This is a genomic window from Blautia sp. LMAG:36 (genome assembly GCF_008680535.1).
Classification (GTDB): Bacteria; Bacillota; Clostridia; order Lachnospirales; family Lachnospiraceae; genus Blautia_A; species Blautia_A fusiformis.
The window spans coordinates 300,001-357,671 of the sequence record NZ_NALB01000004.1; the positions used below are offsets into that span (position 1 = coordinate 300,001).

Genomic DNA, 57,671 nt, shown 5'->3' on the forward strand with positions numbered 1-57,671 from the left:
TAGCGAGATAGAGGTGGGAATCCTCTAGGCTGAATATCCAAGGTTTCCAGGGTAAAGCTGATCTGCCCTGGGTGAGTCGGGACCTAAGGTGAGGGCGAGAGCCGTAGCCGATGGACAACAGGTTGATATTCCTGTACTGCAGTATGACAGAACTGTGGGGACACGTAAGGAGAGCGGGAGCCGGGAATGGAAAGCCCGGTACAAGCGAGGTACCAGTATGGTAGGAAAATCCGCCATGCAATGGGAAGACGTGATGTGGAGCGAAGATTAGTAGCGAAGCCCGTGAGCCATGCGTCAAGAAAAGCCGCTATCGTTCATATTGTACCCGTACCGTAAACCGACACAGGTGGATGAGGAGAGAATCCTAAGGCCGGCGGAAGAAGTATTGCCAAGGAACTCGGCAAAATGGCCCCGTAACTTAGGGAGAAGGGGTGCCTGCGAGAGCAGGCCGCAGAGAATAGGCTCAAGCAACTGTTTAGCAAAAACACAGGTCTATGCGAAACCGAAAGGTGAGGTATATGGGCTGACGCCTGCCCGGTGCTGGAAGGTTAAGAGGAGAGGTTAGACGTAAGTCGAAGCTTTGAATTTAAGCCCCAGTAAACGGCGGCCGTAACTATAACGGTCCTAAGGTAGCGAAATTCCTTGTCGGGTAAGTTCCGACCCGCACGAAAGGCGTAATGATTTGAGCGCTGTCTCGGCAATACATCCGGTGAAATTGAAGTGCCAGTGAAGATGCTGGCTACCCGCGCCAGGACGGAAAGACCCCATGGAGCTTTACTCCAGTTTGGCACTGGGGTCCGGTGTTGCATGTACAGGATAGGTGGGAGGCTGAGAAACGGTAACGTCAGTTGCCGCGGAGCCGCTGTTGGGATACCACCCTTGTGATATTGGGCTTCTAACCAGCCGCCGTAATCCGGCGGTGGGACAATGCCAGGCGGGGAGTTTGACTGGGGCGGTCGCCTCCGAAAGGGTATCGGAGGCGCCCAAAGGTTCCCTCAGAATGGACGGAAACCATTCGAAGAGTGCAAAGGCAGAAGGGAGCTTGACTGCGACACCGACGGGTGGAGCAGGTACGAAAGTAGGGCTTAGTGATCCGGTGGTATTAAGTGGGAATGCCATCGCTCAACGGATAAAAGCTACCCTGGGGATAACAGGCTTATCACTCCCAAGAGTTCACATCGACGGAGTGGTTTGGCACCTCGATGTCGGCTCATCGCATCCTGGGGCTGTAGTAGGTCCCAAGGGTTGGGCTGTTCGCCCATTAAAGCGGTACGCGAGCTGGGTTCAGAACGTCGTGAGACAGTTCGGTCCCTATCCGGCGTGGGCGTAGGATATCTGAGAGGAGCTGTCCTTAGTACGAGAGGACCGGGATGGACGGACCGCTGGTGGACCGGTTGGCTTGCCAAAGCCATGGCCGGGTAGCCAAGTCCGGAAGGGATAAACGCTGAAGGCATCTAAGCGTGAAGCCCCCCTCAAGATGAGATATCCCATTCTTATGAAGTAAACCCCCTTGAAGACGACGAGGTAGATAGGGCAGAGGTGGAAGTGTGGCAACACATGGAGCTGACTGTTACTAATCGGGTGAGGGCTTGACCAAGAAACGCAGGTTAAGAATTGATTCAAAGAGTTTGATTAACGATCAACAAGCATGTATGTAGTTTTTAAGGTACAAACCTTAAAATGGCCCAGTGGCTCAGTTGGTTAGAGCGCCGCCCTGTCACGGCGGAGGTCGAGAGTTCGAGTCTCTTCTGGGTCGTTACAGCTTAGCTGTAATGAATTAAATATGGGATCTTAGCTCAGCTGGGAGAGCATCTGCCTTACAAGCAGAGGGTCATAGGTTCGAGCCCTATAGGTCCCATAGATTATGGATGGATTCCCGAGTGGCCAAAGGGGGCAGACTGTAAATCTGTTGGCACCGCCTTCGAAGGTTCGAATCCTTCTCCATCCACTTAAATGCCGATGTGGCTCAATTGGCAGAGCAGCTGATTTGTAATCAGCAGGTTATCGGTTCGAGTCCGATCATCGGCTTTTAACATTTAATAACGCGGGGTGGAGCAGTCTGGAAGCTCGTCGGGCTCATAACCCGAAGGTCATAGGTTCAAATCCTGTCCCCGCTACTTATGCCCAGATAGCTCAGTTGGTAGAGCAGAGGACTGAAAATCCTCGTGTCGCTGGTTCGATTCCGGCTCTGGGCATGTTTTAATGTAAAACATACAAACGGCTGGTTAGAAAAAGCCTGAGTATTAATTAATTTAATATGGGGTATTAGCTCAGTCGGTAGAGCACTTGACTTTTAATCAAGTTGTCCGGGGTTCGAATCCCCGATGCCTCACTACTTTTTAAGAGCACTGTCGAACTGACAGTGCTTTTTTCGTGCCCGGAAAAGCCTTGTTTTATGCGGGTTTCCGGGCTTTTTTATTTTTTTTATAAGTGTGTTCAAAAGTGAATTTTTTTGGCGATTTACTGTTACACTTGTGTTACACTCCCTTAGGCGAGTGCTTTTTCTACCTTTTTCCGCCTCAGTATTCCGGTCAAAACAGTAGTTTTTCAGGGGTGTCCGCTCATCTGAGTGTCCGACCAGCTCTCTTACTGTATTGATATTAACATGAGCATCCAACAGGGTTGATATGTAAGTTTTTCTTACCTTATGAGAACTTTTTACTGTTGTGCCATATTCCTTACGATACTTGCGGAAACGGTATGCAACGGCATACTGGGGAAGTGGTTTCCCATCCATTGAGAAAATATATCCGGTACTGTCTGCCCCGGTTTCTTTCTGCCTTGACCGGGCTGTTTCGATGATCTCCTTAGCCTTTTGGGTCAATATCACCTGCCTGTCACCACAATCCGTTTTGGCGTGTTCAATGATCTTTTTTGTGTCTTTGTTGTACATGCGCTGGATATGGATATAATCCGGGCTTTCAATGTCCTCATACCGGACGGCACACAGCTCACCGATACGCAATCCTGTCTGGAACAGGAATGGAATTGCCAGCGGTGCAAGATCATACGTGCAGTTGTGGCTGTAGTAGTCTTTCCATGCCAGTTCGGTTATTGCGTTTTCCTCGGCTGTCTGATAGACCTGCGTTGCATCGGGTTTCTTTTTAACCTTCCGAAACATTCGCTTGCCGTCGATTTTTACATACTTGAATGGATTTTCCAAGATAAGGTTTAAGTCCGCCGCATAGTCCAATGCCTGCCGCATAATCACGGTGCTGTTGTAGTATTGCGGTAGCACCTATTACAAGAGCTTTATATGATGGCAGTCCATATTCCTATACATTTTCGAAGAAAAGAGATAAAAGCCGTTCCTATATTCAGAACGGAATCGTTCACAATTATAAAGAGGTCAAAGAATATTATAATGCGATTAAAGCATTGTATGATGAGTATGTAGAAGCAAAAGAAAATATATCTGATATGTGGGAAAATGTTAAATAAAAAGTATCCCTTTACTAGATTGTTAATCTGGTAGAGGGGCATTATACTTTCTTCTTATATAAAATGATGTCCTGCACTTCACAGTCGAGTATTTCACAAAGTGCGTTGATTGTATGTGTGGAAATATTGGAATTGCTTCGCATCCGGGACAGTTGGCCAGCAGAGATGCCGTATTTATGTATCAGCTGATACTGGCTGATGCCTTTTGATTTTAATGTGTTCCAGAAAGGGTCGTAAGTTATCATACAAGATTGTTCCTCCTACTTGCATGATACCCGTTAACGGCTTATAATCATATTAGCCATAAATGGCTATTTCTTGCTGTTATTCATAACGATTTTTTTTGCTTATGGATTGACACAAGCTATGAAGAAAGTAAAATAGAAGGGAAAAGGAGGGATTTCTTTTATGAAGAAAAGAGTGAAAAAGATTTTGGCTTTTATATTAGCCGTGGGAATTGTTGCTCCCAGTCAGGCTGGAATTGTTGAGCCTGTGAGCATGGTTTCCACTGTAGAAGCGGCAACGAACACACTGACATTGAATGTGTCCAATAAAAATATTTATGTTGGTGCATCTGCAAAGCTGAATGTTAAAGCTACAAAGGGGGCAAAACTGTCTTACAAGACATCCAATAAAAAAATCGTTACCGTAGACAGTAAAGGTAACATCAAAGGCAGAAAAGCCGGGACAGCAAAAATCACTGTGACCGCTTCAAAAGCAAAACGCAAATCTGTCAAAAAAGTTATTACCGTAAAAGTAGTAAAACAAAATCAAAAAATCACAGCTTCGAATGTGTCTGTTTATTACAAAAAGGGACGTTCTCTTGGAGCAAAGGCAAAGACAGGGTTGACTTACAAATCTTCCAACAGCAATGTTGTAAGTGTCAATTCAAAAGGCTACATTTTAGGAAAGAAAGTGGGAACGGCTAAGATCTATATTACAGCCAAAGAATCCAGTGTATACAAAAAAACAACCAAAACGGTTGTTGTAAAAGTCATAAAACAGGCAAGTACTCCGGTTGTGAAACCAACGGCTACTCCGAAGCCGACAGCAAAACCGACCGCAACGCCAAAGCCAACGACTGCTCCGAAGCCGACAGCAACGCCAAAGCCAACGACTGCTCCGAAGCCGACAGCTACACCAATGCCGACTGCAATGCCAAAGCCAACGACTGCTCCGAAGCCAACGGCGACACCGAAGCCGACAGCAACACCGAAGCCAACTGAGACTCCTAAACCTACGGAAGCCCCGAAACCAACGGCAACACCGAAACCGACTGCAACACCTACACCGATTCCAGTTGTAGAACCTAGTGGTGCTCAGAAGGCTGAGATTGATGCTCTGTGTAGTAGGGATTACAAGTTACCGTATACTTATGTAAGTAAGGATATGTGTAGTGCTTCTTCATTCAAATTCACATCCGATAAGTCACTTGCTAAGAAGGGTGGATATTGCTATGTAGAGTCTGCTGATCTTTCTCTCGTAGAGGTATACCCACCTGCTGATAATGATTCTGTTTTATGGATGGACGTGGCTAGGGCTGATGACGGAAATGTTGGAAAGAAAGTTAAGGTTACGTTCTCCAAGGGTAGTTATTCTAAATCTTGCTATATTGAGATTGTAGGGTTAGATGCCGATTGGGATACTGTACCGGAGGAGGATGTTGCTAAGGCTATTGTAGACCGTTCTGACCTTGCTGATGAGGTAGTTCGTCTTATTAACGAGTACCGTGTATCTAAAGGTTTAAATGCTTTACAGTATGAGGAACGTACCAGACTGCGTGAGGCTTCTGTTGTTGCTGGATGTTCTATTTTGAATGCCTGTAAGAATGATTGTCCTAATGTTGTAAATGTTTTAGCTTCTCATGGTATGGCTGAGATAGGGTGGGGTAGTACCGGACCTTGTTATAATCCAAAAAAAGTAGTAGATGCCTGGAAAAATTCAGCTCTTCATAATGCCAATATCTTAAATAAAAAACTTAAAACTATAGGTTGTGCATATTTTATAGGAGGGTATAATTACCCAGTAACTGATAGGGTATATGATTATACATCTGTTAAGGTATCTTTATCTAGTGCTACCATGGAAAAGCTGAATTCTTATTCAGACGATTTATCTGATGAGTGTATTATAACAAATATCGAAGGTCTTGTTAATACAAAAGATGAATTACACAAATATGCTTCATGGTTCTATCATCCTAAGGGAACCTCTACATTTGCTCAGTCTTTAGTATCTAATGATTTCAGTGATAGTCCAGTAGTTGATTTTTCTGACAGTATGTCGGATTCAACTGAAGATTTTTCATCCGACCAGCCTGAATCAGTTCAGAGTGATTTAGAAATTTCTGAGGTAGAAGGTGGTAGTACGGATGTTGATTTTGGCGATACTTCTTCTGATCCTTCGAAGCAAGCAACAGAATAACCCATTAATTCATTCCCGGCATCGTTTAAAGGTGTCGGGAAGTTTTTATGTTATATTTTGGCCTGAGTATTATACACAATATCCCCCAGCCGTCAAACCTGCTTCGCACCGCTGGGCGGCTTCGGGCTTGACTGCCGGTGGACATTGTGTTTTGTGTAGTCAACCAAAATCAAACATAAATATAAACAACAGAGTGTTTCTGGATTTAATAAAAAATTTTTTCATTGTGCTTGTAATATTATGAAATTTCCTGTAAAATATTTCTTGCAAATAGGATTGTATATTTTCGTGCTGATTTTATGTGTTACACTTTTTGTTACACTTATATAAGCGACACGGAAAACTCCTTTCTTTTAAGGTTTTTCAGGTGAGTGGTCGGGTTCGAATCCCCGATGCCTCACTTTTTAAGTGGATCAGATAAATTCCCATTTATTGCTCAAGGCAGTAGGTGGGAATTTTGTTTTATATCTGTGCGAGTATAGTATAAAGGAAGACGGTTACGTTGTGATTCAGCGTAACCGCCTTTTTATATCATAGAAAATTACGTACTGACGAACGAATCAGCAGAGCCATCGAGTAGGATTTCAATGGTAGGAGTATGTCAATGCGATAAAAAAATATTATGGACATTTTCGACAAAAAATGTTCACTTTGCGACAAATTTGACAAAGTTCAAGAGATAAAAATGTTATATAATTAGAGCATAGCTGTACAGTATTAAGACTTTATCATAAGAATGAGCAGGAAATCTGTTATGAGCAGGATTACTAGGAAGACAATAGAGATGGTCATAGAATAGATATTCTGGATCTGGTTTGGATTCTGCGGATCACATTTAATCTGAACATGCTTTCCGGGGGCTTTGCCGAGGCGTAAAAACTCGATTCGGTCAGCTGTGTAGTTTTGTTCCTTGTAGGTGTAAGAGTACTTCACATAGTTATGATAATTGGAACTATGAGGCTTGTTAGGATTATTTGAGCGGCTGACAGATGATATAACAGCATCTACAGGTACGTAATCATGATATTTTATGGCGGAACAGATAGTTATTGCCAGAAAAAAAACAGTTCCGATTACGCAGCAGCCCAGAATAACCGGTAAAATTTGGCGTGCTTTTGGATTTACGGTGACATTCATGATTTTTCTCCTTTCTTGGTTGATAGTCTGATAATTTACGGGGGATTAATTATAAATGATTTCGAATGATCTCGAAAATTTATAATTGGTGAACATTATAGCATAGTACAGCAGAAGGGAAAAGTGCTTATGAAGAGAAAAAGTGCATCAAAAAAATTGCTGCCGCTGATGCTGATCCTGATGTTGATCTTAGGAATCAGCATGCCAGCAAATGCAGCTGCAAATCCCAGACTGAACAGTACAAAAAAGGTTTTGTACGTGGGAAAAACATCACAGTTAAAGGTTGTAAACTGGAAGAAAGCCGTGAAATGGTCTTCTTCCAATAATAAAGTTGTAAAGGTTTCGTCAAAGGGAAAGATAACGGCTGTGAAGACCGGAACCGCAACAGTAAAGGCCAGAATTGCCAAAAAGACATTAACCTGTAAGGTTACAGTAAAAAGCCCGGGAATGTCAGTGAAAAAAGCCGTATTGTATGTAAAGGGAAAAAGTCTGCAGTTAAAAGTAAACGGTGTTTCGGGAAAGACGGTATGGAGTTCTGCCAATAAAAAAATCGTTAAAGTCAGCTCTAAGGGAAAAATAACAGCAGTAAAAACCGGAACAACAGTGGTTAAGGCTAAAATAGGAAAAAAAGTGTATACCTGTAAGGTTACGGTAAAAAATCCTTATCTGTCTGCAAAGAGCTTAAAATTTGTATGGGGAACAGCGAATACGTCCAGGAAGCTTTCGATAAAGGGTGATGTGATCAAAGCTGCCTCAAGTTCAAATACAAAGGTTGCCAAGGTAAAAAAAGATGGTACGGTTTCTGTAACAGGAACAGGAACATGTACAGTAACCTTTAAAGATTCCAAGAAGAGAACATATCGATGTAAGATAACAGTTGTGAAACCAACACTGAAAAATCAAAAAGCTACTCTGGAAGAAGGGGAAAGTATCCAGCTTGGTTTTAAGGAAAAAGGTGTTAAAGTAAGCTGGTCATCTGCTGATCAGAAAATTGCAACAGTAACAAAAACAGGTGTTGTCCAGGCAGTCGGAGAGGGAAATACATCGATCGTTGCCAAAGTAAAAGGAATAAAAATCTTTGCAAGGATTTTTGTTACGAAAAAATACGTGCAGGATTCCGGACATGAATACACCAGAGGTGAATGGGTAAAACTTCTTCTGGATAAAGTTGGCTGCAAGTATGAAGAGCAGTTTGACAGCAAAAATTATTATTATGCTGATACCAGAGAAAATGAAAATGGAATCGCAGCAGAAATTGCAAAAACTATGGGAATCATTCCCGATGAAACCGATGAGCAGGATGTTCCATATTTTTATCCTGACGAATATGCAACAAGAGAGTTTGCCGCATATACAGCAGTAATGCTTATGGGATATGAAACTACGGATGAAGAACCGACATGTGCAGATGCGGCTCAGATCAGGTATAAAAATGTTGTAGCTATTGCACTGAAAAAGAATATGCTGTCTCTGAATGGAGATACCTTTGAACCGGAGAAGGCAATTAACGGAAATGATGCAGCTCAGATCTTAAAAGCTATCGACCAGATCACTGAGGACTCAGTAATCGATGAGAATTATGACAGCAAGGTTACCTATGCAACAAATGTAGTTGAAGTCAAAGATACTTCCAAAAATATATACAATGTTGTCCAGAACAGTGACGGAACTTATACGATCACAGTAAAAGATGGAAATGCTTATAAAAATCTGGAAACCGGAAAGGTTGTACTGTTTTCTGCAAAGGAAATGGGAACAGATACAGATATTGCATTAAAAGTCCAGAATATCACAAAGGACGGACAGGGACGTCTGATCATTAAGGCCGGCAAACCGGATGATATTTCAGAGGTTTACAAATCAATTGATTTTGAAGGTGCAGGAATTGCAGATCCGGAAAATATGCAGGTAACTGCAGAGGGCGTTCAATATGAGTATATTCCGGAAAATTCAAGTGAGGTGCCGGCAGGAGGACTTACTCTCGGCGGAAGTATTCCGGTTCCAGGTAAATTGAAATTTGATCTTAATCATAAATTTAATGATAAGGTGAAGCTGTCCGGTTCTGTTGCTGTTACGATTCCGGATGTAAGCTGTAAGCTGGATGCCGGATTTAGCTGGGGAAAGATAGAGGTAAGGCATTTTATTGCGTCAGTTACAGGAAAAGCTGATTTCGAAGGCGGACTTTATATAAGTGGCGTGAATTCAGAGCAGCAGATCAAACATGCAAGTGGAACTATGGAAACAGTCAGCGATGTACTTGAACTGGGACGAGTTCCTATAAAGCTTGGTACAACTGGTCTTTCTGCAGATCTGGTGGTTTCTCTGTTTTATGATGTGTCCGGGCAGTTTGTTGTGAAATATTCCGTTGAAGCAACCGGCGGATATGAATTCAAAGATGGAAATGGAAGATTTATCCATGATTTCAGTCAGACTTTGACACCGGTCACAATAGAAGGATCTGCGAAATGCGGTCTTCAGTTTGGATTAAATCTGACTGCATTGGAGACATGGGATCTGGCGGGAATTGATATTAAGGTAGGACCTGCGGCAAAGGCAAGCGTATCCTATACAGTTCGTGAAGCCGGAAATGTGCTTTGTTCTGATGTAAGAACCTATATTTACGCAGCGGGTGAGTTGAATCCGGATACGGTGGTCGGAAAGTTCCTGAAAACGGTATGGCATTATACGTTGTCCAAGGATTTTCTGTCTGATGATGACGATAATCCACTGAAACTGAAGGTTCATTTTGAAAATGGAACACTGGTAGATAAATGTACAGTCGGAGCCGGAAGCATTGAGGGAAGCGTTTTGGATTCAAACAGTAAAGCTCCTGTAAAAAATGCCAGCGTGGAAGCATATTCCGGAACAGTCAAGGTTGAAAAAACTTTCACGAAAGAAGATGGAACTTATTCATTTAATGATCTTGATGAAGGAATCTACAAAATTGTTGTCACAGCAACCGGTTACCAGAAATATGAAAGCAGTTCCATGGGAGTATCAGCGAACCAGATCACATACGCAGAATCTTTCCTGATGGTATCCAGAGCAGAAGCCGGAGATGGTGAGCTGAGTGGAAGATTTATTCATTCCATGACCGGTGGAAATATAGAAAATGTAACTTATGAATTACGTAAGGGCTGGGATAATGTGATCGGAGAGACTGTAAAAGAAGGCGTATCAGCAGATGGAACCTATACGTTGACTGTGCCAGCCGGAAATTATACGCTGAATGCAAGCAATGAAGATTTTGTTTCTGCTCATATCAATGTTGTAGTTCAGGCAAATGCATGCAGTGAACGTGATGTAACAATGTCACCGACCAATATCAGTGCAGGAGATGAAGGTCTTCTTCAGATCGTGCTTACATGGGGAGAAACTCCGCGAGACCTGGATTCTCATCTGCTGGGACCTGCTGATGAAAACGGAGATGACTACTTCCATGTATACTACAGGGATAAAAATGCATATTCAGAGGATGGAGATGTAATAGCAAATCTGGATTTGGATGATACAAGCAGCTATGGACCGGAAACAACAACCATATACAAAGGCTTCACCGGAAGAAAATATAGCTTTTATGTATACGATTATACAAACGGTGAAGATGATGCGAGTACAGAATTATCTGCTTCGTCAGCCAAAGTAACCGTTTACCGGGGTGGAAAACAGATCTACCAGGCAAATGTACCGGTTAACAGGGAAGGATACCTGTGGCATGTATTTGACTATGATGTGCAGTCAAACAAGCTTATGCCAGTCAATACCTTTGTATATGATTATGAAGTGCCGGAAGCAAATGCAATGGAAGATAATTCAGGCATTATTTCAGAAACAGAAGCCCTTGAGATCATCAGAAACAGTGAAAAGAAAGTTGAAGAAGAGAGCAGCGAGGAACTCAATATGAGTTCTGAAGAAGGAAAGACGGACGATAATACTGAGGAAGAGATATTTGATGATTCCAGTGAAGAGCCGGAGATATCAGAAAGTGGTGATACGGCTGAAGTAATTGAGTTTCCGAAGGACTCTGAAACGGAAGAAGAAAATGACGGAACAGAAATAACAGAAGAGGATAGTGAGCGTGCGGAGGAGCTGCCGGTGGAAGATATTTATGAGGGATCAGAGGAGTTAGGTCTGGCAGGATAAAAATGTACTGTGATCGAACAGATCTCGCTGTTTGTGGCAGTACGCATATTCGGGCCCCATATGCCGGCACCGGAGGTAACGATGTTGTGCATAGTCCCCTTTTTCAGGTAACCGCAGGAATTTTCCCAGACCAGGCCGGTGATGATGTTCAGAGGGAACAGCTGGCCGTCATGAGTATGGCCGCAGAGATCAAGGTCTGCGCCTGCGGCTGCCACTTCATCCAGCTGACCGGGCTGATGATCCATAAAAATAATCGGGAGTGTTTTGTCAAGGCAGGCTGTAAGCTGGTCAGGATCCTTACGGGTGTTGGACATTTTTCGGCAGCGTGAAGGATCCTTACGGCCTGTCAGATAAAACCGTTTATCTATGAGGACGGTTTCGTCATCGAGAAGCCGGATGTTGGCAGATTCCAGAAAATTCCGCATTCTGGGATCATCATAATCTTTTTTTGCATTGCGGAAGGTAAAACCGGCCAGAATCGGTTCGCTGAGATCATGGTTGCCCCAACAGGCATAAACGCCGTATCTGGATTTCAGCGAACGGAGAATGGCCGCTGTTTTTTTCGGGTTTTTGATCCCTTCATATTCGTTATCAAAAATATCGCCGGCAATACAGATCAGATCCGGATCTTCGGCGTTGATCTTTTTTACAAGAAGCCTGGCATGTTTTTCTCCGATACTGTAACCGAAATGAATGTCTGCGAGCAGGACGATCTTCAGGGAGTCCATTCCCTTCACCTGCTTGTCTATTTTCACATCATAAGTTTTTGTCTTAATATTCCACTGATTAAAAATCCCATAGAGACTGACACCAATGATCAGAAGGGTGCAGACAGCGCCTGTGACTACGAAGGCTTTCCGGGAATACATCCAGGCCGGATGAAGCGTATGCTTCAGGATCAGTCTGCAGAGATCTGTAGTTACGATTACGATCAGGATGTAAAGAAATGTTCCCTGAAAATAATTTGCCGTATTTTTCAGGAAGCGATGGAGCGCAGGGGGCTTCCGGATGAGAAAACAGGTCAGAAGAGAAGTGGACAGAAAAATATAAACACCTGCAAAGCATGCCCGGAACGCAAAGGTCTGGAAAAAATGAGTGCAGGCACCCATCCACAAAATCATCCAACGGACGATATAAATATTAATGAGAATATATAATGGTGCGAGAAAGATGGCAAGCATGGTGTGTGATACCTCCATTCGTGGCAAGCAATAAGCGGTGAGCAGGACTGATCGCTGCAGATACTTTTTGGATTGATACATAGCATTTCCATAAATTACTGCAGCATGTTCGGAATAACTTTTTTTGATGCATTGATTCATAGAACTGCTATAGTATACAGCAAATAATAATTTTTGGCAAAAGAACATATATTAGGAAAAAGAACGCTTATGGTGCTTTTTATGAAAAAATATGCGCTTCTTCGATATTGTCTGGTGTTTTTAGCAATTGTTCTTCCTTATTTTTCGGCGGCAACCATTAATGGACCGGAGAGGGTTCTGGCAGAGAGGGTGCCGGATATGGAAGAATATCTCCCGGTCATTGTTTTTTCGCAGATTTCCCCGGATATGAAAAAAGAAACCATAAAAGCGCAGACTGTGATCGCACGGTCGAATATTCAAAGGTGGCTGGGCGAGGGGAAAAATCTGGCAGAGATCCTGAGGGAAAACGGAAGTACAGAGGAAGTCTGGAGATATTTTTTTGCAGAAAAAAGGCAGATCTATGAGCAGGCAGTAAAAGAGACGGATGGACAGGTACTTACATATGAAGGAAAAGTGAGGCTGACTCCCTGGCATAAGAGAAGCGCAGGGAAAACCCGCAGCGGGGAAGAAGCTTTTCATGATGAGGCGTATACATATCTGAAATCGGCAGATAGCAGTGCGGACAAAAAATCTCCGGATCGTATAAAAATCGTGGAAATTCCTGCGGGGCAGCTTTCCGGGGAGCTGAAGATCAAAAAACGGGACAGTGCCGGTTATGTGACAGAGCTTACGATTGGGGAAACACTCCTGGAGGGAGAAAGCTTTGCAGCGGGAATGGGACTGGAATCCGCGAATTTCAGTTTGAAGAAAAAGGATGATATTTATTATCTGCGAGTGCGTGGCAGCGGTCATGGTGTGGGATTTTCCCAGTTTGGTGGAAATGAGATGGCAAAAAACGGAAGCAGTGCGGAGGAAATCCTGGAAAAATATTTTCCGGAGATGGAGCTGAAAGCTGAGGATTAAAGAAAGTCAGGCATCCGAAGCAACGTCTGATAAAAAAATATTCAAAAAATGAATAGACAGCCATATTCTGGACACTCTATAGATATAGAAATGGTGACCGAAACGGCAGCTTTACTGCTTTTTCTGTTACTGAAAATGAACATATCAGACAGAGGTGGAAAGAATATGAAAAGTAAAATTGTGAGAGGTATTATCAACGGAGGTGTTCTGGCAGCAGTGGCGGCACTTGGGATTACTGTTTATCAGCTTGGAACAAAGCCCATCGCAGAAAATCCCCAGGAGGAAAATTCTGTACAGGTAGAAGAGACCGGGCTGGAAGAGGAGCTTTCGGACGGGGAAAACGCAGAGGATGCGGCAGCTGCCGGAGATGGCTGGCAGGATGTAGCACAGGATGAGATCTCTGATGGAGAAACCGGAGATGAAGCAGGTCTGTCAGGAGCTTCAGAAGCCGGAGCAGATGGAGTGACAGGAAGCATCCGTGAGACTGCAGGAAGTGGTACAGCCGAAAATGCAGCGGCAGATGCAGATAATGGAAGTGGTACGGATGATAGGAGCGTGTCTGCGGCGGCAGGTGCAGACAGAAGCCGCACAGATGGCACTGGAAATACAGCAGATAATGCCGGAAATACATCGGCAGAGGGAGCGGTGAATAACGGAGCTGGAGCTTCCACAGATACCGCAGAGACCTCAGCTGTCGGAATTGCGGCACAGGCTTTGGATTTTACGGAGGATTCTATTATGGAATGGCCGGTCAGAGGAACGGTTCTTGTGGATTACAATATGGATGAAACCGTATATTATCCGACTTTGGATCAGTATCGTGTGAGCTCTGCCATTGCTTTGCAGGCAGTGGAGGATGCGCCGGTGTATGCGGCGGCAGATGGTCAGGTGCTTTCTGTTGTACAGGATGCCTGTACGGGAACGACTGTGACTATGGAGCTGGGAAATGGTTATCAGGCAGTATATGGGCAGCTGAAGGACCTTACTGTGGCAGAAGGTGACACAGTAAAGGAGGGCGAAGTGATCGGAAATATCAGCGCACCTACCAAATATTATTCTGTAGAAGGCCCGAATCTTTATTTTGCAATGAAAAAGGATGGCGTGCCGGTAGATCCGTTTGAATATCTGGAATGACAGGGAAAACCGAAAAACAGATATGCCGGGGAGATTTTTAGAAACAGAGTATGGAGGATACGGGATGGGAGATATATGCATCCCGTATCCTCTGCGTTGTGAAGCGTATTAGTGAGAACGGAGTGAGCAGTAATAAAAATTTCCATTTACATAGGAAAAGAATCTTTTTTACCGGAAAGAAACCGTGTATAATTTATATTATAAATATGCATACAAGGACAGATATAACAGGACAAAAGAAGAGGTACATAAGTTATGAACATTAATGAAATAGCCAGGCTTGCCGGAGTTTCCAGAGCTACGGTATCCAGATATCTGAATAATGGATATGTCAGCAGTGAAAAAAAGGAAGTCATCCGCAGGGTGATCCAGGAGACAGGATATCAGCCATCCTCCCAGGCACAGACACTGCGGACCAAAAAAACCAGTCTCATCGGTGTCATCCTTCCAAAGATCAATTCAGATACCATAAGCCGTGAGGTGACAGGGATCAGTGATATTCTTACACGGAGAGGATATCAGCTTATTCTGGCCAATACCAATAATGATATGGAAGAAGAGCTGAAATACCTTTCTCTGTTTAAAGAACGTCAGGTGGACGGAGTGGTTTTTATTGCTACCATGTTTACCAGAAAGCATAAACAGATGCTGAAGGATTATAAGGTACCGATCGTGATCCTGGGACAGCATCTGGACGGATATCCATGTATTTATCAGGATGATCATAAAGCAGCTTTTCAGGTCACGGAGAAGCTGGCGGAGAAGGGGAAAAAGTTTGCCTATATCGGCGTTACAGATAAGGACGAGGCAGTTGGTGCCTGCAGGAAAAAGGGTTTTATGGATGCTATCCATAAAGCTAAGCTGGAGGTCGTGCCGGAGAGGATGAAGATCGGAAGCTTTACCATGGATTCCGGGTATGAGATGGCGAAGGAGCTTTTTGAGGAGGAGCCTTCCATAGATTCTCTTGTGTGTGCTACGGATACTATGGCGGTGGGAGCCATGACTTATTTGAAGGAGATCGGGCTTCGCATTCCCGAGGATGTTCAGATCGCAGGGATTGGGGATGGAGTTCCGGGTAAGATCGTGGAACCGAAGCTGACAACGGTACATTTTTATTATAAGACCAGCGGAATGGAGGCAGCAGCCATGCTGGCTGATCTTATTGAGAACGATACCGGGATCAGCAAGGAAATAAAAATGGGATGTGAGCTTGTGGAACGGGAATCTCACAGGTAACAGAGAATATCCTCGCAGACAGAGGAAGAAATTATAAGTTATTGTGGAACAGGAGCAGATCTTTTGGGAGAAAAAGACCTGCTTCTTTTTTGTGTGGTGCTGTGTTATGGCTGAGCAAACACAGAAAAATGCCAGATTTTTTCTGCGATACCTTGACTGGTTTGTCTGTTTTGCATCTGTTCTTATGGAATATGTACAATTTTGACCGAAGAAATTTGTGCGATGTTGCGGATTTACAAATAATAATGCAGTAGTTATAATACAAGTAAGATATGAGAACGATTCCACATAAGAACACAAGCAACGACATAAAACAAACCATTGAAAAGTGCTAAAATCATCAAAAAACTTAAAAAAATGGAAAGATTACCGTTCCTTGTATGAATGGATGTGTGAAATCAATCTCATAAATAAATGAAAAACAATGGATCAGAGATAATAAATCCCGGAAAGCTGAAGAAAGAACAGACAGATCTGATCCGAAGAAAGGGAAAGCAGAAAGAGATGACTGTCCGGGAACAGTAGCAGAAAAGGAGGAAGGACATGGATTACAGAAAGACAGCACAGGAAATCTATGATCATGTAGGAAAGAAAGAAAACATCATTTCCGCGGCGCACTGTGCAACAAGGCTTCGTCTGGTCATTGCGGATAATGACAAGGCGGATAAGGAATATGTAGAGAACATCGACGGTGTGAAGGGCGTGTTTTTCGCACAGGGACAGATGCAGATCATCCTGGGAACAGGAGTTGTAAACAAGGTTTATGATGAATTTATCCAGATCGCCGGAATATCAGAGAGTAGTAAGGATGAGCTTAAGAAGGTGGCAGCATCCAAGGCTAATCCAATACAGAGACTGATCAAGACACTGGGAGATATTTTTGTCCCGATCATCCCAGCTATCGTAGCCAGCGGATTTTTGATGGGAATCATGGAAGCCCTGAACTTCATGGTAAACAACGGCTTCCTGAATATTAACACCAATGGTTCCATTTATGTATTTGCACAGCTTTTCAGTAACACAGCGTATACATTTCTGCCGATCCTCATCGCTTACAGCGGTGCGAAAGTATTCGGCGCCAACCCCTACCTGGGCGCGGTTATCGGTATGATCATGATTCATCCGAATCTGCAGAACGCTTGGACCGTCGCAACAGAAGGCGTACAGGCAACACAGAAAGTATGGTTTGGACTTTACTCCATTGACATGGTCGGATATCAGGGACATGTAATCCCGGTTATCATTGCAGTATGGGTACTGGCACAGATCGAGAAGAGACTTCATAAAGTTGTACCGGCAATGTTCGACCTTTTTGTAACACCACTTGTCAGTGTTTTTGTAACTGGTTATCTTACACTTTCCATTATCGGACCGATCTTCGTAGCTGTTGAGAACGGACTTCTGGATGGAATCCAGTGGCTCATCGCTCTGCCGTTTGGAATCGGAAGCTTTATCATGGGTGCTTTTTATGCACCGACAGTTGTTGCAGGTGTTCATCACATGTACACCATCATTGACCTTGGACAGATCGCCAAATTCGGCGTTACTTACTGGCTGCCACTTGCATCCGCAGCCAACGTTGCACAGGGTGGTGCAGCTCTTGCTGTAGGCCTGAAATCCAGAAATCAGAAGATCAAATCCATGGCTGTTCCTTCTGCCTTAAGCGCATGCATGGGAATCACAGAGCCGGCAATCTTCGGTGTAAATCTTCGCTTTGGAAAGCCGTTTATCATGGGCTGCCTGGGTGGTGCATGCGGAGCACTTTTTGCCTCCATCACCAGTCTTGGTGCTACAGGAACAGGCGTTACCGGTATCTTCGGAATCCTGCTGTGCCTGAATAATCCAGTTGGTTATATCCTGATGTTTGCCATCGCATTTGGTGTGGCTTTTGTGCTTACCTGGATGTTCGGATATAAGGATGAGGTACAGGAAACAGCTGAAAAAAATATTGAAGCAGAGAAAAAATCAGATGCTCCGGCAGAAATTGCCCAGGAGAAAACTTCAGAGACAGGTGCACAGACCCTCTACAGCCCGCTTGAGGGAACTGCGATCCCGCTTTCAGAAGTAAAGGATGCAACCTTTGCATCTGAAGTCCTTGGAAGGGGCATGGCAGTGATTCCGTCCAAAGGTGAAGTAAAAGCACCCTGTGACGCTACGGTTTCTACAATTTTTGACACAAAGCATGCCATCGGGCTTGCAACAGAAAGTGGTCTGGAGCTGCTGATCCATATCGGCGTTGACACCGTTGAACTTGGCGGTAAATTCTACACCGCTCATGTAAAGGACGGTGACGTGGTCAAAAAAGGCCAGACACTGATCACCTTTGATATGGATGCTATTAAGGCAGCCGGCTATGATGTGACCACACCGCTGATCGTAACCAATACCGATGATTATGAAGAAGTAAAAATGCTTGCAGAAGGAATAGTAAATAATGGTTCTGAAGTACTGGAGGTAAAATAAAATGAGTTCTCTGACCAAGGTCCTTGCAGAGGAAGTGCGAAAAATCGAGGAAACGGTAGCAGTTGCCAGGACGATGCAGACAAACCGTCTGACCCATCATCTGATGCCGCCTGTGGGATGGCTCAATGACCCGAACGGATTATGCTGGTACAAGGGAAGATATCATGTGTTTTTCCAGTATTCTCCGTTTGAGGCCAACGGTGGACTGAAATTCTGGGGGCATTACTCCAGTGAAGATATGATCAGCTGGAGATATGAAGGGGTTCCGCTTCTGCCGGACAGCATTTATGACTGTCATGGTGTTTACTCAGGCTCTGCCATTGCGGAGAAAGATAAGCTTCATCTTTTCTACACAGGAAACATCAAGATGGATGGAGATTATGATTATATCAATAACGGAAGACAGTCCAGCACTCTTCATGTGGAGAGTGCGGACGGCCTTCATTTCGGAACAAAGGAGGTTGCAGTTTCCTGTGAGGATTATCCGGAGAATTACACCTGCCACATCCGTGACCCGAAGGTCTGGAAGGAGGGGGAAGAGTACCGGATGATCCTTGGCGGCCGTCAGAAAAGCGACCAGGGCGCCGTACTTTTTTACAGATCCGAAGATCTGAAGAACTGGAAATTTGACAGTGAGCTTACTACGGAGAAGACATTCGGATACATGTGGGAGTGCCCGGATTTTTTCACTCTTGAGGGACAGGAGGTGCTTTCTGTATCTCCCCAGGGACTGACCAGAGAAGAGTTCCGTTTTCAGAACATCTATCAGTCCGGATACTTTATCCTGAAGGATGGAAAGCCGGAGGAAAAAGCTTTCCGGGAATGGGACCACGGCTTTGATTTCTATGCACCCCAGACATTTCAGGATGGAAAGGGCAGACGGATCCTGATCGGCTGGATGGGAATGCCGGATGCAGATGAGGAGTATGTGAATCCTACAGCAGAGAGCGAAGGCTGGCAGCATTGCCTGACTGTTCCAAGGGAAGTTACGTATAAAAACGGAATGCTTTATCAGTATCCAGCGGAAGAACTGAACGGGCTGAGAAGGGCTGGCGTTTCTGTCAGCGGTTCCAGTGCGGAGATTCCGGTGAATGGACCGTTTGATCTGGATGTTCAGGTAAAAGGTGAGCAGGGTAAAGTGAGCCTTGGGGAAAATCTCTTCCTGGAATATCAGGACGGAGATATGATCTTAACTCTCTCCGAGAAGGCCGGTGCCGGACGTAAAGTACGTAAAGCGCATGTTCCGTCCGGTAGGATCGAAAGCATCAGAGTTCTTGCGGATACTACAGCTGTGGAAATCTATGTGAATGGCGGAGAGGTTGTTTTCTCTTCCAGATATTATCCGGAAACGCAGGAGCAGGCTGTGAAGGTGGAGGCTGTGGAGTGTGATGGGAAGATTTATGTGCTGAAGAATTATGTGATGGAGTAGGCAGAGCTTATTAATCGTGAAATACAGCAAGATCAGAATACAAATACCTATAGAGCAGCTATGCAGTGAATTTCATATTCACAGAAATAAGAAATGACCGTATAATAAAGCAGGTGGGAAAATCCGCAGCCGGAATCCCAGCCTGCTTTATCTTTGTTATAAGTGAAATACATGAATTGTGCCGGCTGCTTGAGTATAGAAGGATGGCTGCTGAAGAAATGCTGGTGGCTGTCTTTACATAGAAGGAAGGATATCAGCTGCCGGGATATCGGTCTTACAGGATGACAACGATCTGCGAGGATACTACCGGAAATATACTGGTGTACTGGCATTACATTGCCGAAATTTTTTACAGAAGAGGAAACGGACATGAACTATACATACATCGTACAGTGTGCGGATGGCACGCTCTACACCGGCTGGACAAACTGCCTTGTCAGGCGGATGAAAGCCCATAATGAAGGCAAAGCAGGCGCCAAATATACCCGGGCCAAAAGGCCGGTGAAGCTGGTGTATTACGAAGGCTTTGCCACAAAGGAGGAGGCCATGAGCCGGGAGTACCGGATCAAGCAGCTGACCAGGGAGAAGAAGCTGGAGCTGATGAAGTTTTGAAACTGTCGGAAATCTTTTCAATTCCGGATGCAGACTCGTCACTGGAGCTGAAGGCAGTCATGCTGAATATCAATAAGAGTAGTTCAATAAGAGCGAAAAGTTCTGCACGATACCAATACCAGAGCTTTTCGCTCTTTTTTTGTATACACGGCAGGCGGACAGCTGCAACGGAGGCAGAAAAAGACGCTTTATGATAATAAAAATCAAGTATTTGGAATTGTGCGAATATTGTGAACATGGTAGAATAAACACAAAAATCAAAGAACTCAGTCAGCTGAGAAGAGGAAAGGAAAGAGGATGAAAAAGACAAAAGATTTTTGTCTCTGGCTTATGTGCTGTTTTCTGTTTCTGGGGTTATTTTGCGGAACAGAGGTTTTTGCAGCAGTTCAGGAGGGTAAGCCAGGAGAAACATTTTCCGGGGAATATGCAGTTATCATTAACACAGATACCACAAATCCCGGAAATACGGGAACCTTGCAGTTTGACGGGACATCGGCACAGGCGGCGGACTCTGAAGCAGAAGATTATGCAGTCGTGCAGGGTGGAAGCAATGCATCGGCGCAGGCGGCAACAGAGGGAACTGCGGGAGAGGCAGCAGATGTGGGGCAGGTACAGAGTTTGGAGGATGATCAGCTGCAGGCATACATGCAGGATGACCAACCGATGCTGACTGCTGTACAGGCTGCGGCGACCACCTATCAGGTAGGTGAAAAAAAGTACATCTATAGAACTAACGGCCATGATACATATGGAAAAACATATGTATGCATCGGAGTTGGGGAACACTGCTATGTGTGGATGGATGAGACCCTGAAGGCAGATTACGATACCGCAGGGAAAACATCTCTGATTGCTGCGGATATGGCAGCTGTCTACGATGGTCAGCCTTACCGTATCCTTAACCAGCTCTGTGCAGGTGATTTTCCGGCACAGGATGGCTCAGGCAAGCTGTCGATCCTGCTGGAGTCTTTAAGCAGCGCCAGCGGTATGTATATGTATGATGAGGGGATCACAGCGATCCATATCAACACACCGTCAGCATCCTCTTATGTTTCGGGGGAGATGTCAAAGCGAAATGGCCTTCTTGTTCATGAGGGACAGCATGCAATCCTCTGGCTGAAAACCGGATTTATGAGTACCGGCAGATATTCGTGGCTGAATGAGGGTCTTGCAGTGGCCGTCATGGACTATCTCTGGGGAGGAACGGACAGCAGCGGCTGGCTGAATGGTATTGGAAGTAATACGGCTATCCGTTCAGGAGCTTCGCTGATCTACGAGAATTACCGGGATGACAATGCACAGGACTATGGAATGCCGTATCTTTTTGTAAGATATGTTATCGACCGGATGGCAGGAAGCTATCAGCCTATGAAGGTGCTTCCAAAGTTTTATACGATCGATGCTTCTTCTCTCAGCTGTGAGCAATATCTGGAGAAAGTAACCGGAGTTTCTTTTAAGGAGCTTATGGCGGATTTTTATACGGCAGTTGCAGCCGGTGAGAGCTCCGGTAAATACAGCTTTTACGGGGATACCATTGCTGCGGCAAAGGCAGCGACATTTCCGGTTTATGCAGGGGACAGCAATGAAAACCATACATTGCCGGCAGCATCGGACGTTTCAGAGACACCGGATGATCCGGAAACACAAGATACATCAGAAATACCGGAAGAAACAGAGCTTCCAGAAAATGAAGAAGCGGACATTCCGCAGGAAATGCTCCCGGATGATCAGGAAGACCAGCCGGAAGCAGCATTTGAGGAGAACGCAGCATCGGAAGATATGGAAACAGAAACCGATCCGGCAGAAGAAAAGAGCGGTTTTTGTGGAGCGGAGGAGAATACTGTATCCTGGAGCCTTGATGAAAACGGAGTTCTCGAGATCGCAGGACAGGGAGCCATGAATGAATGGCAAAATGAGGAAGAAGTCCCCTGGAACGGATACCGTGACCAGATAACAGAGGTCCGGATCGAGGAAGGCGTTACCAGCATCGGAGCCTATGCATTTGCAGACTGCGAAAAGCTTGTAAAGCTTGATATTGCGGACAGTGTTCAGACTATAGGTGCATTTGCATATTTTAACTGCAGTGGTCTTTCCACACTGACCATCGGCTGAGATCATCGGGATCACAGGCTGGATCAGGCATAATAAGAAGCCCCGGAACACGAGGCAGCTTCAGAGAAGTTATAACTTCGACTTCCTGAGGTCTGTCCGTGTTCCGGGGCTTTAAGTTTTTAAGGTATCCGAAAGGTGAGATTGTTATCTAGCTGATCACAGAGTAACTCAGTGGATCGCCATACCGGCTACAAAGAAATACATTACAACAAAATGGCACACACTTCCCAGCATCACAAAGACATGAAATACTTCGTGGGAGCCGAAATTCTTATGCTTCGCATTGAAGATCGGAAGCTTCAGCGCATAGATCACACCGCCGATGGTATAGATGATACCGCCGGCAAGGAGCCATCCGAAGCCTGCACGGGGCAGATTGTGGAAGATCGGAACAAAAGCAAGTACACACAGCCAGCCCATTCCAATGTAGATCACAGAGGAAAGCCATTTCGGGCAGTTGATCCAGCAGCCCTTGAGGATCATTCCGATGATGGCAACGGTCCATACGAGAGCACAGAGGATATAGCCGGTGCGTCCGTGGAGAACGATCAGGCATACAGGAGTGTAGCTGCCGGCGATCATCACGAAGATCATCATGTGATCCATTTTTTTTAGACGGCGGTTTACCTTGGCTGTGGAGTTTACGGAATGGTAAAGTGTGCTTGCCAGGTAAAGAAGGATCATGGTAAGGATAAAAACACTTACTGCAAAAACATGGAGAACATCTGCGCTTCTGGCCGCTTTCACGATCAGCGGAGTGGCTCCGACCACGGCAAGAAGCATGCCGATTCCGTGGGTTATGGCGCTTCCCGGATCTTTTAATTTAAATTTCATATAAAAACACCTCCTGCAAAAAAAATCTGCTGTTTATATCATGTGGACAACTTCAAGATCGGTTCATCAATGACGGATCATTGCGACAGTTTACGATGTAGTAATGTAGAAACTGATAAAATAACATGTAGTATTTAAAACTACATATCAAGTATACGAATACTATACCACTATTATTCAAAAATGCAACCCCTATTTTCGAAAAAAATTTTATCAGGATTTAACAAAGCCTTGTTATGGAATAAACATTTGATCAGTATACTTGTATGCAAACCGCGAAGATAGGGCATTCATGAACATGCAGTCAGGCAAAATCTGAATGCTCGCTTGATACGATACGGATAATTACAGATAAAGTCGGCCGAAAAAGAAAAATATATGGCGACGCAGGAGGAAAAAATGGCAGATACAATATACATGAACAGGGAATTATCCTGGCTGAAGTTTAATGAAAGGGTACTTGAGGAGGCTGAGAATCCGGAAAATCCGCTGTGTGAACGTCTCACATTTGCTTCCATCTATCAGAGCAACCTGGATGAATTTTATATGGTACGTGTGGGATCTCTGGTGGATCAGATGCTTCTGGCAAAGGATATCCGTGAAAATAAAACCAATATGACGCCGGAGGAACAGCTGGATGCGATTCTTGCCAGAACAAAAAAACTGAACCGGAAAAGAGATGTGGTTTATGAAGAAATCATGGAAAATCTGGAACAATATGGCATACATATGCTGAATTTCCATAAGATCGAAAAAGAGGATCGCAATTATCTGGAACGCTATTTTGAAGCAGAGGTTGCTCCGGTTATTTCTCCGTCTATCGTCGGAAAAAGACAGCCGTTTCCATTTCTCCGGAATAAGGAGATCTATGCGGTAGTAGTTCTGGAAACAAAAAAAGGAAAAGAAAAGCTGGGTATCATTCCGTGCAGCAGTGCAGGTATCCAGCGTCTGATCCCGGTTCCGGGAAAAACCGGTACCTACATGCTGTCTGAAGAGCTGATCCTTCACTTTGTTTCAAAAATCTTCAAGGGCTATCACATCAAGGCAAAATCCCTGCTTCGTATCACCAGAAATGCGGATATTGACGCAGATGCTCTTTATGATGAAGATCTGGATTACCGTGAGTTTATGGTAGAGCTGATCAAGGCAAGAAAGAAACTGGCGCCGATCCGTCTGGAGCTGTCAAGAGAAATGGACGGAGATGTTGTTGAAACACTTTGCGAGTATCTGGAAGTGGACAAGAATTATGTGTTCCGGGGAGATATACCGCTGGATCTTTCTTTTGTATTCCAGATCCAGGACGGCCTGAGAAAAAGAACAGAGCTTTTTTATGAAAAAAGAATTCCTCAGAAATCGCCTCTGTTTAACAGTCACGAACCGATCCTTGACCAGATCGCGAAAAAGGACCGTTTTCTTTCCTATCCATATGAAAGCATCAAGCCGTTTCTTACAATGCTCCATGAGGCTGCCAATGATGAGGATGTAGTTTCCATTAAGATGACACTCTACCGTGTGGCAAAACAGAGTAAGGTTGTGGAGGCTCTGATCGAAGCAGCAGAAAACGGAAAGGAAGTTTTCGTTCTGGTGGAGCTGAAGGCGCGTTTTGATGAGGAAAACAATATTGGATGGTCCCGGCTCCTGGAGGATGCGGGCTGTCACGTGATCTACGGTCTGGATGGTTATAAGGTACATTCCAAGCTTTGCCAGATCATGAAGAAAAAAGATGGAAATGTGGAATATTATACACAGATCGGAACGGGAAACTACAATGAAAAAACAGCTCGTCTGTATACAGATCTTTCTCTGATGACTGCGGACCCGAAGATCGGTATGGAGGCGGCCAGAGTGTTCCAGGCACTGGCAATGGGAGAAACCGTTGAAGATATGGAGTATCTTCTTGTGGCACCAAGATGTCTTCAGAACAAAGTGCTTGCCATGATCGATGAGGAGATCGAGCATGCGAAGGCCGGAGAACCGGCATATATTGGCTTGAAAATGAATTCTCTGACAGATAAACGTATTATGAGCAAGCTTGTAGAAGCATCCTGTGCAGGAGTACACATTGATATGGTGATCCGTGGTATCTGCTGTCTGATCCCGGGAGTGAAGGGACAGACAGAAAATATCCACATTATCAGTATTGTAGGACGTTTTCTGGAACATTCCCGCATTTATATTTTCGGAACACAGGAGAGAGCAAGGATCTATATTTCCTCTGCGGACTTTATGACAAGAAATACTCTTCGTCGTGTAGAAGTTGCGGCACCTATCGAGGATCCGGATATCCGTATGCAGATCCAGGAAATGTTTGTGACAATGCTCAGTGATAATCGAAAAGCAAGGAGCATGAACAATAAGGGAATTTATAAGATCGAACCATCCGATAATGCTCCGCTTAATTCTCAGGAAGTATTTCTGCAGCAGGCATACGACAATGCGGCTCCTGCGACAGATAAATAAGAGATTTTTATGCATATTTCTCCCAGTTTTTCGCATAATAACCATATGAAAAACAAATAGTTAACATAACATTGACGTACAATGAACAGAAAATACAGGAGGAATTCAGGAAGATGAAAGCAACGGGAATTGTTCGCAGGATCGATGATCTGGGCAGGGTTGTGATTCCAAAAGAGATACGAAAGACACTGCGGATCAAGGAAGGAACGCCACTGGAGATTTTTACAGACAGGGAAGGACAGATCATCCTGAAAAAATATTCGCCCATTGGAGAGCTGAATACGTTTGCTGCGGAATATGCGGAAGCGCTGGTACAGACTACCGGACTGACTGCCTGTATTACAGATCGTGATCAGGTCGTGGCGGCATGCGGCAGCGGAAGCCGGGAACTGGAAGGAAAAGAGATCAGTTCTGATCTGGATGCAGTCATTGCCGGCAGGAAAGGCAGAATGGTCAGTCAGGACAGCAGGGAAAATATATCACTCATTTCCGACGCTATGGATTCATTTTGCCAGAAAATGATACAGCCGATCCTGTGTGCGAGTGACGCCATTGGAGCAGTGATCCTTCTGACTAAAAGTGAAAAAACAGCACTGGGAGACACAGAACGTGCCCTTGTCCGCACAGCAGCCGGTTTTCTTGGCAGACAGATGGAGCAGTAAACGTGCATCAGATGTACAGAAAAATGTGTGAAGATCAAGATATAAACATCAGATGCAGATGCCAGGAGGCAGCAGATCAGGGAGGGTGCGGGCACCGGGAAGGAAAACTGTGGTATTCTTCCAGAGTCAGATTTGTGATGGTGAGCCAGGAAGCCAGAGGTTTGGTCACATAGCGGATGTGCCAGGGCTCGTAAGGGAAGCCGGTGATCTCCTCTCTGTTTTTGGGATACCGGAGGATGAAACCATAGAGCGGAGCGTTCTTTTTCAGCCAGCGGCCTTCTCCTGTTGCGGAAAACCTTTCGGAGAGCTCCATATGGATGGAAGGACAGGAGACATCCAGAGCAAGTCCGCTCTGATGCTCGCTCGTACCTGGCCTGGCAACAAAAGGGCTTTCCGTAAAGAGCTCCTTCTGTCGCTGGTAGGAACGATATCCGGAAACTGCCCACAGGTTCAGACCACATCTGTGACAGGCATGAAAAAGCTGAGAAGCCGCTTTTGCAGCCTGGTATTCCAGAAGCCGCTTCGAATCTCCCGGCGCTGCTTCAAATGGAAGTCCGATATCGATGAGATGCTCCGGCACAAAGGCTTCCGGCAGAGGATGCTCCCTGCTGATCAGCCGGGTATAAAATTCTCTGTGCAATAAAAAACCCCCTTTCCTTATCCATAAGCTTATGATAAGAAAAGGGGGTTTATGAATGCTTATTTCTGTTTATCAGAGCTCTTTTTCGCTCATTTCTTCCAAAAGAGCCTTCTTCATGTCATAGAGGGGCTGGGAGAGATCTACATAAACCTTCTGCGGATTAACGAAACGTCTGGATTCATCCCACAGTGTATTCTGCTCCTGTTTGCAATAGTCACGGAGCTCCATAACAGATGGAGACTTGTAAACGCTCTTACCACCTTTGATCACAGGAACAAGGAGCTCGCGGAGCTCGTAGGTTCCTCCAAGAACCTTGGTCTTTTTCCAGGTGTCAACCGGATCGAAGATCACCATAGTTTCTTCCGGATCGAATTTCTCATCTGCAAGGCAGATCAGATCGGCCTTGATCTTGCCGGTCTTCTTGCTGTAGATACGGTATACAGTCTTGTTGCCCGGGTTGGTAACTTTTTCTGTGTTTTCGGAAAGCTTGATCTTCGGCTGGAAGGTATCGCTGTCAGCGTCTTTTACAGCGGCAAGCTTGTATACGCCGCCGAATGCCGGATTGTTATCGGCTGTGATCAGCTTGGTTCCAACACCCCAGGAATTGATCTTGGCATCCTGGGCCTTCAGGCTCTCGATAAGATATTCATCAAGATCGCTGGAGGCGGAGATGGTAGCATCATCGAAACCGGCAGCAGCCAGCATCTTGTAAGCTTTTTTGGAAAGGTATGCAAGGTCACCGCTGTCGATACGGATTCCGTAGTTCTTCAGCTGGATACCTTCCTCACGCATCTCCTCAAATACACGGATCGCATTGGGAACACCGGATTTCAGGACATCGTAGGTGTCGACCAGAAGAGTACAGGAATTCGGGTAAAGCTTCGCATAGGTCTTAAAGGCAGTGTACTCATCCGGGAAGCTCATGATCCAGGAATGAGCATGTGTTCCGAGAACCGGAACGTTAAACATCTGACCGGTCAGTACGTTAGAAGTACCGGCACATCCGCCGATCACTGCAGCTCTGGCACCGAAGATCCCGGCGTCCGGACCCTGGGCACGGCGAAGACCGAATTCCATGATGGGATCGCCCTTGGCTGCGTGGCATACACGTGCTGCCTTGGTAGCAATAAGACTCTGATGGTTCATAATGTTCAGGATGGCCGTCTCTACAAGCTGAGCTTCCATGATCGGTGCGATAACCTTGACCATTGGCTCTCTCGGGAAGATCACGGTTCCCTCCGGAATTGCATAGATATCACCGGTGAATCTGAAGTTGCTCAAATACTCAAGGAAATCATCCTCAAAGATGCCAAGATTTCTCAGATAGGTAATGTCTTCTTCTGAGAAACGGAGATTTTCGATGTATTCGATCATCTGCTCCAGTCCTGCACAGATGGCAAAACCGCCATCGCACGGATTGTTGCGGTAGAACATGTCAAAGACAACGGTCTGGTTGGTAGGGTTTTTGAAATATCCCTGCATCATGGTAAGCTCATAGAGGTCCGTGAGCAGAGTAAGGTTATTTGCTCGCATAGCGTTCTCCTTTGGATGCCTCCGGATATTGTGACCGGAGGGAAATACACGGTTGTTTCCGTTCTTTTTATTATACGGCTTATTATAACACAAAGGAGTGGATTGTAAAATTTTTTTTACTGCGTAAACCCGCATATAATAAGGAGTTTTAACAGCAGTTTAAGAAATTTTGAAAAAAAATAAAAAAAATTAAAAAAAGGGGTTGCAATTTCAAAAAAGCTGTTATATAATAACATCCGTCGCAAGCGATAAGGCAAGCGAAAAACAAAACACATAGGGCTATCGCCAAACGGTAAGGCAACGGACTCTGACTCCGTCAGTTCAAGGTTCGAATCCTTGTAGCCCTGCTTCTTAAGTACCTCAGTTGCGAGGTACTTTTTTTGTACTCAAAAATAAGAAGATATTCGCAATCCGCTTCGCCCCCAAAAAAAAACAAGTGCGTTTCTTCCTGCCAAGTGTTACAATAAAGTATAGACAGTATGACAGGAGGCATGAATGAGTTACAGTTTTGAGAGTCGAGTAAGATTCAGTGAGATCGGAGAAGATGGCTGTCTGACGCTGCCGGGAGTTCTGGATTATTTTCAGGATTGCTGTACCTTTGAATCCGAGCAGACAGGAGTCGGTATGGAAGTATTAAAGGAACAGAAAAGAGCCTGGGTACTTTCTGCATGGCAGGTGATCATGAAGCGGTATCCAAAGCTTGGTGAAAATATAAAAGTAACAACAATTCCTTATGGATTCCGTGGATTTATCGGAATGCGTAATTTTATTCTTGAGACAATGGATGGTGAGAAGCTGGCATGGGCCAATTCCTACTGGTCTTTTATCAATACAGAAACCGGTCTTCCGGAAAAGCTGACACCGGCAGATACAGATCCCTATGATTTGGGCGAAAAAATAGAGATGGATTATGCACCAAGAAAGATCGCGCTTCCGAAGGAACGGGAAGTGCAGAATGCTTTTTCCGTACAGAAGCATCATCTGGACACCAATCATCATGTGAACAACTGTCAGTATATCCGGATGGCAGCGGATCATCTGCCTGAGGATTTTAAAGTTGGTCAGCTTCGTGCTGAATATAAACGTCAGGCAGTACTGGATAATGTTATCATTCCGGAAGTATATATGACAGAAAATAAAGAAGCTGTAGTTCTCAACGCGGAGGATAAAGAACCTTACGCAGTAGTTGAGTTTACAAAATAAATACAGGCGGTAGAGATTAGTACATCGTTTTTGAAACAACTATACCGTAAAAGGAGGGCGCGCTATGCTTGAAAAATTAAAAGAAGAAGTTTACAGAGCAAATATGGATCTGCCAAAATATGGTCTTGTTACCTTTACATGGGGAAATGTCAGCGGGATCGACAGGGAGCAGGGACTTTTTGTGATCAAGCCAAGTGGTGTGGATTATGACAAGCTGACACCGGAAGACATGGTAGTGGTAGATCTTGATGGAAATAAAGTAGAAGGAAGATACAATCCATCCTCTGATACACCGACACATGCAGTTCTTTACAGAGCGTTTCCGAATATCGGCGGTATCGTACATACCCACTCATCTTGGGCAACAAGCTGGGCGCAGGCAGGCAGATCGATCCCGTGTTATGGAACCACACATGCAGATTACATTTACGGAGAAGTACCATGTGTACGTAATCTGACCAAAAGAGAGATCGAAGAGGCATATGAGAAGAACACGGGAGTTCTTATTGCTGATTATTTCAAAAACAAAGATTATGAAGCAGTACCGGCTGTGCTGTGTAAGAACCACGGACCTTTTACCTGGGGTAAGGATGCTCATGAGGCAGTTCATAACGCAGTTGTTCTTGAGGAGGTTGCCAAGATGGCATCTCGCTGCGAGCTGATTAATCCGGATGTAAAACCGGCACCGCAGGAGCTTCAGGATAAGCATTACTACAGAAAACATGGTGCAAATGCATATTATGGTCAGGTAGGACAGGAAGACTGATCAGAAGAAAAAACAGTTTGACCCGATGGTGGATTGTCAATATCCGCTTGAGTGGAAATGCCGCGGAACAGTACCGCGGCATTTTTTGTCGAAAAATGCAGAAAATGTCAGATTTGCTGACCTTTAACACAGGTGCCGCCGAAATATATGCTAATGTCAAGAAAAATGCAGAACATTAACACATTTATTAAAATAGGTGGCAGGATGAAAATATACACTTATCAGGGAAAAAAGAACGTTTCCGGAGAAAAAATACGCCAGATGAGGAATATGAAACGGATGTCGCAATCTGCGCTGGCAGCAAAAATGCAGGTGGAAGGAGTGATGCTGGAGCGTGACAGTATCAGCCGGATCGAAGGAGGAGAACGTTTTGTAGCAGATTATGAACTGCGGGTGTTTGCAAAGGTGCTGGGAGTGGATGTGAAGTGGCTGCTGAATGAGCAGTAAATAAGGCAATATTGGATTACAGTTCGCTGGTAATATTCCGCGAAGCGTGTTACTGAAAACGGAGTGAAAAGTAACAATATTGGTCTGAATGGCAGGAATCTGTGTAAACTACTTGATATTTATGTCGGAAACTGCTACAGTATAAAGAAAAAAAGATGGCCGGGAAGTCCTGCGGAGGACAAACGGTCACGGATAAGAAGATAGAGGCGCGGATTTTATCAGTATTTATGGATGCAAGGCCCTGGCAGGCTGTTCATAAAGAAAGGAAAATTTGCCGAAGTGCTCTGGAAGGCCAGATGACAGGGTGCTGGGATAACGCAGAATATGCGTTGTACTGTCACGGATGTGGAGCGCTATCGGTAGCACTTCGGGAGATCTGCATTTAATATGCTGAATGGAGATTTTCTGACAGGCTATTAGTTAAATAAGGATTATTTAACCGGAGGTGTTCTTAAGAAGAGACAGCCTCCGTTTTTTTGTCCCCGAAAAGGGAGGAGAAAAATGAGTAAAAAAGCAGGAACAGCATTGTCTGTTATGGCAATGGTATTCATGGGCGCACTGGCAAGTCCCCTGACTGTGCTGGCTGCGGATGCGGAGGAGACTTACCAGCCTGCTCTGTATGCAACGATCTGGGCACTGCTTCCACCTCTTGTTGCGATCGTCCTTGCACTGATCACAAAAGAAGTATACAGTTCTCTGTTTGTGGGAATTGTAGTAGGAGCACTGATCTATTCCGGATTTAAATTTGAAGGAACGGTAACACAGATTTTTGAGGGAGGAATCATCAAGGTTCTTTCTGACAGCTATAACGTAGGTATCCTGATCTTCCTGGTAATCCTGGGATCTGTGGTATGTATGATGAACAAGGCCGGCGGCTCCGCCGCATTCGGACGATGGGCCAGCAAAAAGATCCACACACGTGTAGGTGCAGAGCTTGCCGCAATTGTGCTTGGTATTCTGATCTTTATTGATGATTATTTCAACTGTCTGACTGTAGGAAGCGTTATGCGTCCGGTAACAGACAGACATCATGTATCCAGAGCAAAATTTGCATACCTGATCGATGCGACAGCTGCTCCGGTATGTATCATCGCACCGATCTCATCCTGGGCTGCAGCAGTCAGCGGATTCGTAGAGGGACAGGATGGACTTGCGATTTTTGTAAGAACTATCCCGTATAACTTTTATGCGATCCTTACGATTGTGATGATGGTTGGTATGGTACTGATGAAAACTGAGTTTGGCGCTATGAGAACACATGAGATCAATGCTCTGAACGGAGATCTTTATACAACATCTGCAAGACCGTATGAGAATGCAACGGATGATGAGACACCGAATCCGAGAGGAAAGGTGATCGATCTTGTGATCCCGATCGTTGTGCTTGTCATCTGCTGTGTCATCAGTATGATCTACACAGGAGGATTTTTCAGCGGAACAGATTTTGTTACCGCATTTTCACAGAGTGATGCCTCTACAGGCCTTGCAATGGGAAGTGCTTTTGGTCTGGTGTTTGCCATTATTTTCTATATGATCCGTCGTGTGATCAATTTCAGAGACTGTATGGGATGCATCCCGGAAGGCTTCAAGGCTATGGTACCGGCGATCATGATCCTGACCTTTGCATGGACACTGAAGGCTATGACAGACTCACTTGGTGCAGCGGTATTCGTAGAAGAAGCAATGCGTTCTGTTGCCGGTGGTATTGAAGTTATCCTTCCGGCCATTATTTTCCTGGTTGGATGCGGACTTGCATTTGCTACAGGTACTTCCTGGGGAACCTTTGGTATCCTGATCCCGATCGTTGTTGCGGTATTTGAGAAATCCAGTCCTGAGATGATGATCATTTCCATGTCCGCCTGCATGGCAGGTGCAGTTTGCGGAGACCACTGCTCACCGATCTCCGATACAACGATCATGGCTTCCGCAGGAGCACAGTGTGATCATGTGACTCACGTTTCCACACAGCTTCCGTATGCGATCCTGGCTGCGGCAGTATCCTTTGTAACTTATATTGTTGCAGGCTTTGTAAAAACAGCATGGATCGCTCTTCCGGTGGGAATCGTGCTGATGCTGATCGTACTTTTTGTCATTAAAATGATGAACCCGATGCCGGTTGAGAAACCAACAGAATAACAGACTGACCCAATGTGGGGGCAGATTCCCCCATGAATGTCAAATAAAAGGCAGTGACGGAAAGAAATTTCCGAAGCTGCCTTTTTTGTGCTTTCTATAATAATTCTCTTATGTTATAATGCAGGACAGACAGCAAATAGTAAATGATCATATATAGTTTTAAGGAACAGGAGTAAGAATGATAGAATTAGGTAAAAAACAGAAATTACTGGTTGTAAAAACCGTGGATTTCGGAATATATCTTGGAGAGGACCGAAACGCACCTCAGAATGAGCGGGTGCTTCTTCCGTCCAAACAGGTACCGGAAGGAACCAAAGCAGGTGATGAGATCGAAGTATTCATCTATAAGGATTCCCAGGACAGACTGATCGCAACTACCCGTGAGCCGATGCTTCAGGTAGGACAGACCGCAGTCCTTAAGGTAAAACAGGTCACCAGGATCGGTGCTTTTCTTGACTGGGGACTGGAGAAGGATCTTCTTCTTCCGTATCATGAGCAGACCAACCGGGTCCGTGAAGGTGAGGAGTGTCTGGTAGCTCTTTATGTAGATAAGAGCAGCAGACTCTGTGCAACCATGAAGGTGTATCATTATCTTTCCACCAGAACTCCTTATGTACCGGGAGATTCGGTAAAGGGGCGTGTCTATGAGATCAGTGGGAATTTCGGCGTTTTTGTTGCGGTAGATGATAAATATTCCGCTCTGATCCCGGCACGGGAGGCAACAGGCAAGTACAGACCGGGAGCTATTCTTGATCTTCGTGTCACAGAGGTGAAAGAGGATGGCAAGATGAACGTCAGTGACCGCCAGAAGGCTTACATCCAGATCAATGAGGATGCAGAGAGCGTATTCAGCGTGATCGAGGAATTTGCAGGGGTGCTGCCATTTGATGATCATGCCTCACCGGAAGTCATCAAGAGAGAGTTTGGCCTCAGTAAGAACGCATTCAAGCGTGCAGTCGGTCATCTGATGAAGGAAGGAAAAGTAGAGATCCGTGACAAAAGGATCTACATTAAAAAATAACAAGGTGTTGACCGGCTCCGGATCAGACACGCTCCGGCACGTTCAGAGAAAAGTGCAGAGCGGGGAGGATCCGGAGCCCTGTTTTTTACGATAAGGAGAATAAATTTGGAGTTTACACATTTACATGTCCATACAGAATACAGCCTTCTGGATGGCTCCAATAAGATCAAAGAATATGTAGCCAGAGTAAAAGAGCTGGGTATGGACAGTGCGGCGATCACCGATCATGGCGTTATGTATGGTGTGATCGATTTTTACAGGGCTGCAAGAGAAGCCGGGATCAATCCGATCCTCGGATGTGAGGTTTATGTGGCTCCGGGCTCCCGTTTTGACAGAGAAGTGGGAAGTGGGGATGACCGTTATTATCATCTGGTCCTGCTAGCTGAGAATAATCAGGGATACAGCAACCTGATGAAAATTGTATCCAAGGCATTCGTGGAAGGGTTTTATTACAAGCCACGTGTGGATCTGGAGCTTCTGGAAAAATATCACGAGGGTATCATTGCCTTAAGTGCCTGCCTGGCGGGAGAGGTCGCTAGATATCTTGCACGTGGAATGTATGAGGATGCCAAGATCGCGGCATTACGTTACCAGGATATTTTCGGAAAAGGAAATTTCTTTCTGGAGCTTCAGGATCATGGAATCCCGGAGCAGCAGACTGTAAACCAGCAGCTTCTCCGTATGCACAGAGAGACGGGGATCGATCTGGTTGCCACCAATGATGTGCATTACACTATGGCAGAGGATGCGGAACCACATGATGTTCTTCTTTGTCTGCAGACTCAGAAAAAGCTCAGCGATGAGAACAGAATGCGCTATGAGGGCGGCCAGTATTATGTGAAATCGCCGGAAGAGATGGCGAGACTTTTCCCATATGCGCTGGAAGCGCTGGAAAACACCCACAGGATCGCGGAGAGATGTCATGTGGAGATTGAATTTGGTGTGACCAAGCTGCCGAAATATGATGTGCCGGACGGATTTACCTCCTGGGAATATCTGAACAAGCTTTGTCATGAGGGACTTGAGCAGCGTTATCATCCGGTAACAGAGGAGCTGAAAAAGCGCCTGGATTATGAGCTGTCTACGATCAAAAACATGGGATATGTAGATTACTTTCTCATTGTATGGGATTTTATCAAATATGCCAGGGACAACGATATCATGGTCGGTCCGGGACGAGGCTCTGCCGCAGGAAGCCTGGTTGCCTATACACTTGGGATCACCCAGCTGGACCCGATCCGGTATGATCTGCTCTTTGAACGTTTCCTGAATCCGGAGCGAGTATCCATGCCGGATATCGATGTGGATTTCTGCTTCGAACGGAGACAGGAGGTTATTGATTATGTAAGAAGAAAATATGGTGATGACTGCGTGGTTCAGATCGTTACCTTCGGTACACTGGCAGCTCGCGGTGTCATTCGTGATGTAGGCCGTGTTCTGGATATGCCTTATGCCCAGGTGGACACCATCGCCAAGATGATTCCACAGGAGCTGAATATCACCATTGACAAGGCACTGGGAATGAATCCGGAGTTTCGCAAGGCTTACGAGGAACAGGACGATATCCATCGTCTGATCGATCTGGCAAAACGTCTGGAGGGGCTTCCGAGGCATACCTCCATGCATGCGGCAGGTGTTGTGATCAGCCAGAAGGATGTATCGGAATACGTACCCCTTTCCAGAGCACAGGATGGTTCCATTGTCACGCAGTTTACCATGACAACACTGGAAGAGCTGGGACTTCTGAAAATGGATTTCCTGGGTCTCCGTACTCTGACGGTTATCCAGAATGCTGTGAAAATGGTGGAAAAAAGTACCGGTATGCTTCTGGATATGCAAAAGATCGACTACAACGACAAAAAGGTACTGGATTCTCTCGGAACAGGACGTACTGACGGCGTGTTCCAGCTGGAGAGTGCCGGAATGAAAAGCTTCATGAAGGAGCTGAAGCCTCAGAGCCTTGAGGACGTGATCGCGGGAATTTCGCTTTACCGTCCGGGCCCCATGGATTTCATTCCGCAGTACATCCGCGGAAAAAACCGTCCGGATACCATCCGTTATGACTGTCCGCAGATGGAGCCGATTCTGAAGCCGACCTATGGCTGTATCGTATACCAGGAGCAGGTTATGCAGATCGTCCGTGAGCTTGCAGGCTACACCCTTGGACGAAGTGACCTGGTGCGCCGTGCCATGTCCAAGAAAAAAGCTTCTGTTATGGCAAAAGAACGCCAGAATTTCGTTTACGGAAACGTGGAAGAGGGAGTACCGGGATGTATCGCCAACGGTATTTCCGAGGAGATCGCAAACAAGATCTACGATGAGATGACAGATTTTGCAAAGTATGCCTTCAATAAATCTCACGCTGCCGCTTATGCAGTGGTTTCCTACCAGACGGCATATCTCAAATATTACTATCCGGTAGAATTTATGGCTGCACTGATGACATCCGTTGTGGAAATGCCGAACAAGGTTGCCGAGTATATTTCGGTATGCCGCCAGATGGGGATCCGGATCCTTCCGCCGGATATCAATCATGGTGTTTATGGCTTTTCTGTTGACAATGGTTCCATTCGTTATGCACTTTCTGCCATCAAGAGTATCGGCCGTCCGGTAATCGAGGGGATTGTGCGGGAGCGTGAGGAGCACGGAGAATATACCTCCCTGAAAACATTTATTGAGCGAAATATCGACCAGATCAACAAGAGAGTTGTGGAAAATCTGATCAAGGCCGGAGCGCTGGATTGCCTGGAGGGAAACCGGAATCAGAAAATGACGGTTTATACGCAGATCATAGACAGTATCAACCAGGATAAGAAACATACCATGGCGGGACAGCTGAGTCTTTTTGATATTGCGCCTGAAGAAGATAAAAAGGAATTTGAGATCCGTATGCCGCAGGCAGCAGAATATCCGAAGGAGATGATACTGACCTTTGAGAAGGAAGTTCTCGGCATCTATCTCAGCGGTCATCCGCTGGAGCGTTACCGGAATATGATGGAAAAAATGATCTCTGCAAAAACTTCTGATTTTCAGCCGGATGATGAAACAGGGATACCGGAGGTTTACGATAACCAGAAAGTGATCGTGGGTGGAATGATCACGGATAAAACCATAAAATATACAAAGAATAATAAGGTAATGGCGTTCCTTACAGTGGAAGATCTGGTAGGCACCGTGGAGGTTGTGGTATTTCCACGTGATTACGAAAAATGCCAGATGTTCCTGAATGAAGATGCCCGGCTCTTTATTCAGGGAAGAGTATCCGCAGAAGACGACAAAGCCAGCAAGCTGATCCTGGAAAAGGTCCGTCTTTTTGATGATATGCCAAGAGAACTGTGGCTCCAGTTTGAAAGCCGGAAAGAGTACGCAAAAGCCGAGACCGGTCTGGTAGACGATCTGATGGAATCCAGAGGAAACAGCACGGTGGTTATTTATCTCAAAGATGTCAAGGCAATGAAGAAACTTCCCCCTGCTTATCAGGTCCATATCGAGGATTCCTGGCTGGAGCGCATGTGTAAAAAATATGGAAGTTCCAATGTTAAAATTGTGGAGAGAGTATTGAAAAACTTATAAAAATGCTATAAACTATACCCGAATATGTGTATTACAATAGGTTGTTTCATAAGATGGAGGATAACAATATGGCAGAGAACAAAATCAAAACGATCGGCGTTTTGACCAGTGGCGGTGACGCACCTGGAATGAATGCTGCAATCCGTGCTGTTGTCAGAAGAGGATTAAGCAGCGGACTGAACGTAAAGGGAATCTATAAAGGATACAGCGGTCTCTTAAATGAAGAGATCAGAGATATGACAGCAAGGGACGTTTCCGATACGATTGAACGAGGCGGAACAATTCTTTATACTGCCAGATGTGCAGAGATGAGAACAGAGGAAGGACAGCAGCAGGCTGCAGAGATCTGCAGAAAGCATGGGATCGACGGCCTTGTTGTTATCGGTGGAGACGGATCCTTCGCAGGTGCTCAGAAGCTTGCGAACCTTGGAATCAATACCATTGGCCTGCCGGGAACCATTGACCTTGATATCGCATGTACCGAGTACACCATCGGTTTCGATACTGCTGTAAATACAGCTATGGAAGCTATTGACAAGGTACGTGATACATCCACATCCCATGAGAGATGCAGTATCATCGAGGTTATGGGACGTAACGCCGGATACCTTGCAGTATGGTGCGGTATCGCAAACGGTGCTGAGGATATCCTGATCCCGGAGAAATATGATTACGATGAGCAGAAGCTTATTGACAATATCGTAGAGAGCCGTAAGAAAGGCAAGAAACACCATATCATCGTAAATGCTGAGGGTATCGGCCATTCAGAGGCTATGGCAAAGCGTATCGAGGCTGCAACAGGTATCGAGACACGTGCAACGATCCTTGGTCACATGCAGCGTGGTGGAAGCCCTACATGTAAGGACCGTGTATATGCGTCCATGATGGGTGCTCTTGCAGTAGATCTTCTTGTTGCCGGAAAACGTAGCCGTGTGGTTGGATACCGTCATGGTGAGTTTGTTGATTTCGACATCAATGAGGCTCTTGCAATGCAGAAGAATGTAGATTCCTACATGTGGGAGGTTTGCAATTCTCTTTCTCACAACTACAATAAATAAAAAATATGAACTTGAAAAAAGTTTCAGACGGATTGCATAAACTGAATACGTCACAAATAATTGCCCTCGGCTTTGCGGGGGTGATTTTTGTAGGTGGACTTATTTTGTGGATGCCGTTCTGCAGTGCACCCGGGCAGGCTGTTACCTTCCCGGATGCTGTTTTTACAGCGGCGACCAGCGTATGTGTAACAGGACTTTCCACAGTTGTTATGGCAGTCCAGTGGAGCCCCATTGGAAAAGCGGTTATCCTGTGCCTGATACAGATCGGCGGGATCGGACTGATCGCACTGGCGAATATGATATTCATCAGCCTCCGGCGGAAAATTTCCCTGAAAAACCGGCGGATCATCAAGGAATCCTACAACCTGGATGAAATGGGTGGAGTCGTGGCTGTAGTCCGCAGTGTGGTGAAATGCGTGTTTCTTGCAGAAGGAATCGGTGCGGTCCTGTATGCGTTTTGCTTTGTACCGGAATTTGGAATAAAAAAAGGTCTGGTGCATGCCATATTTCTGGCGGTATCTGCATTCTGCAACGCAGGGATCGATCTTTTCGGGGAAACAAGCCTTTCGGTATATGTGAGCAATCCGCTGGTCAATATCACTACGATTGGCCTGATCATTGTGTCAGGTCTTGGATTTATCGTCTGGTGGGATCTGTGGGATAAATTCCGCAAGGTTCTGAGAAAAGAGCTCTCCCCATCCAGAGTTTTTCGTGTACTGCGGCTTCAGAGCAAGCTGGTCCTTACGATGACCGGGATCCTGGTATTTTCAGGAGCATTTCTGGTATTTATCTTTGAATCCGGAAACCCTTCCACGCTGAAGGGGGCACCACTGGGAACAAAGCTCATGGCATCCTTTTTCCAGTCAGTGACAACACGTACGGCGGGATTTTATACCATGGATCAGTCGCTTTTGTCCACACCTACCGTGATCATTTCCCTACTGTGGATGTTTATCGGAGGATCACCCATGGGCACTGCCGGTGGTGTGAAGACTACTACCATTGCGGTTCTGATCCTTTCTATTGCAGCATATCTTCAGGGAAAAAAGGATGTAGAGGTATACGGCCGCAGGATCCGTGAGAGCTATCTCCGTTCTGCCATGGTTGTTGCAGGAACCAGTGTGCTGATCCTTTTTACCATGACGGTGCTTTTGTCCGCAGTAATGCCGGGAGTGGATTTGGCAGATGTTTTATATGAGATCACTTCTGCGGGGGCTACAGTAGGACTTTCCAGAGGACTGACACCTCAGCTGAATGTGGCAGGCAAGTGGATCGTGATCCTTACCATGTATCTGGGACGTATCGGACCGCTGACACTTGGAACAGCAGTTGTGATGCGTGTACGCAACAGGCCGGGAAGCACCACGCATCTCGGTGAAGAAGATATCATGATCGGTTAAACAGGAGAATAGAATGAAAAATAAATCTTTTGCCGTGATCGGGCTTGGACAGTTTGGAATGACTCTGGCGGTGACGCTGGCAGAGTCAGACTGCGATGTCCTTGCCATTGATGACAAAGAAGAAAATATCGAAGAGATTTCCGAAAAAGTAACCTATGCGGTAAAAGCAGATGTCCGTGAACCGGGAATCCTGAAGGCTCTGGGAGTTCAGAATGTGGATGTAGCCATTATCGCAGTTGCCGAAAATCTGGAAGCCAGTATTTCCGCAACCATGCAGGCCAAAGATCTGGGAGTGCCCTTTGTAGTTGCAAAAAGTATGAATTCTCTTCATGGACGTATACTTGACAAAATTGGTGCAGATAAGATCATTTATCCGGAACAGTCCATGGGACTGCGGGTTGCCAGAAATCTTATGTCCGGCGGGTATCTGGATGTGTTTGAGCTTTCAGCGGAGTTCAGTATGGCGGAGTTTTCCATGCCGGAGTCATGGATCGGGAAAAGTCTCATAGATCTGAATGTGCGGGAGCGTTTTCACATTAATGTCATTGGTATTAAACAGGGCGAAAATGTCACAGTAGATCTGAAACCGTCCGAGCCGCTTCCGGACCGCTGTTCCATAATCGCCATTGGAAAAAATAAGGATCTTAATGCGGAACCGGCGTTTATGAAGTGATTTTTCGAAGATTCCGTAAACAGGATAAGTGCAAGGAGTAAGATAAAAAGTATGATAACCAGCGTATCAAATGCAAAAATAAAAAATGTCATGCAACTGAACCAGAAGGCAAAAGCCAGAAGAGAACAGGGACTTTTTGTGGCAGAGGGCCGGAAAATGTTTCTGGAAGCACCGGAAAGCTGGGTTTCCCAGGTGTTTGTCTCCGAGACCGTTTCCCGGGATGAAGAGCTGATGTCTCAGGCAGAAAAATATCCCTGTGAGATCGTGAAGGATTCCGTATTCCGTCAGATGTGTGATACCAAGACTCCCCAGGGGATCCTGACAGTTCTGAAGTTGCCTTCCTGGAGCGAGGAAGAGGTACTGGCGGGAAAAAATCCTCTGGTCATGGTTCTGGAGGATCTTCAGGATCCGGGAAATGCGGGAACCATTCTCAGGACCGGTGAGGGCGCCGGCGTAAGCGGAGTTTTCCTCACAAAAACCTGCGTGGATATCACAAATCCCAAGGTGATCCGTTCTACCATGGGCTCCATTTACAGAATGCCTTTTCTATACGTGGAAGATGTGGTATCATTAGAAAAGAAGCTGAAAGAAAATGGAATCCGCAGTTTTGCAGCTCATCTGAAGGGCGAGAATTCCTATGATCAGGAATCCTATAAGGGCGGTACCGCATTTTTCATTGGAAACGAGGGAAAGGGCCTGACTGATCAGGCGGCGGAGACAGCAGACTGTCTGATCCGCATTCCCATGTGCGGAAAAGTAGAATCACTGAATGCTGCCATGGCATCAGGAATCCTGATGTACGAAGCTGCAAGACAGAGAAGAGAATAAGAGAGGAGGAGTTTTATGACACCTTTGGCCTGGCTTGGAATACTGGCAATTTTACTGGTAATTGAAGCGATCACGGTAGGACTTACCACTGTCTGGTTTGCAGGCGGTGCTTTTGTGGCGTGCATTGCCTCGTGGCTTGGAGGGGGAATTGTTGTACAGCTCCTTTTATTTTTCGGAGTTTCCGTGGTGCTTCTGATCTTTACCAGACCTCTGGCGGTCCGCTACATGAACAAGGGCGTGGAAAAGACCAATGCAGAGAGTCTTCTGGGAAAAAGAGCCGTAGTGATACAGACGGTCAACAACCTGGCCCAAACCGGGCAGGTGAGGATCAATGACATCGAGTGGACTGCACGGACCGCAGATGACGGGGAAGAAATTCCAACAGGTGCAGTGGTTGAGATTGAAGAGATCCGCGGAGTGAAGCTGATCGTAAAAGAAATTAGCAAGGAGGGCTAAATTATGGGTGGAGTTGTTGTTTTGCTTGTAGTCATCGTTCTTGTGCTGTGGGTACTTGCATCCTGTATCCGCATTGTACCGCAGGCCTATGCAGTGGTACTGGAACGTCTTGGCGCTTACAAGGCTACCTGGAGTACAGGAATCCATTTCAAGGTTCCGTTCATTGAACGTGTTGCAAGAAGAGTAAACCTGAAAGAACAGGTTGTGGATTTTCCACCGCAGCCGGTAATTACCAAAGATAATGTAACCATGCAGATCGATACGGTTGTATTTTTCCAGATCACAGATCCGAAGCTTTACGCATATGGCGTTGAGAATCCGATCATGGCGATCGAGAATCTTTCTGCTACAACACTTCGTAACATCATCGGTGATATGGAGCTGGATGAGACACTGACATCCCGAGAGGTTATCAATACCAAGATGCGTGCTTCCCTTGATGTGGCTACAGATCCATGGGGAATCAAGGTTAACCGTGTGGAGCTTAAGAACATCATTCCTCCGGCAGCCATCCAGGATGCCATGGAGAAACAGATGAAGGCTGAGCGTGAGAGACGAGAAGCCATTCTGAAAGCAGAAGGAGAGAAACGTTCCACCATCCTTGTTGCAGAGGGTAAAAAACAGTCCGCTATCCTGGATGCTGAGGCTGAGAAGCAGGCGGCGATCCTTCATGCGGAGGCTCAGAAGGAGCGTATGATCAAAGAGGCTGAAGGACAGGCACAGGCAGTCCTTAAAGTACAGCAGGCAACTGCAGAAGGACTTCGTATGATCAAGGAAGCAGGAGCAGATGAATCTGTTCTTACTCTGAAGAGCCTGGAGGCTCTTACAAAAGTTGCTGACGGCAAGGCAACGAAGATCATCATTCCGTCCGAGATACAGGGCATCGCAGGGCTGGCAACATCTCTGAAGGAAATCATGACAGATAAACCGGCAGAGCAGAAATAAATCTGCAGCCGTGAGGAGGACATATTATGAATCTTAAAGGAAGAAATTTCCTGACACTGAAAGACTTTACACCGGAAGAGATCACTTACATGATCGACCTTGCAGCAGATCTGAAGGCAAAGAAAAAGGCAGGAGAGCTTCATGAGTATTACAGAGGTAAAAATATTGCACTGATCTTTGAAAAAACAAGCACAAGAACACGCTGTTCCTTCGAAGTGGCAGCTCATGATCTGGGAATGGGTTCTACCTATCTGGATCCCACAGGCTCCCAGATCGGAAAGAAGGAGAGCATCGCAGATACTGCAAGAGTTCTCGGAAGAATGTATGAGGGAATCGAGTACCGTGGCTTCGGTCAGGATATTGTTGAGGAGCTTGCAAAACATGCAGGCGTTCCGGTATGGAACGGTCTGACAAATGAGTATCATCCGACGCAGATGCTTGCTGATATGCTGACAGTACGTGAGCATTTCGGCAAACTGAAAGGTCTGAAACTTGTATACATGGGTGACGCCCGCTACAACATGGGTAACTCCCTTATGGTCGTATGCTCCAAACTTGGCCTTGATTTTGTAGCCTGCACCAACAAGAAATACTTCCCTAATGATGAGCTTGTAGCACAGTGCCAGCAGTGGGCAAAAGAGGCAGGTTCCACCATCACTCTTACAGAGGATGTAGAGGCAGGAACCAAGGACGCGGACATCATCTACACAGATGTATGGGTATCTATGGGCGAGCCTGACGAAGTATGGACAGAGCGTATCCACGACCTGACACCATATAAAGTTACCAAACACGTAATGGAGAACGCCGGTGAGAAGGCAATCTTCCTTCACTGCCTGCCAGCATTCCATGATCTTAAGACAAAGATCGGAAAAGAGATGGGCGAGCGTTTCAACCTTACAGACATGGAGGTTACAGACGAGGTATTCGAGTCTCCGCAGTCCAAGGTATTTGACGAAGCAGAGAACCGTATGCATACCATCAAGGCTGTGATCGTTGCTACATTAGGAGAGCCGGAAAAATAATGGCAGAGTTATTTAATGAAGAAATAATTTCACAGGCAACACATACAAAATGGGCGGGCAAAACCGTCCATTTTGCAAGAGAAATTGATTCCACCAACCTCTGGGGTAAACGCGCCTGGAGGGAAGAAGGCGCAGGACACGGGGAGCTGTTTGTGGCAGAATATCAGTCCGCAGGACGCGGACGTTTTACAAGACGATGGAGTGCGCCGCCGGACAGTGCCATTACTATGAGTATCCTTATCTGCCCGGAATTTTCTCCGCAGAAGGCGCCGATGCTGACACTTGTTATGGGACTTTCAGTTGCACAGGCAGTAGCAGAGCTCGGTCTTGAGGTAGGGATCAAATGGCCTAACGATGTAGTTGTTTCCCGCAAAAAGATCTGCGGTATCTTAACCGAAATGACCATGAAGCAGGATAAGATCGGCTGTGCAGTTATCGGAGTCGGGATTAACGTAAACATGGAAAGCTTTCCGGAAGAAATGGCAGATAAGGCTACATCTCTGTATCTGGAAAGCGGACATCCCTTTGACCGGGCACAGGTAGTCGGACTTGTGATGAAGCATTTTGAGGAAAATTATGAGAGATTTGTACAGACAGAGGATCTCAGCGGCCTGAAACCGGATTATGAGAAAATGCTGGCCAATCTGAACCAGCCGGTACGTGTACTGGATCAGAATGATCCATATGAGGGGATCGCAAGAGGGATCAATGCCGGCGGAGAGCTTCTGGTAGAGCGTGCAGACGGTACAGTCGAGGAAGTAAATTCCGGAGAGGTTTCTGTACGTGGTTTATACAGCTATGTGTAAAACATGCAGCACAGATCGGATAAAATTTCCGGCAGCGATTTTCCGTTGATGTTTTATTGCAGTAGTGGAAAAAACAAGAATCTCCCTGCTTTAGTTGTGGGGAGTGTCAAGTTATAAATAAAGGAGATTTTATGTATCAGGATAACATTGTGCTCTGCGGAGCAAGCTCTTATGAGCAGAAATATTATTTTAACCAGGATTTTGCGTCTCTTCCTGAGACAGTAAAGCAGGAGCTGCAGATCATGTGTGTGCTTTTCACAGAGGATGTAGGCGGGATCCTGACACTGGAATTTGATGAGGACGGCAGTCTGCAGTTTAAGACTGAGGCCCTGGAGGCAGATGCCCGTTTTGATGAGATCGGAAGTGCACTGAAGATCAAGGAACTCCAGCGGGACAAAAGAGAGCTTCTGGAATCTCTGGAAATGTATTACAAGGTATTTTTCCTGGGAGATATCCCGGATGAGGAACTGCAGAAAAAAGCAGATGCCGTTGAGGAATGATCCATGAAGATGCAGTGGAAGATCGGAAATGTGGAGATACCGAACCCCTTTGTGCTTGCACCGATGGCAGGGGTTACGGATCTGGCATTTCGAAGACTTTGCAAGGAGCAGGGTGCAGGCCTGATCTGTATGGAAATGGTCAGTGCCAAGGCGATCTCTTTTCATAATAAGAATACAGAGGCGCTGATGGAGATCGATCCCGGGGAGCATCCGGTATCCATGCAGCTTTTCGGCAGCGAGCCGGACCTTATGGCAGAGGTGGCAAAAAGCATTGAGGAGCGTCCCTTTGACATTCTCGATATCAATATGGGATGTCCGGTTCCCAAGGTGGTAAATAATGGCGAGGGCTCAGCTCTTCTGAAGGATCCTCAGCTGATCGAAGAGATCGTCCGCAGTGTTTCCGGAGCAGTTTCCAAGCCGGTAACGGTGAAGGTCCGCATTGGCTTTGATGAAAATACGCCGGTGGATGTGGTGGAGATCGCAAAACGGGTGGAGGATGCCGGTGCAGCAGCCATCGCAGTTCATGGAAGGACCAGACAGCAGTATTATTCCGGTCAGGCGGACTGGGATGCTATCCGCAGGGTGAAGGAAGCGGTGACTATTCCGGTGATAGGAAACGGAGATATCGTTTCACCGGAAACTGCAGAAGCCATGTTTAAAGAGACTGGCTGCGATGCGGTGATGATCGGCCGTGCAGTACGTGGGAACCCGTGGATCTTCCGGGAGCTGAACCACTATTTCCACACCGGGGAAAAGCTTTCCAGACCAACCGCAGAGGAAGTCTGCGAGATGATCCTGCGCCATGCCGAAGATCAGATCGCGATCAAGGGTGAGTATATCGGGATCCGCGAAATGCGGAAGCATGTAGCCTGGTATACAGCCGGTATGCGGCACAGTGCGGGAATCCGGAGAGAATCTAATAATATTTCAAGCTATGAAGAACTGAAAAAGCTTACAGACATGGTACTGGAGCGATAAAAGAGAAAAGTATGTCGGAGAAAACGAAACGTTCTATTGACAAGGAACGGAGCGCGTGCTACAGTCAGTTAGCGGGAATCCGCAGAAAGTTTTTTTGTTTTACAGGAGAAAAATAATGGCAGATAAAATAGCAGTTTTAATTCCTTGCTACAACGAAAGCAAGACGGTAGCAAAGGTTATCCGCGATATGAAAAAAGCACTTCCGGAAGCTGTGATCTACGTATATGATAATAACTCTACAGATGGAACAGACGAGATCGCCAGAAAAGAAGGGGCAGTTGTCCGTTATGAGTATCAGCAGGGAAAAGGAAACGTGATCCGCAGTATGTTTCGGGATATCGATGCGCAGTGTTATCTTATGGTAGATGGCGACGATACTTATCCGGCAGAGTTTGCAGCTGAAATGTGCAGCAAGGTTCTGGAGAAAGGCACAGACATGGTAGTTGGTGACCGCCTTTCTTCTACATATTTTACAGAGAACAAGAGACCTTTCCACAACTTTGGAAACAGTATCGTAAGAGGTTCCATTAACCGTCTTTTCAAAAGCAACATCAAGGATATCATGACAGGTTACCGTGCCATGAGTTACCGCTTTGTAAAAACATTCCCGGTACTTTCCAGGAATTTTGAGATCGAGACAGAGATGACGATCCACGCCATCGATAAGAACATGCAGGTTGAGAATGTAGTCATTGAATATCGTGACAGGCCGGAGGGAAGTGAGTCCAAGCTGAATACTTATGCAGATGGATTTAAGGTTCTGAAGACTATTGTGAAAATGTTCAAAAATTACAAGCCGCTGGAGTTCTTCTCCCTTATCGCAGCAGTGCTGTTTGTGGTGGGAATGGTATTCTTTATTCCGGTGCTGGTACATTTTCTGGAGGTTGGGACAGTGGAAAAGATCCCGACACTGATCGTCAGCGGGTTTGTGATCCTGACAGCTATCATCTGCTGGTTTTCCGGGATCATCCTTTCTACACTGGTCAATCAGCATAAACAGGATTTTGAGTATCAGACACAGATGGTGACTAATCGTTATAAAGATCTTTTTCCGGAGAAGAAATAAGGAATCAGACCGGGCAGGATAATACAGAAAAGCCGTGTTGAAATCTGAGATTTCGCGCGGCTTTTTTGCATATTTCAGGGACCCTTTTTCGACGTAGAATGCTTGACAATACTGGGGCTTTTCGGTATAATACAGGAATTGTGAATATCCTGAGATTTTTACGCCCTTTTTTAGAAAAAAGAGCTCTTGGGAATGGTAGCAACAGAAATATCCGAAGCTGTATTTTTTTCAGAAAAAACAGCACGGTTTTGAAAGGAAGTAAGGCAAAATGGAAGAAGCAAAGAAGAACTTACTCACATACGCAGGACTTAGAAAACTGGAAGACGAGCTGCACGATCTGAAAGTTGTTAAGAGAAAAGAAGTAGCAGGAAAGATCAAAGAGGCCAGAGAGCAGGGAGACCTTTCTGAGAACGCAGAGTACGATGCAGCAAAGGATGAGCAGAGAGATATCGAGGCACGTATCGAGGAGATCGAGAAGATCCTCAAGAACGCTGAGGTTGTAGTAGAGGACGAAGTCGATCTTGACAGAATCAGCGTAGGCTGCAAGGTTAAGGTTCATGATTATGAATTTGAGGAAGACATGGAGCTGAAGATCGTGGGTTCCACAGAGGCTAACAGCCTTGAGGGAAAGATCTCCAATGAGTCTCCGGTAGGTAAAGCGCTGATCGGTGCACACACCAACGATATCGTTGAGGTTGAGATGCCGTCCGGAATCATGAAATACAAGGTTCTTGAGATTCAGAGAAACGTATAAAGCAGACAACGGAGCGGATCGCAGAGATCCGCTTGAACGACAGATAGATTAAGGAGGCCAACAAGTGGCAGAGCAGAAGAAGCAGGATGTAAACCAGCTGCTGAAGGTACGTCGTGACAAACTGGCAGACCTTCAGGCAAATGGCAGGGACCCGTTTCAGATCACAAAATTTGATCAGACACATCATTCCCTTGAGGTAAAGAATCTCTATGAAGCACATGAGGCAGAGCTTCTCAAAGATCGCAAGGAGCTTGATGTAACAGGTCTTGATGAAGAGCAGGCAAAAGAGGCTCAGAAGAAGGATTATGAAGAAAGAAGAAGCATCATGGACGCAAGCCCGATCCACGTATCGATCGCAGGACGTATGATGTTCAAGCGTGTAATGGGAAAAGCTTCTTTCTGTAATATCCAGGATTTACAGGGTAACATTCAGGTTTATGTGGCAAGAGATGCCATTGGAACCGATTCCTATGCAGATTTCAAGAAATCTGATATCGGTGATATTTTTGGTCTGGAGGGATTTGCTTTCAGAACAAGAACAGGTGAGATCTCCATTCATGCAGAGAAGATGACTCTTCTTTCCAAGAGCTTACAGATCCTTCCTGAGAAATTCCACGGACTGACAGATACAGATACCCGTTATCGTCAGAGATATGTGGATCTTATCATGAACCAGGACAGCAAGAATGTATTCATCAAACGTTCCCAGATCCTTAAGGAGATCCGTAACTTCCTTGCAGGACGTGACTTCATGGAAGTAGAGACACCAATGCTGGTTTCCAACGCAGGCGGTGCAGCTGCAAGACCATTTGAGACACATTACAACGCACTGAACGAAGACGTTAAGCTTCGTATTTCCCTGGAGCTTTATCTTAAGAGACTGATCGTAGGCGGACTTGAGAGAGTTTACGAGATCGGCCGTGTATTCCGTAATGAGGGTGTTGATACCCGTCACAATCCGGAATTCACTCTGATGGAGCTTTATCAGGCATATACTGATTATGAGGGAATGATGGAGCTGACAGAGTCCATGTTCCGTTACCTCGCAGAGAAGGTCTGCGGTTCCACAAAGATTTCCTACAATGGTATCGAGATTGATCTTGGAAAGCCTTTCGCACGTCTGACCATGAACGATGCCATCAAGAAATATGCAGGAATCGACTTTGACGAAGTAGCAGATGATGAGGCAGCCAAGAAGCTTGCTGACGAGCATCATATCGAGTATGAGGATCGTCATAAGAAGGGTGATATCATCAATCTCTTCTTCGAGGAGTACTGTGAGAAAGAGCTGATCCAGCCGACATTTATCATGGATCATCCGATCGAGATCTCTCCGCTGACCAAGAAGAAACCTTCCGATCCGAACAAGGTAGAGCGTTTCGAGCTCTTTATCAATACATGGGAAATGTGTAACGCATATTCCGAGCTCAACGACCCGATCGATCAGAGAGAACGTTTCAAGGCACAGGATGCCCTTGCAGACGCAGGTGATGAGGAAGCCAACCACACAGATGAAGACTTCCTGAATGCACTGGAGATCGGTATGCCGCCAACAGGTGGTATCGGATACGGAATCGACCGTCTCGTTATGCTCCTGACAGACAGCCAGGCTATTCGTGATGTACTTCTGTTCCCGACAATGAAGTCACTCGGTGATGTAAATAAGAAAAATGATGTAAAAAATCAGGCTGCCGAAGAAATGAAAGCAGAGCCGGAAAAAATTGATTTCTCTAATGTAAAGATTGAGCCTTTATTTGAGGAAGAAGTTGATTTTGATACATTCAGCAAGTCAGATTTCAGAGCTGTAAAGGTTAAAGAGTGTGTTGCAGTACCAAAGTCAAAGAAACTCCTTCAGTTCACTCTTGATGATGGAACAGGCACAGATCGTACGATTTTAAGCGGTATTCACGCTTATTACGAGCCGGAAGAACTGGTTGGTAAAACACTGATCGCCATCACAAACCTTCCACCAAGAAAGATGATGGGAATTGAGTCTTGCGGTATGTTATTATCAGCAGTAAATAATCTGAAAGACTCAGAAGATGAAGAACTGCATCTGATCATGGTTGATAACCACATTCCAGCAGGTGCAAAGCTCTATTAAGATGATGTAAAGATGTACCGTTTCACCAAATAGACGGGACGTACTTCATTTGAAAAAAAACTAAAAAAACAGCGATTTACATCAAACTTACATCAATTGATGCAGAAATCGGTGCAAGCAAGAAAAAATCGCATAATTAGTGCAATGAGTGGGCAATTCCAATCGGGATTGCCCATTTTTAAAACAAACAGAAATACAAATCGGAATTTATAAAGGAGAATATTGATGAAACTATTTTTATGTTCGCATTTTTCAAGTGTAGGAAGTCTGATAAAGGAAGAAATTGATAACAAGAAAGTCGCATTTATTCCCACAGCTTCGCTGCGTGAAGGCTATACCGGTTATGTCGGCTCGGCTCGAAAGCTATTCAATAAACTGGGAGCAGCCGTAACGGAAATTGATATTTCAACGGAGGCTTATTTAACGATACAGTCCGTTTTTGAAGATGCGGATGTGATATATTTTACCGGCGGAAATTCTTTCTTCCTTATGGACCAGCTCCGTAAAACGGGAACGGATGAGCTATTGAAGAAAGAATTGGCAAAGGGAAAACTGATGATCGGTGAATCGGCGGGTGCGATTATATGCGCTCCAACTATCCAATATATTGAACAAATGGATGAAAAGCCGGAGGACTACTCACAAGAAGATGATGCAGGGCTTGATTTGATTGATTTCTATGTTCTTCCGCACTATCTTACAGCACCATTTAAGAAAGTTACCGAGAAAATAATGACTGAATTTTCGGATTTGAATCTATGCCCAATTAACAACCGTCAGGGAATTGTAATTGATGGTGAAGGTTCAAAGGTTATTTGCAAAGACTAATTTGAAAAATCCTTTTTTTGAAACTGGAAAATCGGAAGCTGAGGAGATAGACTATTGAGAACATATGAGAATAAAGACGAGCTTAAAAACGAGATAAATAAAAGCTTTGCAAAGTATATTTCAGAATTTAATGATATTCCGGAGCATTTAAAAGATAAGAGAATTGATGAGGTCGATCGAACTCCGGCAGAAAATCTTGCTTATCAGGTTGGCTGGACAACTCTTGTTATTAAATGGGAATCAGACGAAAGAAAGGGTATTCCTGTCAAAACTCCTTCGGATAATTTTAAGTGGAATCAGCTTGGCGAATTATATCAATGGTTCACAGATACATATGCTCAGCTGTCACTGCAAGAATTGAAAGACAGATTGAATGAGAATATCAACTCTATTTATGTAATGATTGATTCTCTGAGTGAGGAAGAATTATTTAAACCACATATGAGAAAATGGGCTGACGAAGCAACTAAAACAGCTGTCTGGGAAGTATACAAATTCATACATGTTAATACAGTTGCTCCGTTCGGAACCTTTAGAACCAAGATTAGAAAATGGAAAAAGATTGCACTATAACTTCCGGTTTGGAGAATTGAGAAAATCAGAGTTTGTGATGGTAGATAATATGGAATGGTTTAATGTTTTTGGGCTGATTTTTATTGCAGTCATTATGATACCCAATGTTGTATTTGCGATTAAGTGCAAAGATGGATTTGATAATAAGTGGAACAATAAATATGTTGAGGTCACAGAACAAGTAGGGAGATTGGGTTGTTTCGGATTCATGATAATCAATATTCCGGGAACTTGGTTCGGGTGGTGGTCTGACGAAGCATTTGTACTATATTTGATTGTAGATATCATATTGGTAATGCTTTATTGTGCTATTTGGATTATATGTTTTAAGAAAAACAGCGTTTTCAGAGCATTAGCACTTTCTATTATTCCTTCAATGTTGTTCTTATTTAGTGGGATTATGAGTAGGTCAGTGCTATTGATTATTGCATCAGTATTATTTGTACCAAGTCATATTGTGATTTCATATAAAAATGTAAAATGATATTTACAACTTCAAGTTTGCCAACTTGCCCTTTGAGAGAGTAGATGATGTCCTCTGCAAAGTGCTTGAAGCAAAGAAAAAGAAATTGAAAATTGAATACATTTAGAACGTGTTTTGCCGTCTGTTTCCTAACCGGAGCAGGCGGTTTTTTTATTTCAAAAAATTTTTTGAAAAATTTTCGGAAAAGTGGCGATTTTGGGTGTGCATTTCATACCCCTTTGTCCAAATGAGTGAAGGGGTTCATTCCGGATAGCAAAAACGGAAGCCTTTTCGCTTGAAAATTGAATAAGTCATTCACTAAGACTTTATTTCTGATGATAGCCACTTTAGCAGGTGTCTGGAAAGTTTCGGTATGAAGCGGAAAGTCCATCTGATTATCCGGCAGTTGGAGATTTTGTTCTTTTGCAGTGTGTGAATAAAAATGACATTGCTGTGATTCAAAAGGTATTGCCAAGGAAAAGCGTTTTTCTGCGAAAGGCGGCAGGGACAAATAGTGTGGAACAAATTGTAGCTGCAAATATTGATACGGTATTTATCTGTATGTCACTTAATAACGATTTTAACGTCAGGAGATTGGAAAGATATCTATCTGTTGCATGGAACAGTGGAGCTATGCCTGTCATTGTGTTGACTAAAGTAGATTTATGCGATGAAGTGGATGCAAAGGTATTAGAAATAGAAAATATTGCAATCGGGGTACCGATTATTGAAACATCTGTAGTAGACAAAGATGGTTTAAGCCAGATTTATCAATATCTTAAGGAATACCATACAGTTTCTGTGCAAAGAACTGATACCGGGATATCTTAATGAAATTACAGGAGAGTATGCACCTCCGGCAGGGTATCTGGTAAATGAAAAGGAAGCAGAGGCATTTGATAGAGAGTTCCCGTATATGGAGAATCCTATAAGGTTATATAGTTTGGATGAAATCACGGAGATATTCTGTAAATTAGGACTTCGTATTTGTAACAGCTTTGCTGATTTCAGTGGAAAGCCGAGTTCTGATAATGATATTCAATTGATGGTTTATTCCATACGGGAATAAATCTTCATCAAATCTTTATTTTTTTCTGTTAGGTTATATTTCAGTAAGAAATGAAATATAGAAGGAAGGATAGTAAAGATGGAAATGATGTTACAGACACAAAATCTATGTAAATATTTTAGAAAACAGAAAGCGGTAAATAATGTTTCACTTAATATCGAAAGGGGACAGATTTATGGACTGCTTGGACCGAATGGCGCTGGTAAATCTACCACATTGAAAATGCTGACCGGTATGATAAAACCAACTGCAGGAAAGATTTACTTTGATGGAAAACTTTTGGATAGGAAAGATTTATCAAAAATAGGAGCGTTAATTGAAAATCCGCCTATTTATGAAAATCTTTCCGCCAGAGAGAATTTGAAGGTAAGACAATTATTGCTTGGTACAGATGAAAACAGAATTGATGAGGTCTTGCAGATTGTATCACTTACAAACACCGGAAAGAAGAAAGCAGGACAGTTTTCTTTGGGGATGAAGCAAAGACTAGGCATTGCAATGGCATTGCTTGGAGAACCGGAACTTTTGATATTGGATGAACCTACGAATGGATTAGATCCAATAGGCATCGAGGAATTACGAGAGCTGATCCGGTCTTTTCCGGAACAGGGAATCACTGTAATTCTCTCCAGTCATATTCTCTCAGAGGTACAGTTACTTGCAGATAAAGTCGGGATTATTTCAGGTGGAACCTTAGGATACGAAGGAGCATTAAAGCAGGGAGATAATCTTGAAGATTTGTTTATGAATGTGGTAAGAAAAAACCAGAAAGCAGGTGAAATCCATGGTTAATATTATAAAAGCAGAACATCAAAAAGCCAAAAGAACCATGCGAAAAAAGTTTATCTGGGGATTTCCTCTTCTTACATTTGTCATGGCATTTATATTTACTCTTGGGATGACAAATGCTTATGCAGAAAGTGTTTGGAACTGGTGGTATACACTTTTGCTGCCGGGGATGATTGCTCTATTTTGTTATCTTTCTGTGGCGCAGGAGAAAAAGATAAAATACTATCATTTAATGACTATTCCCACAGACAGAAGAAAATTGTTGCTGGGGAAAATTATTTATATTGGGTACATGATTTTGTTTTCTAATGTGATTGTGTTTGCAGGAGCAACGCTTGGAGGCTTTCTTCTAACGACACATGTTCCAGTTGGAGGAGCGTTGATTGCAGTATTGTTTCTGACGGTTTCTGAGTTATGGGAGATTCCGGTAGCTTTATTTTTAAGTGAACGATTTGGAATGATTGTAAACCTGTTCGTCTGCCTATTTATTACCGTCAGCGGTGTGGTAATATCACAAACCAGAATCTGGTACGTACTTGTTTCTGCAATCCCTATGCGAATGATGTGCCCGTTGCTTCATGTTTTACCAAATGGACTTGCCGCAGAAGCAGGGAATCCTCTTTTGGATACGGGAGTCATTGTTCCGGGAATGTGTCTCTCAATCATCTGGTTTGTTTTTGTAACGGTTCTGTTTTTGAAATGGTTTGAGAGAAGAGAGGTGAAATAAGATGATTGAAAGATCTCTTAATGCAGACTTGCGAAAGATGAAAGGAACATCTGTGATTCTGGCACACTTACTGATTCCGATTATAACCAGCGTTATATTTTTAATATATTACTTTTTTTCACCATGGAATGAAAATATGAAAGTGATTGCATTTTATCAGGCAATAGGAGCAGGACTTCCGGTACTTATTGGAATTTTTACAGCAAGTGTGATGGAACAGGAACAAAATGCAGGTGATTTTCAAAATCTGTTGTCTTTACCGGATAAACCTGCAGCATTTTTATCGAAACTGTTGATGCTACTGGTTTTGTGTCTGTGCTCTATCCTATTGACAGCAATCATATTCGGAATTGGATTTGGAAGAATCGCATCAAGCGATATCGAAATCATGAAAGGATGTATATTTGCAGCATTGCTGCTGTGGGGAAGCAGTGTTCCACTTTATCTGTGGCAGCTGATTCTGGCTTTTCAGTTTGGAAAAGGGGTATCCATTGGAGCAGGGATTATATCAGGACTAATTAGTGCATTGATGCTTACCGGACTTGGAGATTATGTGTGGAAATATGTATTTGTCTGCTGGACGGGTAGAGTACCATATACTTATCTGCAATCTGTATTGGGGGAAACTAGTGTAGGTGAATGGTTGTCATTCATACCAGGTTGCTTAATATTTACAGGGATTAGTATGGTATACTATTTTTGGTGGGTAAACCACTGGGAAGGAAACAGAATATCGGAATAGAATCGAGGGAAACTATGGCAAAAATACTGGCAGTTGATGATGAACCGGCAATTTTGGAAATGATAGAAAGCATTTTGAATAAGGATGGACATCTGGTTACCAAAGTAAGTAATCCACTAAAAATTAATATGGAAGAATTACATCGTTATGACCTGATTTTACTGGACATTATGATGCCTGGAATTGATGGCTTTGAATTATGCAAAAGAATCAGGGCACTTGTGGATTGTCCGATTTTGTTTCTTACGGCAAAAACGGAGGAAAAAAGTCTGGTGAACGGACTTTCGTTGGGAGCAGATGATTATATTTCAAAGCCATTTGGAGTGATGGAACTTCGGGCAAGGATTCATGCACATCTTAGAAGAGAGCACAGGGAACATTCTGTCCGGATGGTTTTGGGGAGGGTCTGTATTCAAATATCTCAAAAGAAACTATTGGTTGATGATAAGGAACTTCCTCTTACGAAAGCGGAGTACGAAATTTGTGAATTCCTGGCTAAAAACAGGGGACAGGTTTTCTCGAAAGAACAGATTTTAGAAGAGGTCTTTGGTTTTGACAGTGAGAGTAATGACAGTACCATTATCACGCATATCAAAAATATAAGAGCAAAATTTGCGGATTATGATTATACACCGATAAAAACAGTCTGGGGGATTGGATATAAATGGGAAGAGTAAAGAGAAGCAATGCACTCAGCTGGATTTTTATGAGATATGTACTGGTCATGCTTGGATCATTAGTAGGTTTGGTGATTGTTGCTTGGCTGCTGCTGTACCTTTTGATTAGTGTGGGCTGTATCTATCCGGCGAATTATGCAGAGCAAAAGATTAATGAAGCATATGATACGATTTTACGTGCGGATAAAGTAACTGCTGAGATGATTCCTGCACTTTGTGATTATGTAATCTTTTCAGAGAATGGAGAGAAAATAGGTGGAGATCTGTCAGAACAATACGAACAGATAGCATGGAATGTTGCAAAGTACGGAAACGCATCCGGGAAATATTTTTATAAAGTAATTGTAAGGGAAAATGAATATGTTGTATTGCAATATCGCCTGACGCCTCAATATCATTCAGCTTTTTTGAGGGAGCATTTTATAGGACCACAGAATGTGATGAGTATTATGTCAGTGATTGGAGCGGTAGCGATTATCATCATTCCGTCCATACGTTTTGGAAAAAGAATCAAAAAGCAGATGCAGCCTGTATTAGACGCAATCAGACAAATAAAGGATCAAAATCTGGAATATGAGACATCCTGTTCCGGTATCAAAGAGTTTGATGACTGTTTATCGGCAATCGATGATATGCGAGATGCATTGCGAGAATCTTTAGAAAAGCAGTGGAAAACAGAGCAGGAAAAGAAACAACAGATGTCTGCTTTGGCGCATGATATTAAAACACCTCTTACGATTGTACGGGGAAATGCAGAACTACTTTCAGAGACTGAACTGACCACAGAACAGAAGAATAATATCACTTATGTTTTGAACGGCACAACACAGATACAAAGTTATGTAAAACAGTTGGTAGATGTCACAAAATCATGGAATTGCAGTGATGTTACCTATACAACGGTGAGGTTAGAAGATTTTTTCGCAGATATAAAGGAACAGGCACTCGGACTGGTAGAAATCTATCACCAGAAAATAGATTGGAAGGCGGGACAAAGTGATAAAAAGGTAACGATTGCTTATGATCCAATGTTCCGGGCCGTAATGAATATGATTCAGAATGCAGTGGAGCATACAAAAGAAAATGGAATCATTTATATTGACGCAAAGGAGCAGGATGGCCGGCTGACATTCATTGTGGAGGATAGCGGATCAGGATTTACAAAAGAAGCATTATTGCATGGCACAGAGCAGTTTTTTATGGATGACACAAGTAGAAATGGCGAAGCCCATTATGGGATGGGACTATTTTTTGCAAAAACTGTGGCTGAAAAATATGGTGGAGGTATTAAACTTTCAAATTCTGAAAATACAGGTGGGGCGAGGGTAGAAATATTTTTCCTGAGTAGTCAAGAAACAAGCTAAATAGACCGCAATTAAGCTATGTAAAAGAAATTTTACATGCTTTTATCTAATATGTAAAAGCCTTTTGATAGACATTACTACGTTTGCTGTAATCTCATGGAAGAAGGAGGCATACAGAATTATGATAGCTGATAAAATTAAAAATGCTCGTACTATTCTTTATTATATAACTATCATTATAGTTGGGATTATATGCACATATAAGAAGAGAATAA

46 protein-coding genes, 8 tRNA genes, 1 rRNA gene and 1 riboswitch (1 of these 56 running past the window's edge) are annotated in these 57,671 nt (G+C 44.6%); of the genes, 48 read left to right on the forward strand and 7 right to left on the reverse strand.

Annotation, left to right across the window (positions count from 1 at the left end):
- The 8 genes from CCC17_RS05665 to CCC17_RS05700 form a co-directional block, all read left to right on the forward strand.
- Positions 1–1,597, forward strand: a 23S ribosomal RNA gene (locus tag CCC17_RS05665); it begins 1,290 nt to the left of the window's first position.
- Positions 1,598–1,682: 85 nt separating this feature from the next.
- Positions 1,683–1,756: transfer RNA gene (locus tag CCC17_RS05670), tRNA-Asp, on the forward strand.
- A 29-nt stretch (positions 1,757–1,785) separates the two neighbouring features.
- Positions 1,786–1,858: transfer RNA gene (locus CCC17_RS05675), tRNA-Val, on the forward strand.
- 8 nt (positions 1,859–1,866) lie between these two features.
- Positions 1,867–1,948: transfer RNA gene (locus tag CCC17_RS05680), tRNA-Tyr, on the forward strand.
- 7 nt (positions 1,949–1,955) lie between these two features.
- A tRNA-Thr gene (locus CCC17_RS05685) sits at positions 1,956–2,028 on the forward strand.
- Positions 2,029–2,043: 15 nt separating this feature from the next.
- A tRNA-Met gene (locus CCC17_RS05690) sits at positions 2,044–2,117 on the forward strand.
- Positions 2,118–2,122: 5 nt separating this feature from the next.
- Positions 2,123–2,195 (forward strand) — tRNA-Phe (locus CCC17_RS05695).
- 64 nt (positions 2,196–2,259) lie between these two features.
- Positions 2,260–2,332 (forward strand) — tRNA-Lys (locus tag CCC17_RS05700).
- Here CCC17_RS05700 and CCC17_RS05705 read toward each other — a convergent pair.
- A complete protein-coding gene (locus CCC17_RS05705; RefSeq protein ID WP_287082688.1) occupies positions 2,333–3,205 on the reverse strand; it encodes a tyrosine-type recombinase/integrase in 873 nt (290 codons plus the stop codon). It lies immediately after the preceding tRNA gene.
- A gap of 277 nt (positions 3,206–3,482) precedes the next feature.
- Positions 3,483–3,686: a helix-turn-helix domain-containing protein gene (locus tag CCC17_RS15025; RefSeq protein WP_021652491.1), complete on the reverse strand. Its 204-nt coding sequence runs from the start codon at positions 3,684–3,686 to the stop codon at positions 3,483–3,485.
- A gap of 163 nt (positions 3,687–3,849) precedes the next feature.
- Between CCC17_RS15025 and CCC17_RS05715 the strand changes: the two genes are divergently transcribed.
- A complete protein-coding gene (locus tag CCC17_RS05715) occupies positions 3,850–5,865 on the forward strand; it encodes an Ig-like domain-containing protein (protein WP_287082690.1) in 2,016 nt (671 codons plus the stop codon).
- A gap of 717 nt (positions 5,866–6,582) precedes the next feature.
- Here CCC17_RS05715 and CCC17_RS05720 read toward each other — a convergent pair.
- Positions 6,583–7,002, reverse strand: coding sequence for a DUF3592 domain-containing protein (locus tag CCC17_RS05720; RefSeq protein WP_022426144.1), 420 nt, complete (start codon positions 7,000–7,002; stop codon positions 6,583–6,585).
- Positions 7,003–7,131: 129 nt separating this feature from the next.
- Between CCC17_RS05720 and CCC17_RS05725 the strand changes: the two genes are divergently transcribed.
- Entirely contained in the window at positions 7,132–11,145 is a 4,014-nt protein-coding gene (locus tag CCC17_RS05725) for a carboxypeptidase regulatory-like domain-containing protein (protein WP_287082692.1), read from the forward strand.
- Here the strand turns inward: CCC17_RS05725 and CCC17_RS05730 are convergent.
- Entirely contained in the window at positions 11,109–12,254 is a 1,146-nt protein-coding gene (locus CCC17_RS05730) for a metallophosphoesterase (RefSeq protein WP_330577294.1), read from the reverse strand. The two genes, CCC17_RS05725 and CCC17_RS05730, sit on opposite strands and share 37 nt — an antisense overlap.
- A 246-nt stretch (positions 12,255–12,500) precedes the next feature.
- Between CCC17_RS05730 and CCC17_RS05735 the strand changes: the two genes are divergently transcribed.
- From CCC17_RS05735 to CCC17_RS05765, 7 genes are all read left to right on the forward strand, one after another.
- Complete coding sequence (locus CCC17_RS05735) at positions 12,501–13,370, forward strand: SpoIID/LytB domain-containing protein (RefSeq protein ID WP_156906942.1); 870 nt, start codon at positions 12,501–12,503, stop codon at positions 13,368–13,370.
- 165 nt (positions 13,371–13,535) lie between these two features.
- Entirely contained in the window at positions 13,536–14,504 is a 969-nt protein-coding gene (locus CCC17_RS05740) for a M23 family metallopeptidase (RefSeq protein ID WP_084449199.1), read from the forward strand.
- 255 nt (positions 14,505–14,759) lie between these two features.
- Entirely contained in the window at positions 14,760–15,740 is a 981-nt protein-coding gene (locus tag CCC17_RS05745; protein ID WP_287082695.1) for a LacI family DNA-binding transcriptional regulator, read from the forward strand.
- Between the two features lie 543 nt (positions 15,741–16,283).
- A complete protein-coding gene (locus CCC17_RS05750) occupies positions 16,284–18,203 on the forward strand; it encodes a PTS beta-glucoside transporter subunit IIBCA (protein WP_015526747.1) in 1,920 nt (639 codons plus the stop codon).
- A gap of 1 nt (position 18,204) precedes the next feature.
- Positions 18,205–19,632, forward strand: a complete 1,428-nt coding sequence (locus tag CCC17_RS05755) for a glycoside hydrolase family 32 protein (protein ID WP_015526746.1) — start codon at positions 18,205–18,207, stop codon at positions 19,630–19,632.
- Between the two features lie 369 nt (positions 19,633–20,001).
- Entirely contained in the window at positions 20,002–20,244 is a 243-nt protein-coding gene (locus CCC17_RS05760; protein ID WP_015526744.1) for a GIY-YIG nuclease family protein, read from the forward strand.
- A 297-nt stretch (positions 20,245–20,541) separates the two neighbouring features.
- On the forward strand, positions 20,542–22,356 hold the full coding sequence (locus tag CCC17_RS05765; protein WP_015526743.1) for a leucine-rich repeat domain-containing protein: 1,815 nt from the start codon (positions 20,542–20,544) through the stop codon (positions 22,354–22,356).
- A 168-nt stretch (positions 22,357–22,524) separates the two neighbouring features.
- Here the strand turns inward: CCC17_RS05765 and trhA are convergent, their stop codons facing one another.
- Positions 22,525–23,190 (reverse strand): PAQR family membrane homeostasis protein TrhA, encoded by a 666-nt coding sequence (gene trhA, locus CCC17_RS05770; protein WP_015526742.1) that lies wholly within the window; start codon positions 23,188–23,190, stop codon positions 22,525–22,527.
- A gap of 351 nt (positions 23,191–23,541) precedes the next feature.
- Here trhA and ppk1 point away from each other — a divergent pair, with 351 nt between their 5' ends.
- Positions 23,542–25,650, forward strand: coding sequence for a polyphosphate kinase 1 (gene ppk1 / locus CCC17_RS05775; RefSeq protein WP_278655240.1), 2,109 nt, complete (start codon positions 23,542–23,544; stop codon positions 25,648–25,650).
- Positions 25,651–25,763: 113 nt separating this feature from the next.
- Positions 25,764–26,312 carry a stage V sporulation T C-terminal domain-containing protein gene (locus CCC17_RS05780; protein ID WP_195657214.1) on the forward strand — a complete coding sequence of 183 codons (549 nt, stop codon included), beginning with the start codon at positions 25,764–25,766 and terminating at the stop codon, positions 26,310–26,312.
- A gap of 76 nt (positions 26,313–26,388) precedes the next feature.
- Here the strand turns inward: CCC17_RS05780 and CCC17_RS05785 are convergent, their stop codons facing one another.
- Both CCC17_RS05785 and CCC17_RS05790 read right to left on the reverse strand, forming a co-directional pair.
- On the reverse strand, positions 26,389–26,952 hold the full coding sequence (locus CCC17_RS05785; protein WP_022426131.1) for a M15 family metallopeptidase: 564 nt from the start codon (positions 26,950–26,952) through the stop codon (positions 26,389–26,391).
- A gap of 72 nt (positions 26,953–27,024) precedes the next feature.
- Entirely contained in the window at positions 27,025–28,485 is a 1,461-nt protein-coding gene (locus CCC17_RS05790; RefSeq protein WP_022426130.1) for a nicotinate phosphoribosyltransferase, read from the reverse strand.
- Between the two features lie 275 nt (positions 28,486–28,760).
- Here CCC17_RS05790 and CCC17_RS05795 point away from each other — a divergent pair.
- The 29 genes from CCC17_RS05795 to CCC17_RS05935 all read left to right on the forward strand — a co-directional run bounded on the left by CCC17_RS05795 (position 28,761) and on the right by CCC17_RS05935 (position 57,456).
- A tRNA-Gln gene (locus CCC17_RS05795) sits at positions 28,761–28,832 on the forward strand.
- 148 nt (positions 28,833–28,980) lie between these two features.
- Positions 28,981–29,688, forward strand: a complete 708-nt coding sequence (locus CCC17_RS05800; RefSeq protein WP_022426129.1) for an acyl-[acyl-carrier-protein] thioesterase — start codon at positions 28,981–28,983, stop codon at positions 29,686–29,688.
- A gap of 64 nt (positions 29,689–29,752) precedes the next feature.
- Positions 29,753–30,454, forward strand: a complete 702-nt coding sequence (gene araD, locus CCC17_RS05805) for an L-ribulose-5-phosphate 4-epimerase (RefSeq protein ID WP_015526737.1) — start codon at positions 29,753–29,755, stop codon at positions 30,452–30,454.
- Between the two features lie 204 nt (positions 30,455–30,658).
- Positions 30,659–30,901 (forward strand): helix-turn-helix domain-containing protein, encoded by a 243-nt coding sequence (locus CCC17_RS05810; protein WP_015526736.1) that lies wholly within the window; start codon positions 30,659–30,661, stop codon positions 30,899–30,901.
- Between the two features lie 193 nt (positions 30,902–31,094).
- Positions 31,095–31,265: riboswitch (Lysine riboswitch) on the forward strand.
- 185 nt (positions 31,266–31,450) lie between these two features.
- Positions 31,451–33,037, forward strand: coding sequence for a Na+/H+ antiporter NhaC family protein (locus tag CCC17_RS05815; RefSeq protein WP_442859769.1), 1,587 nt, complete (start codon positions 31,451–31,453; stop codon positions 33,035–33,037).
- Between the two features lie 178 nt (positions 33,038–33,215).
- Positions 33,216–34,058, forward strand: a complete 843-nt coding sequence (locus CCC17_RS05820) for a CvfB family protein (protein ID WP_021652585.1) — start codon at positions 33,216–33,218, stop codon at positions 34,056–34,058.
- Positions 34,059–34,163: 105 nt separating this feature from the next.
- The gene (locus CCC17_RS05825) at positions 34,164–37,631 is read left to right on the forward strand and encodes a DNA polymerase III subunit alpha (RefSeq protein ID WP_287082698.1); all 3,468 of its coding nucleotides are present in this window, start codon (positions 34,164–34,166) and stop codon (positions 37,629–37,631) included.
- Between the two features lie 68 nt (positions 37,632–37,699).
- Positions 37,700–38,689, forward strand: a complete 990-nt coding sequence (gene pfkA / locus CCC17_RS05830; protein ID WP_021975953.1) for a 6-phosphofructokinase — start codon at positions 37,700–37,702, stop codon at positions 38,687–38,689.
- A 110-nt stretch (positions 38,690–38,799) separates the two neighbouring features.
- Positions 38,800–40,089: a TrkH family potassium uptake protein gene (locus CCC17_RS05835; protein WP_015526731.1), complete on the forward strand. Its 1,290-nt coding sequence runs from the start codon at positions 38,800–38,802 to the stop codon at positions 40,087–40,089.
- Between the two features lie 13 nt (positions 40,090–40,102).
- On the forward strand, positions 40,103–40,762 hold the full coding sequence (locus CCC17_RS05840) for a potassium channel family protein (protein ID WP_287082700.1): 660 nt from the start codon (positions 40,103–40,105) through the stop codon (positions 40,760–40,762).
- A 51-nt stretch (positions 40,763–40,813) separates the two neighbouring features.
- Positions 40,814–41,590: a TrmH family RNA methyltransferase gene (locus CCC17_RS05845; protein ID WP_270391746.1), complete on the forward strand. Its 777-nt coding sequence runs from the start codon at positions 40,814–40,816 to the stop codon at positions 41,588–41,590.
- A 15-nt stretch (positions 41,591–41,605) separates the two neighbouring features.
- Positions 41,606–42,046 carry an NfeD family protein gene (locus CCC17_RS05850; RefSeq protein ID WP_278603990.1) on the forward strand — a complete coding sequence of 147 codons (441 nt, stop codon included), beginning with the start codon at positions 41,606–41,608 and terminating at the stop codon, positions 42,044–42,046.
- Between the two features lie 3 nt (positions 42,047–42,049).
- The gene (locus CCC17_RS05855; RefSeq protein ID WP_015526727.1) at positions 42,050–42,991 is read left to right on the forward strand and encodes an SPFH domain-containing protein; all 942 of its coding nucleotides are present in this window, start codon (positions 42,050–42,052) and stop codon (positions 42,989–42,991) included.
- Positions 42,992–43,017: 26 nt separating this feature from the next.
- On the forward strand, positions 43,018–44,016 hold the full coding sequence (gene argF / locus CCC17_RS05860) for an ornithine carbamoyltransferase (RefSeq protein WP_021975947.1): 999 nt from the start codon (positions 43,018–43,020) through the stop codon (positions 44,014–44,016).
- A complete protein-coding gene (locus CCC17_RS05865) occupies positions 44,016–44,822 on the forward strand; it encodes a biotin--[acetyl-CoA-carboxylase] ligase (RefSeq protein ID WP_270391749.1) in 807 nt (268 codons plus the stop codon). The genes argF and CCC17_RS05865 overlap by 1 nt, the downstream gene beginning before the upstream one ends.
- A 131-nt stretch (positions 44,823–44,953) precedes the next feature.
- A complete protein-coding gene (locus CCC17_RS05870) occupies positions 44,954–45,322 on the forward strand; it encodes a DUF6145 family protein (protein ID WP_015526724.1) in 369 nt (122 codons plus the stop codon).
- A gap of 9 nt (positions 45,323–45,331) precedes the next feature.
- Positions 45,332–46,300 (forward strand): tRNA dihydrouridine synthase DusB, encoded by a 969-nt coding sequence (dusB, locus tag CCC17_RS05875; protein ID WP_118609143.1) that lies wholly within the window; start codon positions 45,332–45,334, stop codon positions 46,298–46,300.
- 115 nt (positions 46,301–46,415) lie between these two features.
- On the forward strand, positions 46,416–47,366 hold the full coding sequence (locus CCC17_RS05880) for a glycosyltransferase family 2 protein (RefSeq protein WP_015526721.1): 951 nt from the start codon (positions 46,416–46,418) through the stop codon (positions 47,364–47,366).
- A gap of 268 nt (positions 47,367–47,634) precedes the next feature.
- On the forward strand, positions 47,635–48,120 hold the full coding sequence (gene greA / locus CCC17_RS05885) for a transcription elongation factor GreA (protein WP_015526720.1): 486 nt from the start codon (positions 47,635–47,637) through the stop codon (positions 48,118–48,120).
- Positions 48,121–48,184: 64 nt separating this feature from the next.
- On the forward strand, positions 48,185–50,224 hold the full coding sequence (lysS, locus tag CCC17_RS05890; RefSeq protein WP_287082701.1) for a lysine--tRNA ligase: 2,040 nt from the start codon (positions 48,185–48,187) through the stop codon (positions 50,222–50,224).
- 225 nt (positions 50,225–50,449) lie between these two features.
- Positions 50,450–51,052, forward strand: coding sequence for a Type 1 glutamine amidotransferase-like domain-containing protein (locus tag CCC17_RS05895; protein WP_055039195.1), 603 nt, complete (start codon positions 50,450–50,452; stop codon positions 51,050–51,052).
- A 54-nt stretch (positions 51,053–51,106) separates the two neighbouring features.
- Positions 51,107–51,625: a ClbS/DfsB family four-helix bundle protein gene (locus tag CCC17_RS05900; protein ID WP_055264514.1), complete on the forward strand. Its 519-nt coding sequence runs from the start codon at positions 51,107–51,109 to the stop codon at positions 51,623–51,625.
- 37 nt (positions 51,626–51,662) lie between these two features.
- Positions 51,663–52,109 carry a hypothetical protein gene (locus CCC17_RS05905; RefSeq protein WP_287082703.1) on the forward strand — a complete coding sequence of 149 codons (447 nt, stop codon included), beginning with the start codon at positions 51,663–51,665 and terminating at the stop codon, positions 52,107–52,109.
- A 411-nt stretch (positions 52,110–52,520) separates the two neighbouring features.
- Entirely contained in the window at positions 52,521–52,919 is a 399-nt protein-coding gene (rsgA, locus tag CCC17_RS05910; protein WP_287082737.1) for a GTPase RsgA, read from the forward strand.
- A 316-nt stretch (positions 52,920–53,235) separates the two neighbouring features.
- Positions 53,236–53,949: a lantibiotic protection ABC transporter ATP-binding protein gene (locus CCC17_RS05915; RefSeq protein WP_287082704.1), complete on the forward strand. Its 714-nt coding sequence runs from the start codon at positions 53,236–53,238 to the stop codon at positions 53,947–53,949.
- Positions 53,942–54,673 carry a lantibiotic immunity ABC transporter MutE/EpiE family permease subunit gene (locus tag CCC17_RS05920; protein WP_004853398.1) on the forward strand — a complete coding sequence of 244 codons (732 nt, stop codon included), beginning with the start codon at positions 53,942–53,944 and terminating at the stop codon, positions 54,671–54,673. The genes CCC17_RS05915 and CCC17_RS05920 overlap by 8 nt, the downstream gene beginning before the upstream one ends.
- Before the next feature lies 1 nt (position 54,674).
- Positions 54,675–55,415, forward strand: coding sequence for a lantibiotic immunity ABC transporter MutG family permease subunit (locus CCC17_RS05925; protein WP_287082705.1), 741 nt, complete (start codon positions 54,675–54,677; stop codon positions 55,413–55,415).
- A 14-nt stretch (positions 55,416–55,429) separates the two neighbouring features.
- On the forward strand, positions 55,430–56,092 hold the full coding sequence (locus CCC17_RS05930; RefSeq protein ID WP_144100172.1) for a response regulator transcription factor: 663 nt from the start codon (positions 55,430–55,432) through the stop codon (positions 56,090–56,092).
- Positions 56,080–57,456 (forward strand): sensor histidine kinase, encoded by a 1,377-nt coding sequence (locus CCC17_RS05935; RefSeq protein WP_287082707.1) that lies wholly within the window; start codon positions 56,080–56,082, stop codon positions 57,454–57,456. The genes CCC17_RS05930 and CCC17_RS05935 overlap by 13 nt, the downstream gene beginning before the upstream one ends.
- Positions 57,457–57,671 lie beyond the last annotated feature (215 nt).

Bases quoted from the DNA above. Each gene is read 5' to 3' on its own strand.
- CCC17_RS05705 (WP_287082688.1), bottom strand. From the start codon at position 3,205: ATGCGGCAGGCATTGGACTATGCGGCGGACTTAAACCTTATCTTGGAA.
- CCC17_RS15025 (WP_021652491.1), bottom strand. From the start codon at position 3,686: ATGATAACTTACGACCCTTTCTGGAACACATTAAAATCAAAAGGCATC.
- CCC17_RS05715 (WP_287082690.1), top strand. From the start codon at position 3,850: ATGAAGAAAAGAGTGAAAAAGATTTTGGCTTTTATATTAGCCGTGGGA.
- CCC17_RS05720 (WP_022426144.1), bottom strand. From the start codon at position 7,002: ATGAATGTCACCGTAAATCCAAAAGCACGCCAAATTTTACCGGTTATT.
- CCC17_RS05725 (WP_287082692.1), top strand. From the start codon at position 7,132: ATGAAGAGAAAAAGTGCATCAAAAAAATTGCTGCCGCTGATGCTGATC.
- CCC17_RS05730 (WP_330577294.1), bottom strand. From the start codon at position 12,254: ATGGGTGCCTGCACTCATTTTTTCCAGACCTTTGCGTTCCGGGCATGC.
- CCC17_RS05740 (WP_084449199.1), top strand. From the start codon at position 13,536: ATGAAAAGTAAAATTGTGAGAGGTATTATCAACGGAGGTGTTCTGGCA.
- CCC17_RS05745 (WP_287082695.1), top strand. From the start codon at position 14,760: ATGAACATTAATGAAATAGCCAGGCTTGCCGGAGTTTCCAGAGCTACG.
- CCC17_RS05750 (WP_015526747.1), top strand. From the start codon at position 16,284: ATGGATTACAGAAAGACAGCACAGGAAATCTATGATCATGTAGGAAAG.
- CCC17_RS05755 (WP_015526746.1), top strand. From the start codon at position 18,205: ATGAGTTCTCTGACCAAGGTCCTTGCAGAGGAAGTGCGAAAAATCGAG.
- CCC17_RS05760 (WP_015526744.1), top strand. From the start codon at position 20,002: ATGAACTATACATACATCGTACAGTGTGCGGATGGCACGCTCTACACC.
- CCC17_RS05765 (WP_015526743.1), top strand. From the start codon at position 20,542: ATGAAAAAGACAAAAGATTTTTGTCTCTGGCTTATGTGCTGTTTTCTG.
- trhA (WP_015526742.1), bottom strand. From the start codon at position 23,190: ATGAAATTTAAATTAAAAGATCCGGGAAGCGCCATAACCCACGGAATC.
- CCC17_RS05780 (WP_195657214.1), top strand. From the start codon at position 25,764: ATGAAAGCAACGGGAATTGTTCGCAGGATCGATGATCTGGGCAGGGTT.
- CCC17_RS05790 (WP_022426130.1), bottom strand. From the start codon at position 28,485: ATGCGAGCAAATAACCTTACTCTGCTCACGGACCTCTATGAGCTTACC.
- CCC17_RS05800 (WP_022426129.1), top strand. From the start codon at position 28,981: ATGAGTTACAGTTTTGAGAGTCGAGTAAGATTCAGTGAGATCGGAGAA.
- araD (WP_015526737.1), top strand. From the start codon at position 29,753: ATGCTTGAAAAATTAAAAGAAGAAGTTTACAGAGCAAATATGGATCTG.
- CCC17_RS05810 (WP_015526736.1), top strand. From the start codon at position 30,659: ATGAAAATATACACTTATCAGGGAAAAAAGAACGTTTCCGGAGAAAAA.
- CCC17_RS05815 (WP_442859769.1), top strand. From the start codon at position 31,451: ATGGGCGCACTGGCAAGTCCCCTGACTGTGCTGGCTGCGGATGCGGAG.
- CCC17_RS05820 (WP_021652585.1), top strand. From the start codon at position 33,216: ATGATAGAATTAGGTAAAAAACAGAAATTACTGGTTGTAAAAACCGTG.
- pfkA (WP_021975953.1), top strand. From the start codon at position 37,700: ATGGCAGAGAACAAAATCAAAACGATCGGCGTTTTGACCAGTGGCGGT.
- CCC17_RS05835 (WP_015526731.1), top strand. From the start codon at position 38,800: ATGCCGTTCTGCAGTGCACCCGGGCAGGCTGTTACCTTCCCGGATGCT.
- CCC17_RS05840 (WP_287082700.1), top strand. From the start codon at position 40,103: ATGAAAAATAAATCTTTTGCCGTGATCGGGCTTGGACAGTTTGGAATG.
- CCC17_RS05845 (WP_270391746.1), top strand. From the start codon at position 40,814: ATGATAACCAGCGTATCAAATGCAAAAATAAAAAATGTCATGCAACTG.
- CCC17_RS05850 (WP_278603990.1), top strand. From the start codon at position 41,606: ATGACACCTTTGGCCTGGCTTGGAATACTGGCAATTTTACTGGTAATT.
- CCC17_RS05855 (WP_015526727.1), top strand. From the start codon at position 42,050: ATGGGTGGAGTTGTTGTTTTGCTTGTAGTCATCGTTCTTGTGCTGTGG.
- argF (WP_021975947.1), top strand. From the start codon at position 43,018: ATGAATCTTAAAGGAAGAAATTTCCTGACACTGAAAGACTTTACACCG.
- CCC17_RS05865 (WP_270391749.1), top strand. From the start codon at position 44,016: ATGGCAGAGTTATTTAATGAAGAAATAATTTCACAGGCAACACATACA.
- CCC17_RS05870 (WP_015526724.1), top strand. From the start codon at position 44,954: ATGTATCAGGATAACATTGTGCTCTGCGGAGCAAGCTCTTATGAGCAG.
- dusB (WP_118609143.1), top strand. From the start codon at position 45,332: ATGCAGTGGAAGATCGGAAATGTGGAGATACCGAACCCCTTTGTGCTT.
- CCC17_RS05880 (WP_015526721.1), top strand. From the start codon at position 46,416: ATGGCAGATAAAATAGCAGTTTTAATTCCTTGCTACAACGAAAGCAAG.
- greA (WP_015526720.1), top strand. From the start codon at position 47,635: ATGGAAGAAGCAAAGAAGAACTTACTCACATACGCAGGACTTAGAAAA.
- CCC17_RS05895 (WP_055039195.1), top strand. From the start codon at position 50,450: ATGAAACTATTTTTATGTTCGCATTTTTCAAGTGTAGGAAGTCTGATA.
- CCC17_RS05905 (WP_287082703.1), top strand. From the start codon at position 51,663: ATGGTAGATAATATGGAATGGTTTAATGTTTTTGGGCTGATTTTTATT.
- CCC17_RS05915 (WP_287082704.1), top strand. From the start codon at position 53,236: ATGGAAATGATGTTACAGACACAAAATCTATGTAAATATTTTAGAAAA.
- CCC17_RS05920 (WP_004853398.1), top strand. From the start codon at position 53,942: ATGGTTAATATTATAAAAGCAGAACATCAAAAAGCCAAAAGAACCATG.
- CCC17_RS05925 (WP_287082705.1), top strand. From the start codon at position 54,675: ATGATTGAAAGATCTCTTAATGCAGACTTGCGAAAGATGAAAGGAACA.
- CCC17_RS05930 (WP_144100172.1), top strand. From the start codon at position 55,430: ATGGCAAAAATACTGGCAGTTGATGATGAACCGGCAATTTTGGAAATG.
- CCC17_RS05935 (WP_287082707.1), top strand. From the start codon at position 56,080: ATGGGAAGAGTAAAGAGAAGCAATGCACTCAGCTGGATTTTTATGAGA.